Below are 57,115 nucleotides of genomic sequence, written 5' to 3'. Positions count from 1 at the left end.
CAGGTAGGGGGCATCGATGATTTGCGCTATCGCGGTATTGACCCACAGACCCGTGAAGTGGCTATTTTCTGGTATTTGATATTTGAGCGCAGGGATCTGTAGCAGTTGTCGAGCTCTGCGAGGCTGCGTTCGGCGGCTGCTACAGGGCTCGTGTTTTAAAGCACCACCAAGCCCTGATCCGCCAGCAATGCCTCGGCCTTTTGCCGCACAATCTCCAGCAAGGCATCCAGTGCCAGCCCGTGCCGGGTGCCTTTGCGTGTAAGCGCATAGAGCGTCACCGGGATCGCCGGTGAGATCGGGCACACATCCAGCCCGTTTGCCCTGGCACCCACTGCCGTGAACGGGTCGACCAGCGCCAGTCCTTCTCCCGCTTCGACCATGCTGCGCATCATCTGGTAACTCTGCACCTGAATCTGCACCACCGGTGCCGGACGCAAGGCTTGCAGCTTGCTGTCGAGCAGGCGGCTCAACGGGTCGTGCTGATGCAGGCCGATCATTGCCTGTCCCGCCAGCTCTTGCAGTGCGATGTATTTGTGCTTGGGTGACAGCCAGCCATGAGGCGCCAGAAACTGCACCTTGCCTTGAACCAGTGGCAGAGATTCGATCCCGGATTGCTCCGATGGCTGCAGGCTCAAGCCCAGATCGCATTCGTCCATTAACAGACGGCGCACAATTTCGGCGCAAGGCTGGCTGCTCAAGGTTGTCGGGGTATCGGGAAAGCGCCGTCTGAGGGCGCCTATGCAATGAGGCAGCAGCGGTTGGGCCAGGGTTTCGCTGCAGGCTATGCGCAAGGCCGGTTCCTGATGCTGGCGCAGCTCGTTGCCCAACTGGCGCAGAGGCTCAAGTGCCTGGTACAGCTGATTGATAAGGGGTTGCAGCACAAGGGTGTCGCGGGTGGCTTGCAGCCTCCCGCGAATACTGGCAAACAGCATAAAGCCCAATTGCTGTTCGGCTTCCTGCAGCGTTGCGTTGAGGGTGGCCGTGGGCAATTGCAGCAATTCGGCAGCATGGCCGAGGTTGCCGGTTTGCAAGATGGCTTGAATCACTTCGATGTGGCGTAGACGCATACTGGTGTCCTGTCTCGCAAATACTGATCCTTTTTGACGGCGTCTGTTGTCGTCAAAAAGGATCGTAATCATGAGGCCGGACACCAGTGCCCGGCAGATGAGGTTTCAGCGTTGCGAAGCCTGATCCGTCTCTCATCATTTGACTTCAACCTGTACGCCCTGAGTGGCAGGTCAGGCTGCGACGACGGGCGACGGGTCGCGAACCAGGATGACACCCGACTGCACCAGCTCGAAGTTGTTGTCATCGTTCTTTTTGACACGATCGCCAATGGCCAGTTTGTAGGTCATTACGGGTTGATCGCCGGTTGCTTGTGAATCTTCAAACTCATGCACGGAATAGACGCGACCTTCCGCATCTCTTGCATGAAATTGTCCAACGAGAACTGCCGCCATTTGTAGAGAACCTCTGGAGATAAACACCCAATTTGCGGTTCTGTAGACCGTTGTTCAGCAGGGGAAGTTTAACCATGTGAAAAAAATAGTCCCCCTACTTTACAGGCTTGCAGGCCGATAGTGTGAACTGGGGTGCAAGAAAGCCGTCCGATCATCTATAACTACTCTTCCTACAGCTACTGACTCGGGGTTTTCCATGAGCAAGGTCTACAGCGTTGCAGTGTTGGTTGGCAGTTTGAGGAAGGATTCCCTCAATCGAAAAGTGGCTCAGGCTCTGGCAGAGTTGGCTCCGCCAAGCCTGAAACTGTTTATTGTCGAAATCGGTGAGCTGGCGCTTTACAACGAAGACATTGATGGTGCGTCGCCACCTGCGCCATACACGGTTTTTCGCGATCAGATCCGCCCGGCCGATGCCATCCTGTTTGTGACCCCCGAGTACAACCGCTCGGTGCCAGGGGTGTTGAAAAACGCCATTGATGTCGGTTCGCGGCCCTATGGGCAGAGTGTGTTCAGTGGCAAGCCGGGCGCGGTGATCAGCGTTTCGCCTGGGGCCATTGGTGGCTTTGGGGCTAACCATCACTTGCGCCAGTCGCTGGTGTTTCTCGATGTGCCGTGCATGCAGCAGCCTGAGGCTTATCTGGGAGGAGCCGGTGATGCGTTTGATGCATCCGGTAAACTGTCGGATAAAACCCGACCGTTTTTGCAGAAATTTATCGATCAGTTTGCCGGGTGGGTAGAGCGCTAGGACTACAGCAGTCGCAAGCCGCAAGTCAGAAACTTGCAGCTTGCAGCTTGCAGCTATCAACCTGCAGCTATCAGCTGCTCTGTGGCATCTCGCCCTTGGCCAGGCGCTGGTTGATATCGCTAATCACTGCGGGCAGGTCGCTGATGGTGTCGATCAGATAGTGGGGGCGAGAGCCGGCGAACAGGGCGTGAATGCGGTTGCGTTCGCTGTCCAGGGTTGCCGGGGCCAGTGCCTTGTATTGTTCCCAGGTCAGGCCCAGGGCGTTGCCCGAGCACACCAGCGCCACGGTCCACATGCCGGCGCGGCGACCTTCAAGAATGCCCGGTACGGTGTCGTCGATCTTGACGCAGGCACCCACATCATCAATACCCAGCGCGATCACGTTGGCCAGTGCCTGGGCCGGCCAGGGGCGACCGTTAGGGACTTCATCGGTGGCCACGACGTGGTCGGCCACATAGCCATTGGTGGCGGCCAGTTCAACCACTTTGGCCATGACCTGCGCGGGGTAGCCCGAGCAGGAACCGATCTTGATACCTTGCTCACGCAGTTGGGCAATGGTGTCCAGTGCGCCGGGAATCAGGGCCGAATGCTCGGCGATCTTTTCGATCTGCAGCGGCATAAAGCGCTCATAAATCGCGGTGACGTCATCGTCGGTGGGTGCACGGCCAAACACTTTTTTATAGCGCTCGGTTATCTGCGGCTGATCACACAGGGTACGAATGTGGTCCCACTTGCCCATGCCCATCGGCCCGCGAGCTTCTTCGATGGACACCTGCACGTCAAACTCGGCAAAGGCTTCGACAAAAATCTGGGTTGGGGCGAACGAGCCGAAATCGACCACGGTGCCGGCCCAGTCGAGGATGGCGGCTTGCAGCTTGCTCGGGTTGGTGTAGTTCATGTCTGTTAATCCTGTAAGAGCGGGCTGTGCCGCACGAAGTAAATAGGGTTGTTCTAGCCTGTTCCTGCACCATCAAATATCGAAGACTTCCATTTCCTGCAGCACCTGGCCTATGGCGTCTACGGCTGCCTGCATCTCGGCCTGATTGACGTGGCCGATGCAGCCCACACGAAAAGTCTCAACCTGGGTCAATTTGCCCGGATACAGGATGAAACCCTTGGCCTTGACCCGCTCGTAGAACTCCTTGAACTGATAGCGGGGGTCTTTTGGCGCATGGAAAGTGACGATAATCGGCGCCTGGATAGCCTCGGGCAGAAAACTGCTAATGCCCAGTTTGGCCATGCCGTCGAGCAGGGCCTGGCAGTTGTTGGCGTAACGCTGATGGCGGGCAGGCAAGCCGCCTTCTTCGTTGTATTGCAGCAGTGCCTCGTGCAGGGCGGCTACCACATGGGTCGGCGGGGTAAAGCGCCATTGTCCGGTTTTGCTCATGTAAACGTGCTGATCGTGCAGGTCCATTGCCAGTGAATGGCTGTTACCGGCGGCATTGCCCAGGGCTTCTTTGCGGGCGAATACAAAGCCCATGCCGGGCACACCTTCGAGGCATTTGCCGGAGGCAGCGATCAATGCATCAAAAGGGACTTGCCGGGCATCGATCGGCAGGGCACCGAAGGAACTCATGGCATCGATGATCAGGCGTTTGCCGTGCTGAGCGATCACTGCGGCAATGTCGGGCAGCGGGTTAAGGATGCCGGTGCTGGTTTCGCAGTGGATCAACGCCACGTGGGTGATGCTCGGGTCTGCATGCAGCAGGCGGTCGACGTCTGCCGCCGTGGTGGGCTCGTCTTCAGCGGTTTCAAAGGTGCTGTAGCGACGGTCCAGCACTTCGCAGATTTTCGCCAGGCGTTTGCCGTACGCACCGTTGATCAGCACCAGTACATTGCCATCCCGTGGTACCAGGGTGCCGATGGCGGCTTCGACGGCAAAGGTGCCGCTGCCTTGCAGGGGCACGCAGTGATGGCTGTCGGCGCCGTTGATAATGGCCAGCAGTTGCTGGCACAGGCTGGCAGTCAGCTGGTTGAAGCTGTCATCCCATGAGCCCCAGTCAACCATCATCGCCTGGCGGGTACGCGCCGAGGTGGTCAGTGGGCCAGGGGTCAGCAGGATCGGCGCGGCAGTACTCATTCTGAATTCCTCACAAGCATGGGATGGCTACTTGGTACAGGACATAAATTGCAGTTTGTGTTGATATCAATCAAATTGTTTGTTGTTATGCCTGCCATCAGTGAGGCTTATAAATGAATTTATTCCAGCTCCGTGCGTTTGATGCCGTGGCCCGCGAGGGCAGTTTTACCCGGGCTGCGGCCCGGCTGTTTATCAGCCAGCCGGCGGTGACCGGGCATATCAAGGCGCTTGAGGAGCACTACCAGATCACCTTGCTGCGGCGTACGGCGCGGCGGGTGGAGTTGACTGAAGAAGGCACCAAGCTGGCGGCCATCACCCGGGCCATGTTCGGTTTGGTGGATGAAGCGCAGGTCATGCTGGAGGCCAACCGCCAGTTGCTCACCGGGCGACTTGAGGTGGCGGCCGATGGTCCGCATCTGGTGATGCCGATGCTGGCAAGCCTGCGCGCACGTTATCCGGGGGTTACCGTGAATTTGCGCCTGGGCAACGCTCAGGAAACCTTGGCGGCGTTGCTGTCGGAGCATGCCGATGTGGCGGTGCTGACTGAAGTGGAGCCGCGCAAGGGCCTGGCCTTGCGTGCGCTGAACGAGTCGCGGATTTGTGCGCTGGTTCCCGCCAACCACCCGTGGCTGGCCTTGCCTGATGGCATCGCGATCGGGCAACTGGATCAGGTGATCATGGTGCTGCGTGAACCAACCTCGATTACCCGTCGCACTTTCGACAATGCCTGTGAGCAGGCTGGAGTCAATCCACGGGTATTACTGGAACTGGACAGCCGGGAGGCGGTGACCGAAGCCGTCGCTGCGCAGTTGGGTGTGGGCATTGTGTCGTCGGTGGAAGTCAGTCATGACCCCCGCGTGCGTGCGGTACCGATCAACGGCGCGGGGCTGGTCAATCTGCATATGCTCGGCTGCATGGAACGGCGGGCCGAGTTGCGGTTGATCAAGGCGTTTATGGAGCTGGCGGTGTGATTTGTGCGGGAATAACACGCGTAGCAGCTGCTACGAATGGTGTGTTACAGGTCTGCCCGCACAATCTCCAGAAACGTTGCCACTACCCGCCGTGAGCTCTGCTCCTGCAGGCACACCAAGGTTTCGGTCAGGCGCCTTTTGCAGTCGATGATGGGCAGGGCGCACACCCGGGAGTCCGAGCCAAACTCCGCCGCCGACACCACCCCCACGCCAATCCCGACCACCACTGCTTCACGCGCCGCTTCACGACCCTCTACCTGGATCGCGGCGCGGATACGCAGGCCGGCCTGGCTCATTTCTTCTTCCAGGGTTTGCCGGGTTACCGAACCGACTTCGCGCAATACCAGCGGTGTGTCATCCAGGTCGGCCAGGCAGATCGAACGGCGGCTTGCCCAAGGGTGCGTGCGTGCTACAAACGCCACCATCGGGTCGCTGCGCAAGGGCACGCTCAGCAGCCGGTCATCATTCACATCGCGCCCCAGCAGGGCCAGGTCTGCCTGGTAGTTGAACAGCCGCGCCAGACATTCGTCGGTGTTGCCTGTTTCGATTTTTACCGTGATCCCGGGGTAGCGCTGGCAAAAGCGGGCGATTTGCGGCAACACATGAACAGGGGCGTCAACCGCCAGGATCAGGCTGCCGGTTTGCAGGGCCTGGGAGTCCTGCAGTAACTCCTGGGCCTCGGCCTGTACCCCGAACAGGCGCTGGGTGATGCTCAGCAACCGCTCACCCAGGTCGGTAAGGCGCACCGAGCGCTTGTTGCGGTGGAACAGCAACACCCCGAAGCGTTCTTCAAGTTTTCTGACCTGATCGGAGATGGCCGGCTGGCTTAAAAACAGACGTTCGGCAGCCCGTGTGAAACTGCCGTGAACGGCGACGGCATGAAAGGCCTTCAACTGCGCATGGGAAACTGACATTGAAAAACCTCTTACAAGCTGAGCTTATGAGTGAAATACGATAAATCGATTTTACCTATTAGTCAGTAATTGCTTTGATCGACCTCAGCCCGGCGTTATGTCCTCGATAACGGTGGGTCGCGACACACTGATGTGCAGCCCCTAACTCCAACAAAAAACGGGCCGTTCAGGGTGTGTCTGTCAAATACGGCTCTTGTCTGAAGGGCGGTATTGAAGTGCTCAACACAATAAAAAAACAGGCGTTCTCTTCTGATTCTGCCGGCACATTCCACCTCTGAGGTCAGACCCGACATGAACAACTCCTTTGCCACCATCAAGCGCTGGCGCGTGCAGATTTTTGCCATCACCTGGCTGGCCTACGCGGCCTTTTACTTCACTCGTAAAGCCTTTTCCGTGGCTAAACTGGGGATTGCTGATGATCCCGGCTTCCATCTGGACAAGATGGCAATGGCCAACCTCGATGCCATCTACCTGGCAGCCTACGCCGTAGGACAATTTACCTGGGGCATTCTCGCCGATCGCTTCGGCCCGCGGGTTGTGGTGCTGGGCGGCTTGATCATCTCTGCACTGGCGGCGTTGGTGATGGGCACTTACGCCACCTTGCCGATCTTTGCCACCTGCATGCTGATCCAGGGTCTGGCGCAATCCACCGGCTGGTCGGGGCTGTGCAAAAACATCGGCAGCTTTTTCCCGGCGCAGCAACGTGGTCGGGTGCTGGGACTGTGGAGTTCGTGCTACGCCTTTGGCGGGCTGGTGGCCTCACCCTTTGCCGGGTGGTGGGCGTATACGCTGATCGGCAGCTGGCATGCGGCGTTTATTTCCAGCGCGGCGGTGGTGGCGCTGGTGGCGGTGCTGTTCTTTATCTTCCAGCGCAATACGCCGCAAGATGTCGGCCTGCCGGCGGTTGAGCCCGAGCCGCCAATGAGCGCCGATGAAATCGCTGCCGAAAAGCGCATCAGCGTTTGGGCACCGTTGCGCGAGATCATGCGCAATCGCACGGTGCTGACCCTGGGTCTGGCGTACTTCATGCTCAAGCCGGCACGCTACGCGATTCTGCTGTGGGGGCCGGTGATTGTGTTCGAGCAAATGCCGCAAGTGGGCAAGGTCGGCGCCGCGATTATTCCTACGGCCTTTGAGTTGGCGGGTTTGCTGGGGCCGATCATGATCGGCCTGGCCTCCGACAAGCTGTTCGGTGCCCGGCGCATGCCCGCCTGCATTTTGAGCCTGTTGGCGCTGACCGTTTCCCTGGCGTTTTTCATGGGTGCACTGCATTCCGGCAGCGTGGTGCTGGTGGTGGCCTTGCTGTTTGTCATGGGCCTGACTCTGTATGGGCCTGACTCCATGATCAGCGGCGCTGCAGCCATTGATTTTGGCACCGCCAAGGCCGGAGCCACGGCGGCGGGGTTCGTCAATGGCTGCGGCTCGGTCGGGGCGATTCTGGGCGGCCTGCTGCCCGGTTATTTCGACACGGTCACGGTGTTTATCGTATTTGCCTGCTGCGCGCTGTTTTCCTCGCTGGTGCTGATTCCGCACTGGAACAGCCGACCTGCGGGGCTCAAAGCCGCGTGCCCGTTTGTGCCCAATCATCCATTGCTGATCAAGCCTTTACGCACCTGAGCAGGAGAATGACCCATGCGACCTTTTTGGCTGGAACAGGCACTGGCCCTGGAAAATGAAGCACCCTGCGAGGCGCTGGCGGGTGAAACCCGTGCCCAGGTGTGCATTGTGGGGGGCGGTTATACCGGGTTATGGACGGCGATCATGCTCAAGGAGCAAAGCCCTGAACTGGATGTAGTGCTGATTGAAGCCGATATATGCGGCGCAGGTGCCAGCGGGCGCAACGGTGGCTGTGCGCTGTCATGGTCGGCCAAGTACTTCACCCTTGAGCGGTTGTTCGGGGTGGAGGAGGCCGTGCGGCTGGTCAAAGCCTCGGAACAGAGCATTTACGCAATCGGTGCATTTTGTGAGCGCTATGGTGTGGAGGCTGATTACCGCCTCGATGGCACGTTATACACCGCGACCAATCAGGCCCAGATCGGATCGACGGATGGCGTGATTGCTGCGCTGGAGCGCCAGGCCATCAACTCGTTCAGCAAGCTGGCGGTTGATGACGTGCAGCGCCGGGCCGGTTCTGCCCAGCATCTGGAGGGCTGGTTTTCTCCCGCTGCTGCCAGCGTACAGCCTGGCAAACTGGTGCGTGGTTTGCGTCGGGTGGCCTTGCAGTTGGGGGTTAAAATCCACGAAAACACGCCAATGACCGGGCTGGAAGAGGGGGCGCCGGCGCTGATCCGCACGCCTGGCGGAAGCATTCGTGCTGACCGCGTGGTGCTCGCGATGAATGCCTGGATGGCCCGGGCATTCCCGCAGTTCGAGCGCAGTGTGGCGATTGTCTCCAGCGATATGCTGATCACGGAACCGCGCCCGGACCTGCTGCAGGACATCGGCCTGACCAGTGGTGTCACCGTGCTCGATTCGAGAATATTCGTGCACTACTACCACAACACCCCGGACGGACGAATCATGTTGGGCAAGGGTGGCAATACCTTTGCCTACGGTGGGCGCATGCTGCCTGTGTTCGATCAGCCGTCGCCCTACGCCGGGCTGCTGGGCAAAAGCCTGGAGCAGTTCTTTCCGGCGTTTGCCGGGGTTGGGATCGAGGCGACATGGAATGGTCCTTCAGACCGCTCTGTCACCGGTTTGCCGTTTTTTGGTCAGATGAGCAGCCACGGCAATGTGTTTTATGGCTTTGGTTATTCAGGCAGCGGGGTGGGGCCTTGCCATATGGGCGGGCAGATTCTCACCTCGCTGGTGTTGGGGCTGGCCAATGACTGGACCCGCTCGCCGCTGGTCAACGGACCGTTGGGGTTTTTCCCGCCCGAACCCATTCGTTACCTGGGGTCGCTGATGGTGCGCAACGCCATTCGGCGCAAGGAACGGGCCGAAGATCATGGCCGCCGGCCTCGGCATCTGGATGTGCGCCTGGCCAGATTTGCCGCGGCGGCGGGCAAGGCTGACAAGGGTTAAGCAGGTATCAATTGGATTTTTTGGTCGATTGCCGACTTCTTGCCGTATAAACTTGCGCCCATTCGACGGCCGACAGGCTGCGACACACCAGATTGAGAGAGTGAGTAATGGGCGCACAGTGGAAGGTTAAACATAAAGCGGACGCCGCCAACAGCCGCGGCAAGATTTTTGGCAAGCTGGCCAAGGAATTGACGGTTGCTGCGCGCAACGGCGCCGACCCGGACATGAACTCGCACTTGCGTCTGGTCTATGAGCAGGCCAAAAAAGCCTCGATGCCGGCTGACACCATCAAGCGCGCGATCAACAAGGGCGCCGGTATCGGCACCGAGGCCGTGCAATACCACCGCGTTACCTACGAGGGTTTCGCTCCCCACCAGGTGCCGCTGATCATTGAGTGCCTGACGGACAACATCAACCGTACCGTCGCTGAAATCCGCGTGGCCTTCCGCAAGGGCCAACTGGGCGCTTCGGGTTCGGTGGCGTGGGACTTCAATCATGTCGGCATGATCGAGGCCAAGCCTGATACCCCGGACGCAGACCCTGAAATGGCCGCGATTGAAGCCGGTGCCCAGGATTTCGAAGAAGGCGAAGAAGAAGGCACGACCTTGTTCATCACCGAGCCGACTGACCTCGACGCTGTACAGAAAGCATTGCCCGAGCAAGGTTTTACCGTGGTTTCAGCCAAGCTGGGCTACCAGCCGAAGAACCCGGTAAGCGGTTTGACGGACGAGCAAATGGCCGAAGTACAAGAGTTTCTGGCCAAGCTGGAAGAGCAGGACGACGTGCAGGACATGTTTGTAGCGTTGGCGTAAGCCATCGAGCCTATCCCGTAGCAGCTGCCGAGGAACGAAGGCAGCTGCTACAGGACTTACTGTAATGCCCGTATAACCTCGGCAAATCCCGGCCGTGCCAGTACCTCTGGCTGAATACAGCGCTGTTGCAACCCTTGCAGCTCAATGCGCTGTTGATCGCTCAAGCCCGAGTCGATCCGCTCCAGCAACTCGCCCAGCAAAATCCCGAATGCTCGCACTTCGATGCGTTGCAGCGCCCGGCTTTGCGGGCTGTCGTCCAGGGCATGGAAGCACGCGGCACCGAAATCGCCCAGCAGGCAGTCACCCCGGGCATTGAATAAAATATTGTGTGCGTACAAGTCGCCATGGCAGATGCCCTGCGCGTGCAGGTGGCCGGCCGCCGAGGCAATACCGCGGGCAATGCGCAAGGCGCTGTCGCGGGTGAAACGGGTGCTGTCGGCATACACGTCGCGGCTACAGGTGTCGAAGCTGGGCAGGGCCGCGAGATTGATAAAGGACGGGTCGATCAGTTCCATCACCAATGCGGCCTGATCGTCGGGATGACCCGTGACGCGGCCCAGTACCTTGATCAGGTTTGGATGCTGGCCTGCCGCGATGCAGGCATTCATTTCATTGAGCGGCGAGCCATCACTGGTGATGCTGCCCTTGTACAGTTTGACCGCCACCGGTTGCAGGGATTGCCCCGGTGCGCGCCACTGCGCCTGATAAATGATCCCGGAGGCGCCTTCGCCCAGCTTTTGCTCAAGCTCGAGCTGCGACCAGTCAATATTTGGCGTGGTGTCGGGCTGGTGCCGGGTGCTGGCATCTTCAAGCAGCGGGTTGCCGGCATACGCCAGCCAGCTCAGGCCCGGCAAGGCCAGCAGGGTGTCGGGCAGTTCGCTGAACTGGTTGGCAGCCAGACGGATCAGCTCCAGACGCTCGCACTTGGCCAGACTGGCGGGCAGTTGCTGCAAGCGGTTACCGGCCAGCATCAGCTTTTGCAGCAGTGGCCGCTGGCCCAGCTCTTCGGGCAGTTGCTCGATGCAATTGTCGGTCAGGATCAGCCAGCGCAGTAAAGGAGGCAGTGCCGCACCGGGTACGTTGGCGATCCGGTTGGCCTTGAAACCAATCATGCTCAATTGCGCACACTGCCCAAGACAAACCGGCAGCTCGGTGAATTGATTGTCCGAGCAAAACAGGATGCGTAACCGGGTCAGGCGATGCAGGTCAGCGGGCAGGCTGCTCAGGGCGTTGCCGCTGAGGTTGAGGATTTCCAGGGTGTCGGCCAACTGGAATATCTCGGCCGGAAACTCGGTCAGCCCGCACGACAGATCAAGACGTTTGAGGCCCGCCAGTTGGCCAGCGCGCAGTTTAGCGAGGGTATCCATATGCAGGGTCGGGACTCGTAAGCAGGACAAAAAGTGTCGCGCATGATAGCGATTTATCGGCTTGGGGCCGAGGATTTGTCAGCGGCTTATGAGCGCAAAACGTGATGCACCTGGGCTCTGGCCAGTCAGCGGTAAAGGGCCCTTGGTCGGGCCCGGTACTGCTTATGCAGCTTTTAACGCAGCTCTCTGACCATCGTCGAAAGGGTGGTCAGCACGTCCTTGGCCAATTGCTTAGAACGCTTGCCATCCCAGCCGGTCTGCGGGTCCGGCGCATCGTTGTTGTCCTTGAACGGCATCTCCAGGGTCAGCGACAGGCAGTCGAAGCGTTGGCCAACGCTGTTGCAGGCCAGGGTCATATTGGCTTGCCCGGGTTCGTCGCGGGTGTAGCCGTGGGTGGTCTGGAAATCTTTGGTCAGGGCGCTGAGATGCGTGCGAAAGCGTTCTTCCAGAGTTGCCAGGCGCTGGGTGTAGCCCGGGTTACCTTCGCAGCCTGCGGTAAACACATAGGGGATTTCTTCGTCGCCATGAATGTCGAGGAAGAGATCGACGCCGTACTGGCTCATCTGCTCCAGGGCAAAAAACACTTCGGGGCTGACCTGCGGGCTGGTGTTTTGCCAGGCGCGGTTCAGGTCCTGACCGTTGGCATTGGTCCGCAGGTGCCCGTGGAAGGCGCCATCAGGGTTCATGTTGGGAATCAGGTAAAGATCAGCGTAGTCCAGCAGCTTGCGCATTTGCGGGTCGCTGCCTTGCTCCAGACGCTCCAACAGGCCTTCCATAAACCATTCGGCCATATGTTCGCCGGGATGTTGCTGGGCGATGATCCAGATCTTGCGCTTGTGGCTGGCGCCGCTACCTTTGCGCAACAACTGGATGTCGCGACCTTCAACGCTCTTGCCGGTGGCCAGCAGCTCGCAACCTGACCACTGCAGGGCATTTTTGATCAACTGATCATGACGTGCGCGGCTGTAGGGTTCGAAGTAGGCAAGCCAGGCCTGAGGTTGCTCGGCTGCAAAATGAATATTCAGGGATGTGCCGTCGAAATCGCTCGGTACCCTGAACCAGTTTTCCTGATCGTAAGACGCCACTGCCTGGTAGCCATCCCACGCTTTATTGTAGGAAGACTGGCTGGCGTTGCTCAATTGGAAATGGTGGGTGTGACCGGGTGTCAGGCCATCGACCTTGAAATGGAACCACTGAAAATGCGGGCTCTTGGTGTCCGGCTTGATGGCAAGTTTTACCTGCAACGGGTTGCTGCTATCTAGCACCTGGATATTGCCGCTGTCGAAGTCGCTGCTGATATGAAGTGAAGAGGGCGCCACGGTCATCGTCCAAATCCCGAAATCTGATAATTGTGGACGTTACTGTACCGTGCTATGGCGATAGGCCAATACAGAATTTTAGGCGGGAGGAAGAAGGAAATAGCGAAGGGGGGCGTCATCCTTGACGCATCGCAATTGTAGGGTTTTTGCGATTGATTCTCAAGTGCTAGATTGCCATTACGGCTATAGTCCTAGACTTCAGGCTTCCGTTTCTCGATGTTCTTTTGCTATCATCACCCTATCGTGACGGCCACCCAAGAAAATGGCTGCACACCAGACTTCATTAGCCTGAAGCACGCAGAGCCAGATAACTGGCCGCAAAAAAAAGACCCGGCCAGAAGCCGGGTCAAATAACCGTGATTAGCCTGATGAGGAGGTAATTCAAAAGACCGACCTAAGGTCCCTTGAATTATCGACTGATCTCGCGACCAGCTGCATGCAATAATAATCATTATCATTTGCAAATCAAGCTATTTCCCGCGCTTTTCCGAAATTAATTTTTCGCTCCCCGGCCCAATGCTCTATCCAGCGGCCTGCAGACCTAATCGAGTAACAGTTCCGTGGTGCGTTTGACCTCACTCATGGCGATATTGGAGTGGGCTTCCTGTACGTGTGGTTTCTGCAGCAAGTGATCGCGCAAAAAACGTTCGTAGCTGTCGATATCGTGGGTGACCACCTTGAGCAGGTAGTCCATGTCCCCGGCCATGGTGTAGCACTCGATCACTTCGGGATAATCGGTAATCGCCTCTTCAAACTCGGTCAGATGGCGACGGCCGTGGCCCGACAGCCGCACATTGACGAACACCACTACATTGAGGCCGAGTTTTTTCGGGTTGAGCAGGGCGACCTTGCGCTCGATCAGCCCTTCCTCTTGCAGACGGTGGATACGCCGCCAGCAGGGTGATTGCGACAATTCCACGCGTTCCGCCACCTCGGCGGCAGACAGGTCGGCATTGTGCTGGAGCAGGCGAAGGATCTTGCGGTCGATGGCGCTTAACTTTATCTGCATGAATTGATCTGTTTTCTTATTGTTTTTGAATGATACATGCAGATTAGCAGAACAATTCCTGCAATTTAGAAAGAAAAATCCTAGGTAAAACCCTCACTCTTTTGCCACGGGTCACAGACTGACTTTAAGGTCTGGCTCGCATTCTGGCTAAAAACAAGAGAGAGAGCGTAATGCCGATTTTTACCCACCCCGAATTCGATCACCACGAACACGTCCAGTTCTGTCATGACAAGGCCACGGGCCTCAAGGCCATTATTGCGGTGCACAACACGCGCCTGGGGCCAGCCCTGGGCGGTTGCCGCATGTGGCCCTATGCCGACGAGCAGCAAGCCTTGAACGATGTGCTGCGCCTGTCCCGTGGCATGACGTACAAGTCGGCGCTGGCCGGGTTGCCATTGGGTGGCGGCAAGGCGGTGATCATTGGTGACCCGCGCAAAGACAAGAGCGAGGCGCTGTTTCAGGCAATGGGTGGTTTTGTCGAGAGCATGGGCGGACGCTACATCACGGCGGCGGACTCCGGCACCGGGGTTGCTGAAATGGCCCTCATGGGCCAGCGCACCCGCCACGTGGTGGGTGCTGGCACCCGCGAACAACTGGGCGGTGGCACGCGCAGTGGTGACCCGTCTCCGGCTACCGCCCTAGGGGTCTTTATTGGCCTGCGTGAGGCAGTGTTGCAGCGTTTGGGGCGCCACGACCTGACGGGCCTGCGGGTGGCCGTTCAAGGGCTGGGTCAGGTGGGATACAACCTGGCCCGGCACCTGAAGGAGGCGGGCGCCGAGCTGTGGGTTCACGATATCCAGGAGGCCAATGTGCGCCGTGCTGTCGACGAACTCGGTGCCCATGCGGTCAGTGCACTGGATATTTACGGGCTCGATGTCGACGTGTTCTCGCCCTGTGCCATGGGTGCCATCATCAACGATGAAACCTTGCAGGTACTGCGTGCACCGGTGATTGCCGGTGCGGCCAACAATCAATTGGCCAAGGCTTCCCATGCCGATGAACTGTGGCGTCGGGGTTGCTTGCACGCACCGGATTACGCAATCAATGCGGGCGGCATTATTGACGTGTCTTACGAGTACAACGGTGGCACGCCTGAGCAGGTTCGCCAGCACGTTGAAGGCATTGGCGAGACGTTGCGTCAGATCTTTCTAAGGGCTAAAGCGCAGGACATGAACACCACGCGCATTGCCGACAGCCTCGCCCAGGAGCGTCTGAACGCGTGATAGCCAGGGCGCTGGTGCCCGCAGCAGGCAATCAGCGCCTTTTCACTTCAGCGGGCAGTCAGTTGTTGCATGTCGATAGCCTTGTCCAGCAATTGCCGGGATGGCTCCATAAGCAGCAGCAGGCTCAGCAGCAGATCCCGTTGAGAGCCCTGCTGATGCTCGCTGGCGCTTTGCGCATTGGCAATTGCGCAGCGCAAGTAATCCGAGGCCAGCACCAGAGCTTCTTCCTGGCTCACGTCATCGCTGACCTGGAAAATTTTCTTACCCGTAGCGTGTTGAGAAACAGGAGGTTTCAAATAATAGTCGAGGGCACGCTGGGTCGCGATGCTGTCCTTGATGGATTCAAGCCCGGCATCGGACTCGGTTTCGAAAGGGATTTTTGTTATTGGAGTCATGATTTACCTGCGTCTCAGGAGTTGATCGAGTCAGCTAAAGCAGATTAGTACATTAAGTATTCTTGTCTTATAAGTAAATAATACAATTCGTGTATTGTTGCGTCGAATTCAATCCGTATTGTTCGGCAGATGGATAAATGGATCGCTTTAGTCAGAACCAAATTGCGCGAGCTGAAACTCACGCAAGAAAAACTAGCCGAACGCGTCGGGGCTTCCCAGGGCGGAGTCGGCCATTGGCTCAATAAACGCCGTCAACCCGACTTGCCGACGATGAACAACGTACTTCACGCCCTTGGGCTGGAGCACCTTGAGGTCGCCCTGGTGATTCGTGAGCGCAACGAGGCGGGCGACAAGCCCGGGGTTGACGAATACACCTACGAGATCACATCGGCATTCCGCTACCCGGTGCGCGACTGGGTAGCGGCGGGTCACGTCAGCGAAAAGCTGCTGCCCGGTTATGCACCGCCCGGTACGCTGTTTGAAGTGAGTGATCACTACGCCAAGGGCGCTGCGTTCTGGCTGCTGGTCACGGGAGACGCAATGACTGCCCCGGTGGGGGTCAGCATTGCGCAGGGGATGATGATTCTGGTTGATCCGGACATCGAGGCCACGCCAGGCAAAATGGTCATCGCTCTTACGCCGGAATCCGATGCCACGACTTTCCGGCAGTTGATCGAAGAAAGCGGGCAACGTTACCTCAAGCCACTCAATCCGACCTACCCGAAAACCCTGTTTGATGAAAACTGCCGGATTATCGGCGTGGTGGTACAGGCCACTGCCAAGTTTTAGAAGCGGTGTGTCCATACTGCAAGTGAAAAGGCGGATACCGGTCACGGTACCCGCCTTTTCTCATTCCAGCTCGACCAGTGCCGAGCCCTCACTGACCATTTCACCTTCCTGGAAAAACAGCGCCTTGATCACGCCTGCATGGGGGGCTCGCAGGCTGTGTTCCATTTTCATGGCTTCCAGTACCACCAGCTGAGCACCGGCCTCGACGGTTTGCCCGACCTCGACCAGCACACGTACGATGCTGCCGTTCATCGGTGCAGTCAGGCCGCCCTGGGCCGTGTGACTGGCGTCCACGGCGCTGATCGGATCGTGCAGACGCACGCAGTGCAGTTCACCGTCCCAGCGCAGGTACAGCGCATCGCCCCGACGGATGGCCAGGTGCTGACGGCGTACACCGTCCTGCTCGATGAGCAAGTGTTCATCGCGCAAAGTGGTGGTGTTGCCACTGAGGTGGATAACCTGCTGTTCACCCTTGCAGGCCAGAACCAGCAAGGTGTTTGCCGGCAGGCCGCTACGAAAGCCATTGGCTGTCGACCAGGGCGATGCCGGGTCATCGTTGCGCACCCGTAGCGGTTGACTTTGGCTGAATGCCTGGGCAGCGGCAGACCAGAATGCCGTAGGCAAAGGTTCGGCAGCAGGCAGTAATTCTTCTTCGTAGCGTGGGATAAATCCGGTATCGAGTTCGGCTGCGGCGAAGGCAGGGTGGCCGATAATGCGGCGCAAGAAATTCAGGTTGGTTTTCAGCCCGCCAATAGCGAATTCATCGAGCATGGCCATCAGGCGCAAACGTGCCTGCTCGCGGTCTTCACCCCAAGCAATCAGCTTGCCCAGCATCGGGTCGTAGAACGGTGAAACTTCGTCGCCCTCGCTGACACCGCTGTCCACGCGACGGCCCGGGCCAGCGGCCGACTCGCGATACACCTCAAGACGGCCGGTTTGCGGAAGGAAATCATGGCCCGGGTCTTCTGCATACAGTCGCACTTCTATGGCATGGCCGTTCAACGGGACCTGAGCCTGGCTGATGGGCAGGGTTTCACCCCGTGCCACGCGGATTTGCCAGGCCACCAGGTCGAGGCCGGTGATGGCTTCAGTGACCGGGTGCTCAACCTGCAGGCGCGTATTCATCTCCATAAAGAAGAACTCGCCTCGCGCATCCAGCAGGAACTCTACAGTGCCCGCGCCCACATAACCGATGGCCTGGGCCGCACGCACGGCGGACTCGCCCATTGCCTGACGCTGTTCGACACTCAGGCCCGGTGCTGGCGCTTCCTCTACGACTTTCTGGTGGCGGCGCTGAATCGAGCAGTCGCGCTCATTGAGGTACAGGCAGTTGCCGTGCTGGTCGGCAAAAATCTGGATTTCCACGTGTCGTGGCTTGAGTACGTACTTTTCCACCAGCATGCGCGCATCGCCAAAGGACGACAGGGCTTCGCGCTGTGCCGAGGCCAGCGCCTCTGCCAGCTGGGCGACGTCCTCGACCACCTTCATGCCCTTGCCGCCGCCTCCTGCCGTGGCTTTGAGCAGCACCGGATAGCCGATGCGTTCTGCGGCGAGGCGAAAGGTTTCCAGATCCTGGGCGTCGCCGTGGTAACCCGGCACCAGCGGTACGCCCGCCACTTCCATCAAGGTCTTGGCGGCGGACTTGCTGCCCATGGCATCAATGGCACTGGCGGGCGGGCCGAGAAATATCAGCCCGGCAGCTTCAATGGCACGGGCAAAGCCTGCGTTCTCCGACAAAAAGCCATAACCGGGATGAATGGCCTGGGCCCCACTGGCCTTGGCGGCTGCAATGATCTTGTCGATTTTCAGGTAGCTGTCGGCCGCTTTGCTGCCCCCCAGGTCTACGCAGATATCGGCTTCGCGGCAATGCCGCGCATCGCGATCGGTCGCGCTGTGGACGGCTACTGTGGTGAGGCCCAGGGCCCTGGCTGTGCGCATTATCCGGCAGGCGATTTCGCCACGGTTGGCAACCAGTACGGATGTCAGAATAGGGGCGCTCATGAACGCGGCTCCAGGGTCGATGGATCGGCTTGCCAGCTGGGGGCACGTTTTTGCAGAAAGGCGCGCAAGCCCTCCTGGCCTTCGGGGCTGACGCGGATGCGAGCTATGGCGTTTTCGCAGTAACGGCGAATAGCCAGGGTCGGTGCTCCGTGGCTGACTTCCCGCAACAGGTCCTTGCATGAGCGCATGGCCTGGGGGCTGTTGAGCAGCAGGTTGTCAATCCAGAGGCCGATGTGCTGTTCAAGCTCGGCGAGTGGGTAGCACTCCGATAGCAAGCCCAGTTCCCGGGCACGTTCGCCGCTGAAGCGTTCAGCCGTCAAGGCGTAGCGGCGGGCAGCGCGCTCACCGATGGCCTGCACCACAAAGGGGCTGATCACCGCAGGTGCCAGGCCGATACGCACTTCCGACAGACAGAACTGCGCGTCTTCGGTGCCGATAGCCATGTCGCAGGCACTGATCAGGCCCAGCGCACCACCATAGGCCGCGCCCTGGACCACGGCCAGGGTGGGCATTTTCAGCTTGGCCAGGTTGTACATCAGCTCGGCCAGGTGGCGGGCGTCGTCAAGGTTGGTGTGGTAGTCCAGTTCGGCCGATTGCTGCATCCAGGCCAGATCGGCACCGGCGCTGAAATGCTTGCCGCGCCCGCGCAGCACCAGAAAACGCAGGGCAGGGTCGGCTTGTACGGCCTCCAGCGCCAGAATCAGCTCACGAATCATCTCGGCATTGAATGCATTGTTCTTCTGCTCGCGGCTCAACCACAGGGTGGCAAAGCCCCGGGGATCGGTGTGCAGTTCGAGGGTGTTGAAATCCATCATGTTTGTCAGTCCTGAAAGGCTGTGGGGTTACATCCGGAACACACCGAAACGGGTGGCCTCGACAGGGGCGTTCAAGGCCGCCGACAGGCCAAGGGCCAAAACCTCTCGGGTTTGCGCCGGATCGATCACGCCGTCATCCCACAAGCGCGCGCTGGAGTAGTAGGGGTGGCCTTGATGCTCGTACTGGTCGAGGATCGGCTGCTTGATCTCGGCCTCTTCCCGGGCTGTAAACCCGACGCCATTGCGCTCGGCCTGTTCGCGCTTGACCTGCACCAGCACACCCGCGGCTTGCTCCGCACCCATCACGCCGATTCGGGCATTTGGCCACATCCACAAGAAGCGTGGATCGTAGGCGCGGCCGCACATTCCGTAGTTGCCGGCGCCAAAGCTGCCGCCAATGATCACGGTGAATTTGGGCACCCTGGCGCACGCAACGGCGGTGACCAATTTGGCACCGTGTTTGGCAATCCCACCGGCTTCGTATTTCTGCCCGACCATAAAGCCGGTGATATTTTGCAAAAACACCAGGGGGATGCCGCGCTGACAGGCCAGCTCGATAAAGTGCGCGCCCTTTTGCGCGGCCTCGGCAAACAGGATCCCGTTGTTGGCCAGAATCGCCACCGGGTAACCCTGCAAATGGGCAAAGCCGCACACCAGCGTGGTACCGAACAGGGCCTTGAACTCATCGAATACCGAGCCATCCACCAGCCGCGCAATCACTTCGCGTACATCAAAAGGCTGCTTGGCATCAGCCGGGACTATGCCGTACAGCTCATCACGGTCGTACAGCGGTACCTGTGGTGTGCGCTGCTGCAACTGGCCCAGCTTGCGCCAGTTGAGGTTGGCAACGCTGCGCCGGGCCAGCGCCAGGGCGTGTTCGTCGCTGTCGGCATAGTGGTCGGCCACCCCGGAAATCTTGCAGTGCACATCGGCCCCGCCGAGGTCTTCGGCGCTGACCACTTCGCCCGTGGCGGCCTTTACCAGCGGCGGGCCAGCGAGAAAAATCGTTGCCTGTTGACGCACCATAATGGCTTCGTCGGCCATGGCGGGTACATAGGCACCGCCTGCGGTACAGGAGCCCATGACCACGGCAATTTGCGGGATGCCCGCTGCGCTCATGTTGGCCTGGTTGAAGAAGATCCGTCCAAAGTGCTCGCGGTCCGGGAACACCTCGTCCTGGCGCGGCAAGTTGGCACCCCCCGAGTCCACCAGATAAATGCACGGCAAGCGGTTCTGCTCGGCGATGGTTTGCGCCCGCAGGTGTTTTTTGACCGTCAGTGGGTAGTACGAACCGCCTTTGACCGTCGCGTCGTTGGCGACAATCATGCACTCCACGCCCTCGACCCGACCAATGCCGGCAATGATCCCGGCTGCCGGAACGTCTTCGCCGTACACGTTGTAAGCCGCTAACTGACTCAATTCAAGGAAGGGCGAACCGCTGTCCAAAAGGCGGTCAATCCGTTCGCGAGGTAGCAACTTGCCTCGTGAGGTATGCCGCTCCTGCGCCTTGGCGCCACCGCCTTGTTGCACCTGCGCTAGCAGGGCATGCAAGGCGTCGACCTGTTTGAGCATGGCGTCGCGGTTAAGCCCGAACTCGGCCGAGCGCGGGTTGATTGTCGTCTGCAAGATGGACATGCCTGCGCTCCTTAGCGGGTTTCGTTGAAGAGTTCGCGACCAATCAGCATGCGTCGGATTTCGCTGGTGCCAGCGCCGATTTCATACAGTTTGGCGTCGCGCAGGAGGCGCCCGGCAGGGAATTCATTGATGTAGCCGTTGCCGCCGAGAATCTGAATGGCATCGAGGGCCATTTGCGTGGCGCGTTCGGCGCTGTACAAAATCACGCCGGCGGCATCCTTGCGCGTTGTTTCGCCACGTTCGCACGCGGCAGCCACGGCATACAGATAGGCACGGCTGGCATTGAGCTGGGTGTACATGTCAGCCACCTTGCCCTGGATCAACTGAAATTCGCCGATGCTCTGGCCGAATTGCTTGCGGTCGTGAATGTACGGCACGATCAGGTCCATGCACGCCTGCATGATCCCGGTGGGGCCGCCCGAGAGCACCACACGCTCGTAGTCCAGGCCGCTCATCAGGACCTTTACGCCGGCGTTGAGGGTGCCCAGCAGGTTCTCTTCAGGCACTTCGACATCGTCGAAAAACAGCTCGCTGGTGTTGGAACCGCGCATGCCAAGCTTGTCGAAATGGCTACTGCGGCTGAAGCCTTTCCAGTCACGCTCAACGATAAATGCGCTGATTCCGTGCGGGCCTTTCTCCAGGTCGGTCTTGGCATAGATCACATAGGTGCTGGCGTCCGGGCCATTGGTGATCCAGGTTTTGCTGCCGTTGAGGACAAAGTGGTCGCCGCGTCTGTCGGCGCGCAGTTTCATCGAAACCACATCGGAACCGGCGTTCGGTTCGCTCATGGCCAGGGCACCGACGTGTTCGCCGCTGATCAGCTTGGGCAGGTATTTGAGTTTCTGTTCGTGGGTGCCGTTGCGGTTGATCTGGTTGACGCACAGATTGGAGTGGGCGCCGTAGGACAGGGCCACCGATGCCGAGCCGCGGCTGATTTCTTCCATGGCCACCACATGGGCCAGATAGCTCAGGCCGGTGCCGCCGTACTCTTCTGAGACGGTGATGCCGAGCAACCCCATGTCACCGAACTTGCGCCACATGTCGGCCGGGAACAGGTTGTCCTTGTCGATTTGCGCCGCCCGTGGCGCCAGTTCGGCAGCGACGAATGCCTGGACCTGATCGCGCAGCATATCGATGGTTTCGCCCAGGGCGAAGTTCAGGGTGGGGTAGCTCATGGGGCACCTATATTCATTGTTCTTGTGGAGGCGGTTACTGCGTCGCCATTGATAACCTTTACGTTAACGTAAACTTGGCGCCTTTAACTGTCAACGACCTTTACGTTAACGTCAACTTAGGCCAGAGTATTTGTTGTTCTTCAAATGAGCCGGTGCAGTACGCGCCTTGCTCATGCTCCCAAAACAATCACAAGAGGAGTTGCCATGAAGTTGCAATCCGTCCCCAGTTACAGCCAGGGTGCGCTGGACAAGCCGCTGCTGGCGATGACGATAGGCCAGGCTTTTGATCAGACTGCTGCGCGTTACCCGCAGGGGGAGGCGTTGGTGGTACGCCATCAGCAGCAACGTTATACATGGGCACAATTGGCCGAGGAGGTCGACCTGCATGCCAGGGCACTGCTGGCTTTGGGTTTGCAGGCAGGGGACCGGCTGGGGGTGTGGGCGCCTAATGGCGCCGAGTGGTTTATCAGCCAGTTTGCCAGCGCCAAGATTGGCGTGATTCTGGTCAATATCAACCCGGCATACCGGCTCTCGGAACTCGAATACGTACTCAAGCAATCGGCGTGTCAATGGTTGGTGTGTGCGGGCGCGTTCAAGACGTCCAACTATCACGCCATGCTCCAGGAGTTGATCCCTGAGCTGGCGGAGCAATCGGTCGGGGCGCTGGATTGTGTGCGCTTTGCCGATTTGCGTGGGGTCATCAGCCTCGCGGCTGAGCCGCCGGCAGGTTTTTTGCCGTGGTCGCACCTTGCCATGTTGGCTGACGAGGTCGAACCGGAGCAGTTACGCTGCCGCGAAGCCAGCCTGCACGTCGACCAGCCGGTCAATATCCAGTACACCTCCGGTACCACAGGCTTCCCCAAGGGGGCGACCCTTAGCCATCATAACATTCTCAATAATGGCTATATGGTAGGCGAAAGCCTGGGGCTGACGGCCAGCGACCGTCTGGTAATCCCCGTGCCGCTTTATCACTGCTTTGGCATGGTGATGGGTAATCTGGGTTGCGTGACCCATGGCACTACCATGATCTACCCTGCGGAGGCCTTTGACCCGGGCCTTACGCTGCAAGCGGTTGCGCAAGAGCGCGCCACCGGGCTGTACGGTGTGCCGACCATGTTTATCGCCATGCTCGACCACCCGCAGCGTGCCTCGTTTGATCTGTCGAGCCTGCGCACGGGGATTATGGCCGGGGCCACATGCCCGATCGAGGTCATGCGCCGCGTCATCAGTGAAATGCATATGGGCGAAGTACAAATCGCCTATGGCATGACCGAAACCAGCCCGGTATCGATACAGACGGGGCCTGCGGATGAACTGGAATTGCGGGTTACCACGGTGGGGCGTACCCAGCCACAACTTGAGAGCAAGTTGATCAATGCTGCGGGCAACACCGTTGCCCGGGGTGAGATTGGCGAGTTGTGTACCCGTGGCTACAGCGTGATGCTCGGTTACTGGAACAACCCGCAGGCCACCGCTGATGCCATCGACGGCGACGGCTGGATGCATACCGGTGACCTGGCGCAGATGGATGAGCAGGGCTATGTACGCATTGTGGGGCGCAACAAGGACATGATTATTCGCGGTGGAGAAAATATTTACCCGCGGGAGCTGGAGGAGTTCTTTTTTACCCACCCGGCAGTGGCTGACGTGCAGGTTGTGGGTATCCCTGACGCCAAATATGGCGAAGAGATCGTTGCCTGGATCAAGTTTCATCCCGGTCATACGGCCAATGAGCTTGAGCTGCAAACCTGGTGCAAGTCGCGGATTGCGCACTTTAAAGCGCCGCGTTTTTTCAAGTTTGTCGATGCATTCCCGATGACCGTGACCGGCAAGATCCAGAAATTCAAAATGCGCGAGATCAGTATTCAGGAGTGCCAACAGAAATGACCAAACCCGTGGGAACGGGCTTGCTCGCGATGGCATCACCGCGATTTGCCAGACAGACCGCGCCGCCTGAATCGCGAGCAGGCTCGCTCCCACGGGGGTATGCAGTTAAGCAAATTATCAAACCACAGATAGCACAAAGGGGAGCCGAGGCTCCCCTTTAATATGTCGTTGCGTGCTCTTTTTTTATTATTGAAGGGCGGTCTATTGTTGTTTTTGGAACTCGCCCTTTTGCTGCGTTTTTGTGCGACCCCCATCCGGGGTCAAGAGCAAACGTATTTTTTTGAGCGCTGATCCACTTTTATCACCGGCTATCAAACCCGTGATCCAACCTGTGCGGGTGCTACCTGAAGGTAGTTTTATTCTTCTCTGCCCGGTTGCGAGGTGGTTTTTAGGCGCCTCGGAAAAGTAAACCTTCTCCAAAAAAATCTGTTAGCTGCGTCTCTGCCGTGTTGTTTTTGTTATGTCAGAGTCGTTTCGTATTGTTTTTATTATGTTGCTGCGGTTTTTATTCTTGTTATGCCATAGAGATAGCAGGAGCCGTGCCAACTTTTAAAAACCCTTATAAATCAACTACTTGAAAATTAAGGCAATAAAAAACCGGCCATGGGCATGGCCGGTTTGTTTCCGTGTTACTCGTTTGTGTGGCGGCGAGGTAACACCCCGGAACACTTTTTAGCCCTGGCGGGCCTTTGCCACCCGTGATCCGGTAACACGACCCAGCACCTTGCAGATGTGCGCGCCGGCCAGTAACAGCTTGTCCATGTCGACCCCGGTATCGATGCCCATGCCGTTGAGCATGTACAGCACGTCTTCCGTGGCCACGTTACCGCTGGCACCCTTGGCATAGGGGCAACCGCCGAGGCCGGCGATGGAGCTGTCGAATACCGCGATGCCTTCCTGCAGGCTGGCGTAGATATTTACCAGCGCCTGACCGTAGGTATCGTGGAAATGCCCGGCGAGTTTTTCCCGCGGGACGCAAGCCGCTACCGTCTCAAACAGGGTGCGTGTGGCTGTCGGTGTACCGGTGCCGATGGTGTCGCCCAGTGACACCTCGTAACAGCCCATGGCGTACAGCTCCTGCGCTACCTGTGCCACCTGCTGCGCACTGACCTGGCCTTCATAAGGGCAGCCCAGCACACAGGACACATAGCCGCGTACGCTGATGCCGTGCTGCCTGGCCGCTTCAATAATGGGCACAAAGCGCGCCAGGCTTTCGCTGATCGAGCAATTGATATTGCGTTGCGAGAACGCTTCGGATGCGGCGGCAAATACCGCGACTTCCTTTACCCCGGCGGCCACGGCATCTTCAAAACCACGCAGGTTCGGTGCCAGCGCACCGTAGACCACGCCCGGCTTGCGGCGGATTTGTGCGAAGACTTCAGCCGAACCGGCCATTTGCGGCACCCACTTGGGGGAGACAAAGCTGCCGGCTTCGATATAGCCCAATCCGGCGTCGGTCAGGGCGTCAACCAGTTGCACCTTGTCCGCGACACTGATGGGTTGGGCCTCGTTTTGCAGACCGTCGCGCGGGCCTACTTCGATCAGCCGCACATGGGTTGGAAGTGTCATGGGGATCACCGTGTCCGTTGAAATGGGGTCTTGCCCAACCCTCACCCCAGCCCTCTCCCGGAGGGAGAGGGGGCAGATGGGGGTGTGCTGGAGTTCGCAGGCGGTCAGTCAGAGCGAGGGACTGTTAGTCGTCTGTTTTTTTATGGTCTGTTCCAGCGCCTGGAGACACCGCTCTTCAGCGGTATCGAGCTCCAGCTGCATCTGCTGGATATCCAGCAACTGCTGCTCAAGCTGCTCGCGGCGTTCGGCGATTTTGGCCAGCATGCTGTTGAGCTGTTTCTGGTTGCCGCTGGTGGGGTCATAAAGCTCGATCAGTTCGCGGCATTCGGCCAGCGAAAAGCCGATGCGCTTGCCGCGCAGAATCAGTTTCAGGCTGACTTTGTCCCGCGCCGAATACACCCGCTCCTGACCGCGTCGTTCAGGGGCGAGCAGGCCTTGCTCTTCATAAAAGCGAATGGCACGGGTGGTGATGTCAAGTTCACGGGCAAGGTCGGAGATACTGTACGTCTGGCTGCTCATGGGCGGGCTCTGGAGAAATCGTGTTGCTAAACTAAAGCTTGGTTGACGTATACGTCAAGCAGGCTTGCGGCTTCGAATTTCTGTTGTTGCTGGCACAGCTCTATCAGTTGCTCGCGCATCCAGCGATTGGCCGGGTCTTGCTCGGTACTTTCGTGCCAGTACAAATGGGTTTCCACATTGGGCAGTTCATTGAGGGGCAAGGCTACAAAGTGCAGGCCATGGCGGCGGGCAAAACGCTCGGGCACGGTCATTGCCATGTCGGTTTGCTGCAGCACATTAGAGGCCATCAGGTAATGCTGCGAGCGCAGGGTGATCTTGCGCTGCAGGCCCATCTTGCCCAGGGCCAGGTCGACCTCGCCGAGGCCGTTGCGTCGGGTCGAGATATGAATGTGGGTCAGCGCCAGGTATTCATCCAGGCTCAGGGTTGCCTTGCCGGCTGATGGGTGGCCCTGGCGCATGGCGCAGACGTAACGGTCTTCCATCAATTTGACATGGCGTACCTGCGGGTCGGTATTGAGGGGGGCATCTATCGCAAAATCCAGACGCCCGGCAGCCAGATCACTGGTGGTCTCACGCCGATGAGAGAGAAAACTCTCGACCACCACCGAAGGCGCCTGACGCCGTAGCCGCTGGAATAGCGGCGGCAAAATCACCGCTTCTGACAGGTCTGTCATGCTGATGCGGTAGGTCTTGTTGGCTTGCAGGGGGTTGAAGGTGCGGCTTTCCTGCACCGAAACACGCAACAGCGCCAGGGCACTGCGCACCGGGCTGATGATGTTCTGTGCCATGGGGGTGGGCACCATGCCCTGGGCGGTGCGCACGAACAGCGGGTCATTGAAGCTCTCGCGCAATCGCGCCAGGGCATTGGACACGGCTGGCTGGGTGATGCCGATAATCTGCCCGGCGCGGGTCAGGTTGGCTTCGGTATAGATGGCGTCGAAGACGATAAACAGATTGAGATCGACCTTGTTCAGGTTCATGACGCGCTGGCTCTTGTTATTGGAAAGGAAAACGCGCCCCGATCATATATTGCTTATGAATGGTAATACACGTCGTTAATAGATGGCGCAAATAAAGGGTGGCTAATCTAGCATCGGGTATCACTTTTCAGCAGCCCGGTAGAAGGTAGTCACTTATGGATTTCGCTTACTCTCCGAAAGTTCAGGCCCTGCGTGAGCGTGTGACAGCGTTTATGGACGCCCATGTTTACCCGGCGGAGGCGATTTTTGATCAGCAGGTGGCTGAAGGTGATCGCTGGCAGCCCACAGCGATCATGGAAGAGTTGAAACTCAAGGCCAGGGCTGAAGGGCTATGGAATCTGTTTTTGCCAGAGTCCGAACTGGGCGCCGGGCTGACCAACCTTGAATACGCGCCGCTGGCAGAAATCATGGGGCGCTCGATGCTGGGTTCCGAGCCCTTCAACTGCTCGGCACCGGATACCGGCAATATGGAAGTACTGGTGCGCTACGCCAGCGAGGCACAAAAAAAGCAGTGGTTGGAGCCGCTGTTGCGGGGTGACATTCGCTCGGCGTTTGCCATGACCGAACCGGACGTCGCCTCGTCGGATGCTACTAATATGACGGCATGCGCCGTGCGTGACGGTGACGAGTGGCTGATCAATGGCCGCAAATGGTGGACGTCGGGAGCTTGTGACCCTCGCTGCAAGATCATGATTTTCATGGGCTTGAGCAACCCTGAAAATCCGCGGCATCAGCAGCACTCAATGATCCTGGTGCCGGTAGACACCCCAGGGGTGAAAATCGTACGGCCACTGCCGGTATTCGGCTACGACGATGCTCCTCATGGTCATGCCGAAGTGCTGTTCGACAACGTACGAGTGCCGTATGAAAACGTTTTGTTGGGTGAAGGCCGGGGCTTTGAAATTGCCCAGGGGCGTCTTGGGCCGGGCCGGATTCACCACTGCATGCGCTCGATTGGCATGGCCGAGCGGGCACTGGCTTTAATGTGCAAGCGTTCGCTGGCACGTACCGCGTTCGGCAAGCCGCTGGCACGTCTGGGGGCCAATATCGACAAGATCGCCGACTCGCGCATGGAGATCGACATGGCGCGCCTGTTGACCCTCAAGGCTGCGTATATGATGGACACGGTAGGCAACAAGGTGGCCAGAAGTGAAATCGCCCAGATCAAGGTTGTCGCGCCCAACGTTGCCTTGAAGGTGATTGACCGGGCCATTCAGATGCATGGCGGGGCAGGGGTTTCGGCGGATTTTCCGCTGGCTTATATGTACGCCATGCAGCGCACGCTGCGCCTGGCGGATGGCCCGGACGAAGTACACCGGGCGGCAGTGGGCAAGTTTGAGCTGGATAAATATGCACTCTAGGGAGAGGGGGCATTTGACCTTGCACACTCAATAAACCCACACCTCAACCCGACGATTCTTCTGGCGCCCTTCATCTTCGATATTGGCTGCCACCGGCATTTGTGCGCCATAGCCACGAATTTCCCTGGGCACCACGCCGCTTTTCACCAGCTCGCGGCGTACGGCCATCGCCCGCAACGTTGACAGCAATTGTGCACGCTGCGGGTCATCCTTGGCATCGCCAAAACCCACCAGTGTGATCTGTTTGTCGAGTTTGCCATGGGCGCTCAGGTAGTCGGCCACACGCAGCAAGTCCTGACGCGCCTTGTTATCCAGTGAGGCGCTGCCTTCTTCAAAACGGAAGTTGACTGACAGGCGCTGTGCCTCCCGCGTCAGCGCCTGATACGCCTGGGGCATGTGCCCGCCCGGTAGCACGCTGCCAGCTTGTACGCTTTGGGCGACAAAGCCGTTTTGCCCGACAATGGCCTGACCTTGCGGGCTTTGGGTGAAGGCAACCAGTGCTTTTGCCCAGGGATTTATCGTCGAGGGAGGCAGGTAAAAGAACAGACGCCGCGACAAGGGGTAGTCTTCGCTGGCAATCAGGCTGGTGAGCGGCAGCATGGGCTGCGATGCGCCATCAACGATAGCCAGGGCCTTGGCCTCACGGATATACGGCAGGCCGATAAAGCCGATGGCTTGTGGGTCACGGCTGACGGCATCGGATAGCTCTTCGCTGGATTCGAAACGCTGTGCCGTACTGCTCAAGGACTGCCCGTTGCGGTTCAAGACCAGCTCTTTAAAGGTCTCCCAGGTGCCGGACTGGCCATCGCGGGCATATAAATGAATGGCACCACCGACCCCGCCCAGCTGTTCCCAGCGGCTGATCCGGCCACTGAAAACCTGTGCCAGTTGCTCGGTATCAAGCTGATTGAGCGGGTTGCGCGGGTGGAGAATGATCGCCAGGCCATCGATGGCAATCACTTGTTCGGCGCTCGGGCTTTTCAGGTCTCCCAGGCGCTCAAGGTCTACCAGTTCGCGGTCCTTGATGGGGCGCGAGGACGCCACCAGATCCGCATGCCCGGCGGCCAGGGCAGTAAAGCCGGTACCCGAGCCATGGGCGGCGACATCCACCCGGATCTGCCGGCCCTGCGCCGTGGTGCCGACAATAGTGTGCTCGTTGGGCGGGATGACCGGGACACTGTGGATGTCATGCAGGCCTTGCTCGGCGAGCATGGCGCTGACCAGTGCAGGGCCAAGGTTGGCGCCGATGGTGTTGGAGCCCTGGATGCGCAGGTCGGCAGCGCAGACCAGGCCGGTCAGCGCGCATAACAGGGTCAAGGACATAAGACGCAGCATCGGCAGGCACCTTCCTGGAGCCATAGAAAGGCCTGCAATTTAAGTCAGAAAGGTTTCAAGCCGATGACAGGCCCCTCTGTAGCAGCAGCCTCGTTCCTTCGGCAGCTGCTACGGGATTGTTCTTAGCTCAATTCCAGCCAGATCGGCGCATGATCCGATGGTTTTTCCATGCCACGCAGGTCGTAGTCCACACCCGCTGCCTTGATGCGTGGCACCAGCCCCTGGGAGGCAAGGATCACGTCAATGCGCAGGCCACGCTTGGGCTCATCCTCAAAACCACGGCTGCGGTAATCGAACCAGCTGAAACGGTCGGCCACGTCCGGGTGCAGGTAGCGAAAGCTGTCCACCAGGCCCCAGCCCTTGAGACGTTCCAGCCACTCGCGTTCTTCCGGCAAAAAGCTGCACTTGCCGGTTTTCAGCCAGCGCTTGGCGTTGTCCGGGCCGATACCGATATCGCAGTCCTGCGGCGAGATATTGATATCGCCCATTACCACCAGTGGTTGTTCATTGCTGAACTGGCTTTCAAGCAGCTGCTGCAGGTCGCTGTAGAAACGCTGCTTGGCCGGGAATTTGGTGGGGTGATCGCGGTTTTCGCCCTGTGGGAAGTAACCATTCATGATGGTCACCGGCTGGCCGTTTTCGTCAGCGAAAGTGCCCCAGATAAAACGCCGCTGGGCGTCATCTTCATCACCGGCAAAACCCTTGTGCAGCTCCAGAGGTGCCTGGCGCGAGAGCAGGGCGACCCCGTAATGGCCTTTTTGACCATGGAAGTGCACGTGATACCCCAGCGCTTCGATGTCGGCGATGGGGAACTGATCGTCATGGACCTTGGTTTCCTGCAGGCCGATCACGTCAGGCTGGTGTTTCTCGATCAGCGCTGCCAGCTGATGTGGCCGAGCGCGCAGGCCGTTGATGTTGAATGAAACGATTTTCATGGGCGGGCAGTCCTGAACAAAACTGCGATGCTAGCGGACTGACGCTCTGGCTGCCAGCGTGCAGTGGGGCAAATGCACTGCTAACGTAGGATGCACTTGGCCATGATGGAACTGTTGTGGCCCTCGGGGGTTCGTACGCATTAGAAGCGCCGCTATCCAGGCCGCGCCGGGGAGTTGATCGCATGACGCAAACGCCGAACGCCACCAGTCAGATCCAGTTGCTTGACAGTGGCTATTCAAGAGAAGCGCGCTCCTTGCTGTATCAGGCCTATCGCCATGAGCCGACATTCCGCTTTCTGTTCAACGCCGAGCGCAGCGGTTACGAACAACGGGTTCGCGCGACAGTGCGGGAGCTGGTCAGGCAACATTTTTTTCAGGACTTGCCGGCGCTGGGGTTGCTGGTCAATGACCGCCTGGTGGGCATTGCCCTGATTGCCCCGCCGCAGCGGCGCCTGGGGATTACCGAAAGCTGGGCCTGGCAGTTGCGCATGGTGCTCAGTGCCGGGCTGAACTGCACGCGGCGGTATCTGGACTATCACCAGGCAGTGCAGGCCTGCGTGCCGGGAGATGCCGTGCATATGCTGCCGTTGCTGGGTATTCATCCCGAATTCCAGGGTTTGCATTACGGTGAGCAGTTGCTTGAAGCAGTGCATAACTGGTGCGCCGAGGACGAGCACTCCGAAGGTGTGGTGCTCGACACCGGAAACCCGCATTACCTTGAATTCTACAAGCGCCAGGGCTATGTGGAGATCGGGGAAGTTGCGGTGGGGCCGGTGATAGAACATGTGTTCTTCCATGCCAATCCGCAGGTGTCACATACCGCAACGGTTTGAACACGAACTTTTTGCCCGTTGACGCGCTCTATGAGCACCCCAGCCCGTGATAGCATCCGCGCCTATGACGTTCCCAGGAAGATTTACCAGTGGTGTTGTCCTGCTGCTCAGCAGTTTTGCGGCGTGTGCCCAAAGCGAGTTGGTGGTCAAGGTCAAACCGGCAAACGACGCCCTCAAGGCCAACGTGGAAGGCTATATTGGCAGCCTCGGCGATCGTGACGAGAAAGCGCTTTTGCGTTTTCAACGTGGCGCGCAGGAGCAGGCCCTGAAAGCCTCCCAGGCCTTGGGTTACTACCAGCCCTCCATCGACGCCGAGGTCAAGCCCGGCGATCCGCCGCGTCTGGTGTTGAGCATCGATCCCGGCGAGCCGGTGCATCTGCGCAACGTCAACGTGCGCGTCGAAGGCCCGGCCGCTTCGCTGAAGGCCTTTCAGATACCGGCCAGCGATGATCTCAAACCCGGCGCGGTGCTCAATCAGGGCAACTACGAAGACGCCAAGCGCCTGATCCAGAACCGTGCCCTGCGTTACGGTTTTTTCAATGGTAAATTCACTCAGCACGAACTGCTGGTCGACCCCAAGGGCGGTTTTGCCGATATCAATCTGGTCTACGAAAGCGGCCCGCGTTTTTTTCTCGGTAAAGTCAGTTTTGCCGGCGATGCACCCTTTGACCAGACCTTGCTGCAACGCATGGTGCCGTTTACCCCGGATACCCCGTACGACTCGGAACTGGTTGCCGAACTTAACCAGAACCTGCAAAGCAGTGGCTACTTTGAAGTGGTGCGCGTCGATGCCGCACCCAGTACTGCGGTGGGGCAGGTGATCCCGGTCGACGTCGACCTGGAAACCCGCAAGCCGCGTACCATGACCCTGGGCCTGGGTTACTCGACCGATACCGGAGCCCGTGGCAAGGCCAGCTGGATGCGCCACTGGGGCAACCCGCGCGGTGACAGCTACGGCTTTGAATCCGAAATATCCCAGCCCAAGCAAAACGTCGGTGCCTGGTATGACATCCCGCTGGATCCACCGCTGACCGATAAACTGCGTCTTGCTGCGGGTTATCAAAACGAAGAAATCGCCAACACCGACACCTTGAGCAAGCTGCTCACGGTCGGCCCGGAGTGGCACAGCAAACTGGATAACGGCTGGACGCGCGTCATCTCGCTCAAATGGCAGCATGAAGAGTACCGCCTGGGCGATGACTCGGGCCTGAGTACCTTGCTGATGCCGGGCGTCAGCTATTCGGTATTGCGCAGCGACAACCGCATCGACCCCAGTCACGGCTACAGTGTGACCACGGATATGCAGGTGGCCAAGCAAGGGTTGATGTCCGATACCAACCTGCTGCATGGCGATGTGCAGTTCAAGGCGTTGACCACCCTGTGGGAAAAACACCGCTTTTTGGGCCGGATCCAGTTTGGTGGCAGTGCCACCAACGGCTACAAATCGATTCCACCGTCCCTGCGCTTCTTCGCCGGTGGCGACCAGAGCGTGCGTGGTTATGATTACCAGAGTCTGTCGCCGAAAAACTCCGAAGGTGATCGTATTGGCGGGCGCTACATGCTCGCGGGTAGCCTGGAATATCAATATCAGTTCGCCGAAAAGTGGCGCTGGGCGACCTTTGTCGACCAGGGCAATGCGTTCAACACACTGGACTTTCCGAGCCTGAAAACCGGGGTCGGCGTTGGTATTCGCTGGATCTCGCCGGTAGGCCCCATACGTCTGGATCTGGCCCATGCGCTGGATGACGATGGCGGTGTCCGTTTGCACTTTTCGATGGGGCCAGAACTGTGATTCGTGGTTTGAAAATAGCCGGGCTGGTGCTGGTGGCGTTGGTGCTGCTGGCCGTTGTCAGTGTGGGCGTGATTCTGGGTACGCAAGCAGGCAGCCGCTGGGTGCTGGGGCAGGTACCGGGTTTGCAGGTGGAGAATTTTGCCGGGCGCCTGGGCGGCCAGTGGGGTGCCGATCATCTCTTGTGGGAGCAAGGCACCAGCCGGGTGGAGGTAAGCCGGCCGATCTTTGCCTGGTCGCCGGGCTGTCTGACCCGCATGACGCTATGTATCGATCAATTGCAGGCTGACGCCATCAGCCTGCAATTTCCGCCCAGTGAAGACAGCAGCAGCGGGCCGATCAGCCTGCCGGAGCTGAAATTGCCGCTGGCGATTGAAGTGGGTGTGGTCAAGGTCGGCAATGTACTGTTCAACGGCATCGAGCAGCTCAAGGGCATGCAGATGTCGGCGCAGTGGACGGCCAAGGGCTTGCAGCTCGACTCGGTGCAGGTCGAGCGCGAAGACCTCAATGTTGACCTGTCCGGCCTGCTGCAACCCAATGGCGACTGGCCGTTGACCTTGCAAGGTAACGTCAGCCTGCCAGCTCCGGATGGCAAACCCCTGGCGATCGCGCTCAAGGTTGATGGCAATCTGCGTACTAGCTTGAACCTCAAGGCCGACACCACCGGTTATATCAATGCGCACCTGACGGGCGAGCTGCAGCCTTTGGCCGACAACTTGCCGGCGCAATTGAAAATCACCGCCGAACCGTTCAAGGCCAGCCCCGATCTGCCGGACACCCTGGTGCTCAATCAGTTGTTGCTGACGGCCAAGGGCGACCTCAAGGACGGCTATGAATTGAATGGCAGCGCCCTGTTGCCTGCCGAAAAACAGCCAGTGAACCTGCAGCTCAAAGGCCGCGTGGATGCCAAGGGTGCGCAGATCGCTGCGCTGGACCTGACCGCCAACCCGCAGCAGCGCCTGAAACTGTCGGGGCAAGTGGACTGGCATGAAGGCTTGAGCGCCGAGGCCAAAATCGACTGGCTGGAGTTTCCCTGGCACAACCTGTATCCGCTGATCGACAAGCCTGATGTGGATTTGCGCACGTTTGTGGCTGAAGTGTCCTATCGCGACGGTAACTATCTGGGCAACTTCAAGGCGGACCTTGATGGCCCGGCGGGCAAGTTCAGCCTCAGCAGCCCGTTCAGTGGCGATCTGGGCAAGGTCTTCCTGCCGCAGCTCAAACTGGTGGCCGGGCAGGGCAAAGCCGAGGGCCACGTCAATGTGCAGTTTGCCGATGGCGTGGTGTGGGACACGGCGCTGGACCTGAGTGCGCTCAACCCTGCGTATTGGGTGGCCGAGTTGCCGGGTACGCTGGCAGGCCCGTTGCGCAGCAAGGGTTCATTTAAAAACGAGCGTCTGGAGCTGGATGCCAATCTCGACCTCAAGGGCCGTTTGCGCGGCCTGCCTGCGGTGCTGCAAGCCAAGGCCCAGGGCGCCGGTGAGGCCTGGACCGTCAGTGCGCTGGATATTCGCCTGGGCGATAATCGCATCAATGGTAGCGCCAGTTTGCAGGAGCAAATCAAGGCCCAGCTTGATCTCAATATGCCGCGTCTGGGCCAGCTGTGGCCCGAACTGCGCGGTCAGCTCAAGGGCCGTGTCGATGTAGGCGGAACCCTCAAGGCACCGCAAGGCAAAGTGGCGCTCAATGGGCAGCAACTTGCGTTTGCCGACAATCATCTGCAAAGCCTGACCCTGGATGCCAGCCTCGATCGCAACCAGCGTGGCCGCATCGACCTCAAGGGCAGCGGCATCCGCGCCGGTGACACCCAACTGGGCGTGCTCACCGCCAACGGCAGTGGCGATATCAAGCGTCAGCAGCTCAAGCTGGATTTGCAAGGACCGTTGGTGCAACTGGGCCTGGCCGTGGATGGCGGCCTGGACAAAGGCAACTGGCGCGGGCGACTGGCCAGTGGCGACGTCAAGGCCGGCGGCCAGGCCTGGGTGCTGCAAAACCCGGCACGGCTGGAGCGCCTGGCCGATGGCCGGCTCAATCTGGGCGCGCAGTGCTGGCTCTCCGGCCCGGCGAGCTTGTGCAGCGAAGAGCAGCGCCTGGTGCCGGACCCGAAACTGCGTCTGCACCTCAAGCAGTTCCCCCTCGACAGCCTGGCTGAGTGGTTGCCCAAGGACTTCCAGTGGCAGGGCCAGCTCAATGCCGACTTGATGCTGGACTTGCCTGCCAGCGGGCCTAAAGGCCAGGTGGTGGTGGATGCCAGTGGTGGCACGTTGCGCTTCAAAGACAAGGGCCAGTGGCTGGACTTCCCATACCAGGCGTTCAAGCTGACCAGCAACCTGACCCCTAACCGGGTTGAATCGCGGCTTGATTTCGATGGTGGCAAGCTGGGGCAGTTGATGCTGGCAGCGCGGATCAATCCGCTGCCCAAAAGCAAACCTGTTACCGGTGAATTCCGTCTCACCGGGCTGGATGTGTCGATGATTCGTCCGTTTGCGCCGATGGTGGAAAAACTCACCGGCCAGCTCAACGGCTCTGGCACGATATCGGGTGCTTTGCTGTCGCCCCATGTCAACGGCAATGTGGCCCTGACCGGCGGTGAAATCTCGGGGCCGGAGCTGCCGACCAACTTCGAGAATGTGCAGCTTTCGCTGGCCATCAACGGCGAAACGGCGCAGATCAATGGCGGCTGGACCAGCGGCGACAAGGGCCAGGGCAGCGTCAGCGGCAATGTGGCCTGGGGTCAGGCAGTGGCGGTCAATGTGCTGGTCAAGGGCAACAACCTGCCGGTGACGGTCGAGCCTTATGCCAAGCTGGAAGTCGCCCCGGACCTGAAAATCTCCCTCAACCCCGACAACACCCTGTTGATCGCCGGTACGGTGAACGTGCCCAAGGGTGAAATCGTGGTACGGGAATTGCCACCCTCGACGGTCAAGGTGTCAGATGACACGGTGATTGTGGGCCAGCAGACGACGGGTGAAGCCGCGCCGATGCAGGTCGACATGGATATCACCGTGGTGGTGGGGCAGGAGTTGCTGACATTCTCCGGCTTTGGCCTGAACGCCGATCTGGCGGGGCAGGTGCATATTGGCAACGACATGGACACCCGTGGCGAGCTGCGCCTCAATAACGGCCGCTACCGTGCCTATGGCCAGAAGCTGACCATACGCCGTGCGCGTTTGCTGTTCGCCGGGCCGATTGACCAGCCTTATCTGGATATCGAAGCGGTCCGCCAGACCGACGACGTGATTGCCGGGATTCGCCTGACAGGCAGTGCGGAACAGCCCACTACGCAAATCTTCTCGGAACCGGCCATGAGCCAGGAACAGGCGTTGTCTTACCTGATTCTTGGGCGTCCGCTGACGGGTACCGGGGAAGATGAAAACCTGCTGGCGCAGGCGGCGCTGGGCCTGGGCCTGATGGGCAGTTCGGGGATTACCACCAGCCTGGCCAACCACCTGGGGATCAAGGATTTTGAGCTTGATACCGAAGGTACCGGCAACAGCACGGCAGTGGTGGCCAGTGGCAAGATCAACGAGCGGCTGAGCGTACGCTATGGTGTGGGTGTGTTTGAACCTGCCAGTACCATTGCCCTGCGTTACAAACTGAGCAAGCGTGTGTATGTCGAAGTAGCCAGCGGTTTTGCCAGCTCGCTGGATATCTTCTACAAACGGGATTTCTGACGTGCTGTGATATGACCTGATGGTGTGGGAGCGAGCCTGCTCGCGAAACAGGCGACGCGGTTTGCCTGTATCGCGAGCAGGCTCGCTCCCACAGGATAGGGTAAAGGTAGTGCAGTCTCAGAGCGTGAGCTGCTTCATCGTTGCTTCGGCATAGCGCAACCCGGCCACGGCGCTGGCCGGGAATATGCTTTCCAGTGCGGCCAGCTCGCTGGCGCTCAGCTTGACCTCCAGCGCTCCCACATTCTCCTGCAGATACTTGCGTTGCTTGGTGCCCGGAATCGGGATCAGGTAATCGCCCTGTGCCAGTACCCAGGCCAACGCCAGTTGCCCGGCCGTCACGTCTTTTTCGGCAGCCAGGGTTTGCACTTGTTCGACCAATAGCAGGTTTTTGCCGAAGTTCTCACCTTGAAAACGGGGATTGAAACGGCGGAAATCGTCTGCGGCAAAATCGTCCACAGTTCTTAGCGCACCGGTCAAAAATCCCCGACCCAGCGGGCTGTAGGGCACAAAGGCAATGCCCAGGCGCTGACAGGCTTCAAGGCAACCGTTGCCTTCCTGGTCGCGGCTCCACAGCGAGTACTCACTTTGCAATGCGCTGATCGGATGCACTTTGTGCGCTCGCTCAAGGGTAGCCACCGAAGCCTCGCTCAGGCCCAGGTAACGCACCTTGCCTGCCTTGACCAGACCTGACAGCGCGCCGACGGTTTCTTCAACCGGTACGTTCGGGTCCATGCGGTGCTGGTAGTACAGATCGAGCGTCTCAACCCCAAGGCGCTTGAGGCTGCCTTCGACGGCCTGGCGGATGTACTCGGGGCGACCATTTATGTCGCGAAAGGCCGGATTGGCCGGGTCGCGGACGATGCCGAATTTACTGGCCAGAAACACTTGCTCGCGTTTCCCGCGAATGGCCTGGCCAATCAGTTCTTCGTTGGTGTGTGGCCCATAAATGTCGGCGGTATCGAGCAGGTTGATGCCCAGTTCCAGAGCGTGGTGCAGGGTGGCCACGGCTTCGCGGGTGTCGCTGCCGGTGGTGTAGAAGTCGGTCATGCCCATGCAGCCCAGGCCAATAGCGCTGACCTGAGGTCCGTCTTTACCCAGTTGGCGAGTGTGCATGCGAGGTGCTCCTGAATGAGTGGGGTAGAGCTATTCTTCACCTCGACAGTGGCAAGATAAACAGGGTAAATACACCATCACTGTTCGTAATTTCTAAACAATGGAGGGGTTATGGACCGTTTCAACGCGATGCGGGTCTTCACTCGCATCGTTGAACTGGGCGGCTTTACCAAGGCTGCCGACAGTCTGCAATTACCTCGTGCATCGGTGACGGTGTTGATCAAGCAACTGGAAGCGCATTTGGGCGTGCAGCTGCTGCATCGCACCACTCGCCAGGTCAGTCCGACCCTGGACGGCGCGGCGTACTACCAGCGCTGCGTCAACCTGCTGGATGATCTTGAAGATGCCGAAGGGCTGTTTCGCGGCAGCCAGCCCAAAGGCACGCTGCGGGTCGAGATGCCCGCTTCGGTGGGGCGTCTGGTGGTGTTGCCGGCCTTGCCGGAGTTCACGGACCGTTACCCGCAGATCGAACTGGAAATCGGCCTCAACGACCGCCCGGTGGACCTGATTCGGGAAGGTGTGGATTGTGTGATCCGCGGTGGACTGACCATGGACGACTCCCTGGTGGCGCGGCCCCTGGTGCAGATGGATCAGGTGACATGCGCCAGCCCTGCCTATTTGCAAGCTCGCGGTGTACCGCAATCGCTCGAAGACCTGAGCGGGCATCAGGTGGTGGAATATTTCTCCAGCGCCTCGGGCAAGCGTTACGGGCTGGAATTCCAGGTCGATGATGAAGTGCGCCTCGTCGACTTGCCCAAGCGGCTTGCGGTCAACAGTGCCGAGGGGTATCTGGCGGCGTGTGTGGCGGGGTACGGGCTGGTGCAAACCCCCCATTACCATGTTGCGCAGCTGGTGCGCGAAGGGCGCCTGCAAGAAGTGCTCAGAGACTGTTTGCCACCGCGGCTGGCGTTAACAGCCTTATATCCACACCATCGGCAATTGTCGCCGCGGGTACGTGTCTTTGTGGACTGGCTGGTGGACCTGTGTGCCCGGCCGGGGAGTGCCTTCAAACGTTAGCCCGGGCCTGCAGGGCAGGCCCGGGATGTTCGTTGGTGGCAGCCAAAAAGCTGGCTTGGCTGTAAGATGGGGCCCGATTTTTTCAATTTCTCCATGAAAGCCGACCCGGTTGGCGGCTTTCGTATACGGACTTACTGTCAGGAACAGGTCATGACCCCTTCGCAGCGCTTGAAATACTCGATTTTGATATCACTGGTGGTTCTGGGCATCATGTTCGGCCTTTCTTACTTGCAAAACGCCGGCATGATCACCGAGAAGATGTTCCAGTACATCGCCATCGGTGTGGCCGTGGTCGTGGTTGTCATCAACGGCGTCATGCGCCGCAAGACCAAGATCTAAGCTTCGATCTTGCCGGTCAAAACGGCTTCAGCCTGTGGATGCAGGCTGTAGCTCTTGTCGCTGTTGAGTACCACCACCCCTTCGCTGCACAGGCGCTTGAGTACCTCGCGCACACTCAAGAATGACAGCGGGATATCCAGCGCCTGCAAGTGGCTGTGCATGCCGCGCACCCCCAGCCTGCGATCATTGCCTGCAGCCGTTAACAGCGCGTCAATGACCTTGAGCCGCACCAGGCTGGTACGCAGCCCGAAACACTTGAGCAGGTGGCGGATCCGTTCGTTGCCTTGCAAGGGCGCGAGCGCTTCCAGCAGCCCGGTATCGGGCTGAAAAGCGACTTCGCGATGCGGGTTTCTACCATCCGTTGGTATTTGCTGGTTATGCATGCAAAAAACTCCTTTTCAGAGCCTGATCAGGAAAAGAAAAAAATGCTCTTACTTAACTAGACGAATGAGCGACAGAAATCATGAACATTCAAATGTAGAAATTTTGTCGTGAATTCGTCTCAATTGCGTTTGCGACCAGTGTAGGCGGGGGTTTGAAGCGATTATTAAATTTTTTTAATCGTGAAGGGCATGCTCTGGCCCTCTACAGGGCCTGGCGGGCAGTCAGCACCGGCCGACCCTCGGTGTTGCGGCTCAGGTATACCGGCAACACTTTGGGCAGGGAGGTCACCAGATGATCGATTTCCCGGGTATTGAATACACCCCCAATGCGCAGTTTGCCGGTGGCGCTGTCGGCCAGGGCGAGGGGAGTGTCGAGGTAGCGGTTGATCAGGGGCAAGGCGTCAGCCAGTGACAGGTTGTCCAGCACCAGCTGGCCGTTGCGCCAGGCCAGCTCGGAGGTGACGGCCGCGACCGGGCCAATTTGCGCGGCATGGTCGCCTGCCTTGTAACGCGCCTGCATGCCCGGCTCCAACCGCAGGCCATCGCCACTCAGGCGCTTGTTGCTGGTGACCAGCACCGAACCTTCGAGCAGGGTGATCCGCACCTGGTCTTCGTACATCCACACATTGAACTGGGTGCCTGTGACACGCACCTGGCCTTCTGCCGCCTGCACCAGAAACGGGTGGGATGCGTCGTGACTGACCTTGAAAAAGGCCTCGCCCTTGCTCAGGGTCACCTGGCGCTGATCCTTGTAGTTACTGAAGGTCAGTTGGCTGCCCAGGTTGAGTTCGACCTGGCTGCCATCGGGCAGTGTCACCGTCCTGGCACTGGCATCGGCGCTGTAGCGCTCATGGGCATTGGGCACCCAGCCCAGTTGCCAGCCGCTGTAGGCCGCCACGGGAAGGGCGAGCAGGGTAATGGCGGCGGCCACGGCAAAGCGCTGCCAGGTGCTGCGGCGCGGTGCGGGAGGCAATGCAACCACCCGGGCTGGAGCGGGGGCCGGGCGTGTCAGGTGCGCACTGATGTCCCAGACATCCAGCATCGCTTCATATTCCAGCGCGTGGAGGGGGTTGGCATTTAGCCACACAGCGAAAGCTTCACGTTCCTGGCAGGTGCAGTCGGGCTCGTGCAAACGCAGGCACCACTGAGCCGCAGCTTCGGTGATGGCCTCGTTTTCAGCGTCTGTGTGGCGTGTTTCACTCATTGATATTTCCCGGTTTTGCGCATTCTAACCCCGTGCCAGAGCTAACGAGAACATGAGCCATGTCAAAAGCATGTCATTTAGCCCTATGGCCGGGTTTTTCTCTGCTACGGTTGTTCCAGTCACATTGAGTACCAGACGCAACATCAATTAATGGAGTTAAGACAATGTTGAAGAAAACCTTTGCTGCTGTGATCACTACTGCTGCTTTGTTGGGTGCCGGTGCAGCGATGGCTCAGCCTGTTGATCCGAACTGGGCATTCTCCAAGGAGTTGGTCGAAGTTCTCAAGAACAAGAACGGCTACACCGTGATCAAGAAAATTGAAGCCCAGGACCCGGCTGCCGGTATCTGGAAGGCCGAAGGCATCAAGAAGGTCGATGGCCTGGAATACGAAATTATTTTCGATTCGACCGGTAAGGTAATTTCCGAGAAGAAAGACTGATTCCCGGTACCTGAAACGAATCGTGCACTGAGCGTTTCTACCCGGCCCTGATCGTTTGTTTTGACAGGGTCGGGTGTTTTTACGCCTCAGGTTTTCTGCCGGGCCAACCATTGTTCGCGAGTTATTCCCCACAGCTCGCATGGCAGCCTGCCGCTGACAAAGTCTTTCTCTTCCCTGCCTATCAAGCGCATTCCGCCTCGCTCGGAAATAAGTCGTGAAGCCGTATTGGGCGCCGCTTTGGGCACGTGCATGCACGCGCGGTGCAAGGTCTTGAACCAGTAGGCATCGACCACCTCGCAGGCTTCGCTCATCAACCCCTGACCCTGCCATTGCGGCGCCAGCCAGAACCCCCGGTTGTTGTCCACGGCATCCATCAGGCTGATGCTGCCAATCAGCTCATCTGGCTCTGCTAACAGGCGAATCGTCCAGTGCCACTCTTCGCTGCGGGCCATGGCTGGCAGCGCCACGTCACGCACATAGCTCAGTGCGCCATCGTCCGGGTAGGGCCATGGCACGACTGCATTCAGGTAGCGCACGACTTGCCAGTGGGCAAAGCGCCTCTGGATGGCGGGCGCGTCGCTTAGTTGCAGGGGTTGCAGTACCAGTCGCGAGGTCTGGAGGGTAGGTAGGGGCTGCATCGTGGGTGGCTCCTTGCCATTGGTTTGCGTCGAGAGTACCGCGCAATGCCATCCATAAAAAAGCCCCCGTTAAACGGGGGCTGTATAGGGATAGTTGCGCCTGGCGATAATATCAGCCGTTACTGCAACCATTGCCCATCACGCGATACTCAAGAATATGACGCTGACCCTGGTGGTCTTCGTAGGTCATTTGTGCGGGTACTACTTCACAGACATCGGCAGCCGGTGACACGCTGATAACTTTGGCAATATCCAGGTCGGTGGCATAAGTGTAATGCTCGACCACCGGTTGTAGTTGCGTAACTTGAAGTTCGTCAGCAGCCGCCAGGGTAGAAAAGCCAATAAGTGCAAGAGCGATCAAACGTTTCATTTATAGGACCTTAAAACAATCACGAATCACTGACTTCAGTTGCCATGGTGGCGGTCGAAGTTGTTACGCCGTGGAGTAAGTGGCGTAACACGAAGTACCGTGCCCTGTTTCAGTGTTGCGTTGAGGGATGTACATAGAATACGCGCGCTGCGTATTGATTAAAGTCAAAAGATCGTCATGGAGTCTTTCCGGATCAGTAACAATCGACGCTTTTTCCGCTGCACCACGAAAAAGCCCCCTCAAAGAGGGGGCTGGGGTCGCATCCGTGCGTGCAACCATTGAACTTTAGTGGGTGCTGCAGCCGTCGCCCATCACCTGGTATTCAAGGGTGTGGCGCTGGCCCTGGGAGTCTTCATAGACCATGGTGGCCGGTACCACTTCACACACCTTGGGTATGTTGGACAGGCTGACCACCCGCGCAATATCCAGTTGGGTACCGTAGTGGTAGTGTTCTACAGTCGCAGGCTGAACAGTGGAAGTTTCACCTGCAACAGCCAATGTGGCAAAACCGGCAAGAAACAGTGCAATAAGATTTTTCATGTGATTGGCCTCTAAAGTAATCAAGATTTAAAGCTGACTGACTTCATTTGCCGATAAGGCGGGAAGAAGTTACGACACCCGACAAGGTAGCCGGGTGCGTACGAAGTACCGGAGTTTCAAGTGCAACTGATAGTTGAGTCATGTGAGTGAGGTTACGCTGATTTGCAAAAGTAAAAATAGCTGATGGCAAAATGCTCTGTTACCACATGGGTAACAATGTGAGGGTCCTGGGTTATTTTTCAAGTGCCTGGGTCGTCTCCTGGCTGGCATACTGGCCTCTCTGATTCAGGAGCCATTTATCGATATGAATGTCGAGTCCCCCCTTAATGCCTATCAACAAGCTGTCGAACACCAGGGCTTTGTCCACGACCCCGCCCAATGGGTTGCAGTCCAGGCCTTGCAGCGCTGCCATGAGGCCCTGCACTCGGGTGCGCAGCCGGTCAATGGCGTGTATTTGTGGGGGCCGGTGGGGCGGGGCAAAACCTGGTTGATGGATCAGTTCTATCAAAGCCTGCGGGTGCCCGCACGGCGTCAGCATTTTCATCACTTTATGCAATGGGTACATCAGCGCCTGTTTCAGCTGACCGGTACGGCGGACCCGCTGAAGACACTGGCTAAAGGCCTGGGCGCGGAAGTGAAGGTGCTGTGCTTTGACGAACTGTTCGTCAATGACATTGCCGATGCGATTATTCTTGGGCGTCTGTTTCAGGTGATGTTCGATGAAGGCGTGGTGCTGGTTTGTACCTCAAACCAGCCACCGAACGACCTTTATGGTCACGGTTTTAACCGTGATCGTTTTGCTCCCGGTATTACGGCGATTCTCAAGCATATGGAGGTGGTGGCGGTAAACGGTATTGAAGACCACCGCCTGCATCCCGGCATTGCACATCAGCGTTACTGGGTGACCGGGCCGGGCCGGCCGAGTGCCATAGAGCCGGTGTTCAGATCCTTGACCGAGGGCCAGGCGGTGTCTGACCAACCCATTGATGTGGGCCATCGCTCGCTGAACGTGGTGCAGGCCAGTGATGGGGTGCTGTGGTGCAATTTTCATGAGCTGTGCGAGCAGCCGCTGGCGGCCACTGAGTTCATGCAGATTTGTGATCGTTACAAGGTCATGTTGCTCAGCGAAGTGCCCTGCCTGAGTGCCGAGCAGCGCGAAGGCAAAATAGCCCGTGGTACGGAAGACGGGGCGGTGAAGGTCGAGGCGGGGGATCGTGAGCTGCCGCAACTGTCAAAATACGATGACAGTGTGCGGCGTTTTATTGCCCTGATCGACGAGTGCTATGACCGCAAGGTACCGGTGTGTATTGAAGCGCAGGTGCCGATGGATCAGTTGTATACCCAGGGGTACCTGGAGTTTGCCTTTCGCCGCACCTTGAGCCGGCTGCAGGAAATGCAGTTGCAGCGGTTTGGCCTCCAATAACCCGTGATTGCGTGGGCCGTGTAGTCGCTGACTCGCGGAGCGAGGCTGCGAGGGGGGCTTGAAAGCAATGGGAGGGTGCCCCTTCTGAACGTGTCCAGCCGCTCGCAGCCTTCGTTCCTCGTCAGCGACTACAAGGGGCTTGAAGGATTCAAGGTCAATCCCACGCTGGCGCAACGCTCTGCGGGTTGGTCAGGCGATGGCCGCGGTCCAGGGCTGCAATCCGGGCCATGTCGTCATCGCTCAGTTTCAGTGAGCAGGCCTTGAGGTTGCTCTCAAGGTTGCTGCGCCTGGTCGAAGACGGAATCACCGAATAGCCCAATTGCATGGCCCAGGCCAGGGTCACTTGTGCCGCAGTGGCGTTATTGCGGTCGGCAATGGCCATGATCACTGGATCTTTAAGCACTTCGCCGTAAGCCAGGGTCATGTACGAGGTTATATGGATGCCCTGGCTTTGTGCGAATTCCACCACTTTGCGGTTTTGCAGGTAGGGGTGCAGTTCGATCTGGTTGGTCGCGATATTTTCCGCGCCCACCGCGGCAATGGCTTCTTTCATCAGGGCGATGGTGAAGTTCGAGACGCCAATCTGCCGGGTCAGGCCCTTTTCTTTGGCTTCAAGCAATGCGCCCATAAACTCGGCTACCGGGACTGCATTGTCAGGGCTCGGCCAGTGAATCAGGGTCAGGTCCAGATGGTCGGTGCGCAGTTTTTTCAGGCTCTCTTCAAGGCTGGGGATCAGTTGCGCCCTGGCGAAATTACTGACCCAAATTTTGCTGGTGATAAACAGTTCGTCACGCGCCACGCCGCTTTCGGCAATGGCCTGGCCGACTTCAGCTTCATTTTCGTAAATCTGTGCGGTGTCGATGGCGCGGTAGCCCAGGTCCAGGGCATTGCTGACCGAGTCTATGACTACCTGGCCTTTAAGGCGAAATGTACCGAGGCCAAATGCTGGAACTGTCATGGATATCTCCTTGGTGGACGTAAGAATGAGGTTGAGTATCCTCGCCCTTCACCGGCGGAAAAACCGCTGGCCAAGCAAAGCACTCTTGACCACAGATCATGAATCTTCAGCTGACCCCCCCCGACTGCCACCCCATTAGCGGTTTGCCGATTGGGATGCTGCTGAATGTTTCGCAGTTGTTTGAGGAGGTGGGGTTTAAATCTATATGAGAATTACTATAAATTACATCTACAAAAGTGCCATCATCACGCCGTTATCCCATTAGATCTGTTTCTGCGCTCATGGAGTGTTGCCGCTGCTGTTGCGGCCAGGAGTCCTGTTGGAAAACTACTATCGCGAACTGGTGGGCTTTTTGAGTGCCAGGCTGGGTAATGCCCAGGCGGCCGAAGACGTGGTGCATGACGCTTATGTGCGAGTGCTGGAGCGTTCAGGCGACGAGCCGATCGCGCAGCCACGTGCTTTTTTGTATCGCACTGCACTTAATCTGGTGATCGACGGCCATCGCCGCAGCAGCCTGCGCCAGGCCGAACCGCTGGAAGTGCTGGATAGCGAAGAGCGTTTTTACAGCCCCTCGCCTCAACTATTAATGGACCACGACCAGCGCCTGGCCATGATCCAGAAAGCCCTGGCTGAGCTGCCTGCGGCGTGTCGCGAGTGTTTTCTGCTGCGCAAGATCGAAGGACTGTCGCACCCTGAAATCGCCGAACGCCTCGGGGTATCGCGCAGTGTGGTCGAGAAGCATATCGTTAACGCCATGAAGCATTGCCGAATCCGTATCAGGCAGTGGGACAACGCCTGAGTGGCGCTAAAAAATCAGATTGCATGACATTTCAGAGATGAAACTGAACTGCGCCTGAAGAACTTTCTTATATGCGCACCACAAACCCCACCAAGGTTTAATCTCGAAAACGTCGCGCATAAGCAGTTGGCGTCTTGGTTGGGCTGTTCTGGCCTGATTGCCCAAGTCCACTTATCGACACAGAAACGTATGTGATTACGCCCCTCCAGTGGCAGGTCGCAGCACGTTGCATGCGCGTGCCTTTTGGCTCGCTCACGAGTTTGACCCCATGAACGAAGGCCTCAGATCAATGCCGGCTGCGCAGGTACTCTGCATGGCGTGAGCGCAGGCGGCGCAGGAGCAGCACCATGAAACTCTCCCTGAAAGAATTTTTCGCCGGCTTTTTGCGGACTCGCCATATTGGCCGGCATTTCCGGCGTCTGGTCCTGCTCGACAGCCTGACCAACACCACGGTCAACCGCGAAGTACCACCCACGCTGGCACAGATGCTGGTGGTCGCGGCCAACAGTGACAGCGCGGTACTGATCGACAACCTGGGCACCCACACCGACGGTTTGAGCGACGCCGAGGTCGATGTGCTGCGCGATCGCCACGGCCTCAATGAGATCGAACACGAGCAGCCGCTAAGCCCCTGGGTACACGCGTGGCATTGCTACAAAAACCCGTTCAACTTGCTGCTGACCTTGCTGGCCGCAGTTTCCCTGGCCACTGATGACATTCAGGCGGCGGTGGTGATCGGCACCATGGTGGTGCTGTCGACCGTGCTGCGTTTTTGGCAAGAGGCCAAGTCCAACAAAGCCGCCGATGCGCTCAAAGACATGGTGAGCAACACCGCGACGGTGATGCGTCGCGATTTCAGTGCAGACGCTTCGCCCGTGTTCGGCAAGTTTTCCGGCGCCTCACGCCAGATCAGGGGGGCGCAGCGTATCGAGCTGCCGATCAAGCAGTTGGTGCCGGGCGATCTGATCGTATTGTCTGCTGGCGACATGATCCCGGCAGATTGCCGGGTGCTCAGCGCCAAGGATTTGTTCGTCAGCCAGGCCGCGATGACGGGCGAATCCATGCCCGTGGAAAAGTTTGCGCGTCAGCTCGACAGCCAGACCAGCAACCCGCTGGAACTGGACACTATTTTGTTCATGGGCACCAACGTGGTGTCCGGGGCCGCCACTGCGGTCGTGCTGACGACCGGTAATAACACCTATTTCGGTGCTCTGGCGCAGCGCGTCGGGACCACTGAGCGCGGTGCGACCTCATTCCAGGCCGGGGTCAACAAAGTCAGCTGGTTGCTGATCCGGTTCATGTTTGTGATGGCGCCGCTGGTGCTGTTTATCAACGGCTTCACCAAGGGCGACTGGACTGAAGCCTTGCTGTTCGCACTTTCCGTTGCGGTGGGGCTGACTCCGGAAATGCTGCCAATGATTGTGACCTCGACGTTGGCCAAGGGAGCCGTCTTCCTGTCGCGTAAAAAAGTCATCGTCAAACGCCTGGATGCCATCCAGAACTTTGGTGCGATGGATGTACTGTGCACCGATAAAACGGGGACCCTGACACAGGACAAGATTTTTCTGGCCCGGCATGTGGATGTCTGGGGGCAGGAGTCTGACGACGTACTGGAAATGGCCTACCTCAACAGCTATTACCAGACCGGGTTGAAAAATCTGCTGGACGTGGCAGTACTGGAGCACGTCGAGGTCCACCGCGAATTGAACGTGGGGACGGCCTTCAGCAAGGTCGATGAAATTCCGTTCGACTTTACCCGTCGGCGCATGTCGGTGGTAGTGGTCGAGCAGGACCGGCCGCACTTGCTGATCTGTAAGGGAGCTGTCGAGGAAGTACTCTCCGTATGTAAGACAGTTCGTCATGGTGAGCAGGAAGAAACTCTTGGCGATGAACTCTTGGTGCGCATTCGCCAAGTGACTGCGGCATTCAACGAAGAGGGCTTGCGCGTTGTGGCCGTGGCTGCGCGGTCCATGGCTGATGGGCGTGACGCTTACAGCCTGAGTGATGAGCAGGAGTTGACGTTGATTGGCTATGTGGCGTTCCTCGACCCGCCCAAGGAGAGCACCGCACCGGCGCTTAAAGCCCTGGCCGAGCACGGGGTAGCGGTAAAGGTTCTGACAGGTGACAACGAGCTGGTTACGGCCAAGATCTGTCGTGAGGTGGGCCTGGAGCAGCAAGGCTTGCTGATGGGCAATGATATTGAACGGATGACGGATGCCCAACTGGCCGTGGCTGTGGAGACCACCAACGTATTTGCCAAACTGACACCCACGCACAAGGAACGCATCGTGCGTTTACTCAAGGCTAATGGCCATGTTGTGGGTTTTATGGGTGATGGCATCAACGACGCTCCGGCACTGCGCACGGCGGATATCGGCATATCGGTGGACAGTGCCGTGGATATTGCCAAGGAAGCAGCTGACATCATCCTGCTGGAGAAAAGCCTGATGGTGCTGGAGGAGGGCGTGCTGGAAGGGCGTAGAACCTTCGCCAATATGCTCAAGTACATCAAAATGACAGCCAGTTCGAACTTCGGCAATGTGTTCTCGGTGCTGGTGGCCAGTGCATTCATTCCTTTTTTGCCGATGTTGCCAATGCATTTGCTGGTTCAGAACTTGCTGTATGACGTGTCACAAATTGCCATCCCGTTCGATAACGTCGATGAGGAAATGCTGAAAAAGCCACAGCGCTGGCAGCCTGCGGATGTAGGCCGTTTCATGCTGTTTTTTGGGCCGATCAGTTCGATTTTCGACATCCTGACGTTTGGCTTGATGTGGTACGTGTTCAAGGCCAACACACCTGAACACCAGACCCTTTTCCAGTCGGGCTGGTTCGTGGTCGGGTTGCTGACTCAAACCCTGATCGTGCACATGATTCGCACGCCTAAAATCCCGTTTCTGCAGAGCCGCGCAGCGATGCCGCTGATGGTGATGACAGGGGTGATCATGGCAGTGGGCATCTTCCTGCCGATGGGGCCACTGGCGGGCTACTTCAAATTGCAGGCGCTGCCGCCGCTGTACTTTGTGTTCTTGCCCGTGATTTTACTGGCTTACATGGCGCTGACCCAGGCCGTGAAAAGCTTTTATATTCGCAGGTTTGGCTGGCAATAAGGCCTGGCCGGGGCAGTTGGCCGAAAAACTGCAGTCTTTTGTCTTTGCGTGGGCCCTGGTCTTAAAGGGCCGGTGTGATGGATCAACAGACTGCAGTGATTTACCCACAACCATTTGGAAGATTAAGAAAATTCGCACATGACGTGTAGCTATTTCCCTTCTCGTAAATCGTATTCGATTAGTGATTATGCGCGGCGCGATTGCGAACGGGCTATGTGTGTTATGCGCGAATATTGTCGCAATGGTGGACGCTGATTGCAGGATTTATCCTATAATTTCAGTATCACTCATTCGGTTGTTTTTTTGAGAATAACCAATTGAACCTATTCAAAACGATACATTCACGCCTGACATACGCTGATGCCCGGCTTACTACTAGAGGGTTAAATGTATGAGAGTGTTGATTGCTGATGATCATCCACTTATTCGATCGGCGATGAAGTTGTTGCTGGAGAGTGATGGTCATGAAGTCGTGGCTGAAGCAGACAATGGCGCCGATGCTGTTCAATTGGCTCGCAAGCATAATGTTGACTTGATCATCCTTGATATCACCATGCCAGGCCTGGATGGTCTGGAGGTGATCAACAGAATCAGGGCTTCGGAGGTTAAAAGTCGCATTTTGGTGGTCACGTCCCAATCCCCCCTGTTTTATTCGCAGCGGAGCATGAAAGCAGGGGCGGCAGGTTTTATTACCAAAGGCCAGGATCTCACTGAGTTGATGAGAGCGGTAAAAGTAATCATGGACGGCTATACCTTTTTTCCATTTTTGGCGGCCAGCTCAGTGCGAAACAGTGATACAAGTATGAGCGACATAGAATTGATACAGAATTTGTCGGCGCGAGAATTGTACATACTGCAACAGCTTGCCCGGGGCCTGAGTAATAAGAAGATTGCTGAAGATATGATTCTTAGCAGCAAAACCATCAGTACTTACAAGGCGCGCCTGATCGAAAAGTTGAATATAAAATCGGTCGTCTACTTGGCTGAATTTGCCAAGCGCAATGATTTGATTTAATTGAACATCCTTCAATGTCTGGGGCTTGCAGGGCTGCTCCTGGTTCTTGGACAGCCCGCTGCAGCCGCTGACCCAAAAGTACAGACCTTGCAATTGATGGGGCGCTCCAATGTCGAGGCGTACAGCGTGGCACTTGAACCATCAGACAGGCAGTGGCTCAAGCAACACGGACCTTTGCGTCTGGGTATCTCCGCACCTGACTACGGTCCTTTTGAAATGACGGTAAACGGTCAGGACTTTGAAGGGTTGACGGCCGACTACGCGCAACTGCTGTCGCAGTTGCTACGCACTGACATTGTGGTCAAGCGTTACCCTTCAAGGCCGCAGGCGATAGAAGCGCTCAAGGGTGGTGAGCTGGATTTGTTGAGCAGTTCCAATGGTTTCGAAGCGCAATATCCTGAGCTGGTGTTAAGCCGTGCGTACGCAGACGATTCGCCTTCTCTGGTGACCCGCAGCAGTAACCAGGAGCGTCCGCCAGTTGATCTGGCGGGGCTGCGTGTGGCCATGCTCGATCACTACCTGCCGCCGCAGAAGGTCCAGGACTTCTACCCCAAAGCTAGCTTGCAGTTGTATCCGTCAACCCTGACGGCCATTGGCGCCGTGGCGTTTGGCCAAGCGGATGTATATCTTGGGGATTTTATTAGTGCCAGTTACCTGATTCACAAGAACTACCTGAACAATGTGCAATTGGCCGATTTCTCGCGACTGGAAGACAACCCCTTCGCCTTTGCGGTGAATCGTAAAAATCCGGGGTTACTGCGTATCGTCAATACAGCGCTGGCGGCGATCCCAGCCAGTGACCGCATGACAATTCTGCGCCGCTGGAGCTTCGACGGGCCAAAAACGTATGCCCCATGGCAGTTTACCCCTGCAGCCAGCGAGCAGCGCTGGATAGCTGAGCATCCGCGGTTAAAAGTGGCAATTTATGATGCGTTCCAGCCACTGTCCTTTTTTGATGAGCAAGGCAGGTTCAAAGGCTTGATTGCCGATCTTTTATCCAGCATCAGTACACGCACAGGGCTTAATTTCGAGGCAGTGCGTGTGTATACGCTGGCGCAGGGGATTGAACTGGTCAAGTCGGGCAAGGCAGATGTGTTGGGGGCTATCACGAGCAGTACCGCCCGAGAAAATCAACTGAGCTTTACCCGGCCCTACCTCACAACCCCTTTTGTGCTTATTTCCCGTATCGGCTCAGAGGGACCTCAAACCCTGGATGAAATGGCTGGCGGGCGTGTCGTGATGGTTCGCGGCAATGTACTGCGCGACTTTATTGCGCAGAACTATCCGCAGGTTCAGATTCAGGAAGCAGACAACCCGCCTGCGGCCCTGGCCATGGTGGCAGAGGGAAGCGCTGATGCCGCGATCAGCGTGTTGGTCAATGCGCGTTATCTGGTTTCGCGACGCTTTGACAATCAGCTGAAAATCACCAGCACCGTAGGTACTCAACCCGAGCAGATCGGTTTTGCCACTGCCGGCAATGATCAGCAGTTAAGCGCCATTCTGGACAAGGCCTTGCTCAATATCACTCCAGGAGACTTGAGTGAGCTGACCGGTCGTTGGTTCACTGACACACCAGAGGTTGAGAGCTACTGGCTGCGCAACCGTCCTGCGATTGTAAGAGGGTTTGCCATTGCCGCGGCGTTGCTATTGGTTGCCATTGTATGGATTACCTATTTGCAGAGAGTCATAGGCAGGCGCCAGCAGCTGGTGAATGAGTTGAATGCTGCCAAGCAAAGTGCCGATGCGGCAAACCGGGCAAAGACCACCTTTCTCGCAACCATGAGTCATGAGATCCGCACCCCCATGAATGCGGTCATTGGCATGCTCGAATTGGCCATGAAAAAGGCCGACCAAGGCGTTATTGATCGTTTCGCAATCGAAGTGGCCTCAGTCTCGGCCCACGAGTTGCTCGATTTGATTGGCGATATTCTGGATATCGCGCGCATTGAGTCCGGTCATCTTTCATTGCACCCCAAACGCTCAAATATCAAGTCGCTGGTAGAAGCCGTGGCACGAATGTTTGATGGGCTGGCGCGGCAGAAGCAGTTGAGCCTGGTCTGTGAATCGAGCCCGGCAGCGGATGTGGATGTGCTGATTGATCCGATACGCTTCAAGCAAATCGTTTCCAATTTGCTGAGTAATGCCATCAAGTTCACGGACACGGGGGAGGTCCGGCTGATATTGACATTGGGGCTGGCTGCAGATGCGCAGCATACAGCGATCTGTTTGCGCGTGAAGGACACCGGCGTGGGTATTTCTGAGGAAGACCAGAGCCTGCTGTTCAACCCTTTTGTTCAGTCCAGTAACAACACGCAATCTGCGCGTCAGGGCTCAGGCCTGGGCCTGGTGATTTGCCGTGAGCTCTGCGAAATGATGGGAGGCCAGTTGCACCTCAGCAGTGTTGAGGGGCTGGGCACCCAAGTTGAGATCATGATGGTAGTGCCTCTGCTTGAACATGAAGAGCAAGCTGCAGACGCCCTCGAGCAAGCCCCGGCCATTACCCGGTCGCTGAACATTCTGGTCGTGGATGATTATCCGGCTAACCGGATGCTGCTGGCCCAGCAACTCAGCTATCTGGGGCACCGTGTGTCAGACGCCGAGAATGGCGAGCTGGGCCTCAAGGCGTGGCGGCAGGGGGCTTTCGACCTGGTAATTACTGATTGCTCGATGCCGGTCATCAATGGCTATCAGTTGGCCCAGGCAATACGAGCCGAAGAGGCGCAGCTGGGAAAGGCCCCTTGCCAGATTTTTGGTTTTACTGCGAACGCACAGCCCGGCGAAGTTGAGCGTTGTCTCGATGCGGGAATGGATCAATGCCTGTTCAAGCCCATCAGCCTGAAAGACTTGAGCGCCTGCCTGGCAACTGGTCAGGCGCAGAACCTGATATATACCGATGCCGATGAATCTGATCAAGGCGATAAGATTGATCTGACGTATCTTAAACAGTTGAGTCAGGGTGATGAGCAGATGATTCATACACTTCTTGCAGAGCTTTCTACAAGAAATCGTCTCGATCTCACTGCCCTGATCGAACTCTTTTTGAAAGATGATTACGCAGGCCTGGCTGCCCTGGCCCATGGCATCAAAGGAGGGGGCAGACTTATTCAGGCCAGGAAGCTGATTGAGTGTTGCGAACAACTGGAAGCGGTTTGCCAGTCCGGAAAATCAGAAGAACTCACCGTCGCGGTCGATGCACTTCACAGCAGTATGGAGCAGTTGGCTGACGAACTTGAACATTATGCTCAAGCTAATCAATCACATGGATGACGAGGCTGCAATGCCAACAAAATCTTTACGAATACTGATTGCCGATGCAGACCCGAACGAGGCTCTGAAAATAGAAAGGGCTCTTAATATTCTGGGCTATTACCGGATCGCGCCTTTGTACCATGGCGAGGCGCTGGTAAGCCTGAAGGCAGCACCCACCAATGAATATGATGTGTTGTTGATCAGTCAGAAAATGGCAGGTGAGGTTATTGCGGATGAGGTCGAATATCGCAAGGACAACTCGCAGTTTCGGCATGTACTGATTTACACGGATGCCGACAGTTTTGTGAATCAGCTTGCCAGTGTGATGCCGATGCTGGATGTTTCTGCCAACCCCTGAAACAGGCACTTGTCTGCATTGCCGGGGCCGCGATAAGGTCTGGCGTTGTTACAACAAACCAATGCCCGGACTCGTCAAGGAAAACCCGTAATGTCGGATGTCGTCGTAGTGCAAGCAGACTATACCAACCCGGTTCATGCCCAGGCGTTAAGGGACGTGTTGAATCACTACGCCCGGGACCCGATGGGCGGAGGTGAAGCGTTGTCGCAAACGGTATTGGCGCACTTGCCGGCAGAGCTTGCCAAGCGCCCTCATGCCTTCAGCGTACTGGCGTTCGTCAACGGTGAGGCGGCGGGTCTGGTTAACTGCTTTGAAGGCTTTTCCACCTTTGCCGGCAAACCCCTGGTCAATGTGCATGATGTGTCGGTGGTCGATACGTTTCGCGGTCTGGGCCTGAGCCAGAAGATGTTGCTCAAGGTAGAGGACATCGCCCGCGAACGCGGCTGCTGCAAGATCACCCTCGAAGTACTCGAGGGCAACCCTGTGGCGCAAGGTTCCTATCGCAAATTCGGCTTCAGCGATGGCCAGCTCGACCCGGCGCACGGGCGCATGCTGTTCTGGAACAAATATTTGTAACTGTAGAAAAACCTTGTAGCAGTTGACGAGCTACAAGGTTTGCCTCCTCTGCCTACAGTGTCCACTCCAGGCCAACGCTCACCGTCCGCGGATCACCCCAGAACACGCCGTTATAGAAACCTACGTTTTCGTAGTACTTTTCATCGAACAGGTTTTTGACGTTCAGGGATGCCGAGACGTGTTCGTCAAACTTGTAGCGGGCCATCAGGTCGACCAGGGTGTAGGACTTCTGAGTGATGTCTTCCTTGAAGGTAATCGGGTTGCCTTTGTCATTTTTCTCGCCGGTCGGGCGATTGGCGGCACGATAGATATCGCTTTGCCAGTTGACGGCCGCCCCCACGGTCATTGCATTCCAGTCCCCAGGCAGGCGGTAGGTGCTCGAAATCTTGAGCATGTTCAAAGGCGCTGCAGTATTCATGCGCTGGCCTGCGGCGTTGCGCGAATGGGTGTAGGTGTAGCCTGCAAGCATATTCCAGTCGCGCATCACTTCACCGGCCAGCTCGACTTCGAAACCGTTGATCTTGTTGCCCTTGCCGCCCGATTTGTAATATTCCTCGCCCTTGGGGCCGCGTGGTACTGAGTCATCGATTTCCGGCACATTGTCCTGCTTGCTCCAGAACACCGCCGTCGACAGGTTGAGGCGCTCCTGCAAGAAGCTACCCTTCAGCCCCAGCTCATAGTTGCTGCCCACCACCGGCTCAAGGTAGGAGTTGCTGGCGTCCTTGCTGGTGGTTGGCTTGAAGATGTCGGTATAACTCGCGTAGGCCGTCAACTCGTCGGTGAAGTCATACAGCACGCCGGCGTAAGGCGTAATCACATCGTTTTGGGTCTGGCTGACTTTCGGGGCAGGGAAGTTGGTGCTGGAGCTTTGCCAGCTGCCATACCGGGTGCCCAGTACGGCATGCCATTGATCGGTCAGGTTAAAGCGCGTGGCCAGGTAGCCGGATTTCTGCTTGATGACGTCGTGAGTCCCTTCAATACCGGTATTGAAATCCTGATATTTGGGAATCGCGCTCATGTCTTGCCAATTGGGGATGTTGTAGTAGTCGTCCGGGTTGAGGTCAACCATCAGGGGCGAGGTGTTGTCGTTCTTGGCCTGGCCATAACCCACCATCAACTCGTGATCACGCCCGAACAAGGGGTAGGTGCCCGAGATATTGACGTCAACGGCGCTCATCTTCTCTTCGCCGATAAAGTGGCTGGCATAGGCCGACATGCCCGTACCATCGGGGTTGGGGAAGCCGCCGCCGGCGTAATAAACCTTACCTTCAGCGTCGCTGGTGCGATGGGTGTAGGCTGCTTTGAGGCGCCAGTCATTGACCAGTTGCTGGTCGAGGGTGGCGAAGGCGGTTTTGTCCTTCATCGGCCATGAACTCCAGGAAGTCGCCAGGTTGGTCGAGCGCCCGAAATTGGCTTTGTCGCCCGAGCCGGTCCAGTAAGGTGTGGTGCCCCAGGAAGAACCCTTTACCTGCTTGTCCTGGTAGTCGTAACCCACGGCCAGAACAGTGCTGTCGCTCAGGTCGGCTTCCAGAATGCCGTAAGCCACTTCGCGCTTGAGGGCGTAGATATCGCGAAACGATTTGCTGTCGCGATAGGCCAGCACCGTGCGCCCGCGCAGGCGGCCGTCGAAGGCCAGCGGGCCGCCCACATCGACATAGCTGTAATAGTTGTCGTAGCTGCCGCCTGAAGCACCGGCCTTGGCCTGCAACTGGTGGGTAGGGCGTTTGCGGATCATGTTGATGGTGCCCGACGGGTCGCCCGCGCCGGTGGTCAGGCCGGTGGCGCCGCGCACTACTTCAATACGGTCGTAGATAATGGTGTCGGCATCGGTCTTCATAAAACTGAAGGTGTTGAGCATGCCGTCAATCTGGAAGTTATTGATGGTGTAGCCGCGGGACGAGTAGCTGACCCGGTCCGAGTCGTTGTGCTGTACCACAATGCCTGTGGTATGGCGCATGGCTTCGGTCAGGGTGTTGAGGTCGAAGTCGTCCATTTCCTGACGGGTGACGACCGAGATCGACTGCGGAGTTTCGCGAATGCTCAAGTTGAGTTTGGTCGCGGTACTGGTCGAGCCCGTGGTGTAGGAACCGGTATTTTCTGTGGTGGCACCCAGGCCCTGGGCTGTGACGCTGGTGGTGCCCAGCTCCAGTGATCGGGTCGTTTTCTTGACCTCTTCCTGCTCGGTATCCGCCAGTAATTGCGGGCATGCGGCGCTGCTGATGAGGCCGAGGGTGAGGGTCATGGAACGGGTGATTGGCGCGAACATCGCTGCCGACTCCTTGTCGTTGTTATGAAGTTGTTCAGTGCTTCAAACGAATGACAAGGCGCGGAGTTAGGCGAAAAGAGAATTATTTGTAAAGAAGTGTCGGAAACCTGCGGGGCGCGCCGTGCGCCCCGCACGTTGATTATTGCTGGACCACGTTGGCAGGGGCGGGCTGTTTTGGCTTGATCAGGCTGAAGTCGATCAAGGCCTTTTGTGGGCGCGAGTAGGGGTCGCCAATCAGCTGCGGGCGGGCGACAAACGTGTCGCTGACCAGGCTTTTCTTGTCGTCCAGTTCGTCGGCACTGAGGCCCGCCAGGTCTGCCCAGGTGTGGATAAACTGCGAGCTGCTGTAAGGTCGCCCGAGGTCGGCAGCGAAATTCCAGGCATGGTTTTCACGCCACTTGGGCGAGGCCCAGGCCATAAACGGAATGGTGTACATCGGGGCTGTCGGCTTGGCCTCGTTGCGGCCCAGCGTCGCGTGGCCGACCGAGTCGAACACGTCTTCACCGTGGTCCGACAGGTACAGCAGGAAACCATTGGGGTCGGTCTTGGCAAAGTCCTTGATCAGGCTCGATACAACAAAATCGTTGTACAGAACGGCATTGTCGTAGCTGTTGTAGGTGGGTACTTGTGCATCGCTCAAACCGGCGGGTACGCCACTACGGTCGACAAATTTGTCAAAGGTCGGTGGATAACGGTACTGG

General features: G+C 57.9%; 50 protein-coding genes (1 of these 50 cut by a window edge). 23 read left to right on the top strand and 27 right to left on the bottom strand.

Annotated features, from left to right (window positions below):
* A protein-coding gene (locus QN377_RS03510; protein WP_095019315.1) for a GNAT family N-acetyltransferase crosses the window boundary here: on the top strand, positions 1-102 show its end. It extends 474 nt beyond the left edge of the window; 102 of the gene's 576 nt are visible here — the last part of the coding sequence; the start codon falls outside the window, past its left edge; it ends in the stop codon at positions 100-102.
* Positions 103-155: 53 nt separating this feature from the next.
* On the opposite strand, the gene QN377_RS03505 is transcribed toward QN377_RS03510, so the two are convergent.
* Positions 156-1,067 carry a LysR family transcriptional regulator gene (locus tag QN377_RS03505; protein ID WP_095019314.1) on the bottom strand — a complete coding sequence of 304 codons (912 nt, stop codon included), beginning with the start codon at positions 1,065-1,067 and terminating at the stop codon, positions 156-158.
* 171 nt (positions 1,068-1,238) lie between these two features.
* Positions 1,239-1,460: a hypothetical protein gene (locus QN377_RS03500; RefSeq protein WP_095001694.1), complete on the bottom strand. Its 222-nt coding sequence runs from the start codon at positions 1,458-1,460 to the stop codon at positions 1,239-1,241.
* Between the two features lie 196 nt (positions 1,461-1,656).
* Here QN377_RS03500 and QN377_RS03495 point away from each other — a divergent pair, with 196 nt between their 5' ends.
* Entirely contained in the window at positions 1,657-2,205 is a 549-nt protein-coding gene (locus QN377_RS03495) for an NADPH-dependent FMN reductase (protein WP_095001693.1), read from the top strand.
* A 70-nt stretch (positions 2,206-2,275) separates the two neighbouring features.
* On the opposite strand, the gene phnX is transcribed toward QN377_RS03495, so the two are convergent.
* Both phnX and QN377_RS03485 read right to left on the bottom strand, forming a co-directional pair.
* Positions 2,276-3,103 carry a phosphonoacetaldehyde hydrolase gene (gene phnX / locus QN377_RS03490; RefSeq protein ID WP_095001692.1) on the bottom strand — a complete coding sequence of 276 codons (828 nt, stop codon included), beginning with the start codon at positions 3,101-3,103 and terminating at the stop codon, positions 2,276-2,278.
* Between the two features lie 72 nt (positions 3,104-3,175).
* Positions 3,176-4,285 carry a 2-aminoethylphosphonate--pyruvate transaminase gene (locus tag QN377_RS03485; RefSeq protein ID WP_095001691.1) on the bottom strand — a complete coding sequence of 370 codons (1,110 nt, stop codon included), beginning with the start codon at positions 4,283-4,285 and terminating at the stop codon, positions 3,176-3,178.
* Between the two features lie 113 nt (positions 4,286-4,398).
* On the opposite strand from QN377_RS03485, the gene QN377_RS03480 reads away from it, so the two are divergent.
* On the top strand, positions 4,399-5,256 hold the full coding sequence (locus tag QN377_RS03480; RefSeq protein ID WP_095001690.1) for a LysR substrate-binding domain-containing protein: 858 nt from the start codon (positions 4,399-4,401) through the stop codon (positions 5,254-5,256).
* A 44-nt stretch (positions 5,257-5,300) separates the two neighbouring features.
* On the opposite strand, the gene QN377_RS03475 is transcribed toward QN377_RS03480, so the two are convergent.
* Positions 5,301-6,170 (bottom strand): LysR substrate-binding domain-containing protein, encoded by an 870-nt coding sequence (locus QN377_RS03475; protein ID WP_095001689.1) that lies wholly within the window; start codon positions 6,168-6,170, stop codon positions 5,301-5,303.
* 291 nt (positions 6,171-6,461) lie between these two features.
* Here QN377_RS03475 and QN377_RS03470 point away from each other — a divergent pair, with 291 nt between their 5' ends.
* The 3 genes from QN377_RS03470 to QN377_RS03460 all read left to right on the top strand — a co-directional run bounded on the left by QN377_RS03470 (position 6,462) and on the right by QN377_RS03460 (position 10,006).
* Positions 6,462-7,787 (top strand): MFS transporter, encoded by a 1,326-nt coding sequence (locus QN377_RS03470; protein WP_095019312.1) that lies wholly within the window; start codon positions 6,462-6,464, stop codon positions 7,785-7,787.
* A 15-nt stretch (positions 7,788-7,802) separates the two neighbouring features.
* Entirely contained in the window at positions 7,803-9,194 is a 1,392-nt protein-coding gene (locus QN377_RS03465; RefSeq protein ID WP_095019311.1) for an FAD-dependent oxidoreductase, read from the top strand.
* Between the two features lie 107 nt (positions 9,195-9,301).
* Positions 9,302-10,006: a YebC/PmpR family DNA-binding transcriptional regulator gene (locus QN377_RS03460; protein WP_016782338.1), complete on the top strand. Its 705-nt coding sequence runs from the start codon at positions 9,302-9,304 to the stop codon at positions 10,004-10,006.
* Positions 10,007-10,062: 56 nt separating this feature from the next.
* Here the strand turns inward: QN377_RS03460 and QN377_RS03455 are convergent, their stop codons facing one another.
* The 3 genes from QN377_RS03455 to QN377_RS03445 form a co-directional block, all read right to left on the bottom strand.
* Positions 10,063-11,373: a protein kinase gene (locus QN377_RS03455; RefSeq protein ID WP_095022897.1), complete on the bottom strand. Its 1,311-nt coding sequence runs from the start codon at positions 11,371-11,373 to the stop codon at positions 10,063-10,065.
* Between the two features lie 173 nt (positions 11,374-11,546).
* Complete coding sequence (locus tag QN377_RS03450; protein WP_095022896.1) at positions 11,547-12,698, bottom strand: M14-type cytosolic carboxypeptidase; 1,152 nt, start codon at positions 12,696-12,698, stop codon at positions 11,547-11,549.
* 535 nt (positions 12,699-13,233) lie between these two features.
* Positions 13,234-13,701: an Lrp/AsnC family transcriptional regulator gene (locus QN377_RS03445; protein WP_095001684.1), complete on the bottom strand. Its 468-nt coding sequence runs from the start codon at positions 13,699-13,701 to the stop codon at positions 13,234-13,236.
* Between the two features lie 170 nt (positions 13,702-13,871).
* Here QN377_RS03445 and QN377_RS03440 point away from each other — a divergent pair, with 170 nt between their 5' ends.
* Complete coding sequence (locus tag QN377_RS03440) at positions 13,872-14,924, top strand: Glu/Leu/Phe/Val dehydrogenase dimerization domain-containing protein (RefSeq protein ID WP_095020896.1); 1,053 nt, start codon at positions 13,872-13,874, stop codon at positions 14,922-14,924.
* Between the two features lie 47 nt (positions 14,925-14,971).
* Here QN377_RS03440 and QN377_RS03435 read toward each other — a convergent pair whose 3' ends face one another.
* Complete coding sequence (locus QN377_RS03435; RefSeq protein WP_095001682.1) at positions 14,972-15,319, bottom strand: DUF6124 family protein; 348 nt, start codon at positions 15,317-15,319, stop codon at positions 14,972-14,974.
* Positions 15,320-15,448: 129 nt separating this feature from the next.
* Here QN377_RS03435 and QN377_RS03430 point away from each other — a divergent pair, with 129 nt between their 5' ends.
* Complete coding sequence (locus QN377_RS03430) at positions 15,449-16,108, top strand: LexA family protein (RefSeq protein ID WP_095001681.1); 660 nt, start codon at positions 15,449-15,451, stop codon at positions 16,106-16,108.
* 60 nt (positions 16,109-16,168) lie between these two features.
* Here the strand turns inward: QN377_RS03430 and QN377_RS03425 are convergent, their stop codons facing one another.
* Genes QN377_RS03425 through QN377_RS03410 form a run of 4 tightly spaced genes read right to left on the bottom strand, consistent with a single transcriptional unit; the run spans position 16,169 to position 21,734 of the window.
* Positions 16,169-18,109 carry an acetyl/propionyl/methylcrotonyl-CoA carboxylase subunit alpha gene (locus tag QN377_RS03425; protein ID WP_322212585.1) on the bottom strand — a complete coding sequence of 647 codons (1,941 nt, stop codon included), beginning with the start codon at positions 18,107-18,109 and terminating at the stop codon, positions 16,169-16,171.
* Positions 18,106-18,924: a gamma-carboxygeranoyl-CoA hydratase gene (locus QN377_RS03420; RefSeq protein WP_095001679.1), complete on the bottom strand. Its 819-nt coding sequence runs from the start codon at positions 18,922-18,924 to the stop codon at positions 18,106-18,108. The genes QN377_RS03425 and QN377_RS03420 overlap by 4 nt, the downstream gene beginning before the upstream one ends.
* A gap of 27 nt (positions 18,925-18,951) precedes the next feature.
* The gene (locus QN377_RS03415; protein WP_095001678.1) at positions 18,952-20,559 is read right to left on the bottom strand and encodes a carboxyl transferase domain-containing protein; all 1,608 of its coding nucleotides are present in this window, start codon (positions 20,557-20,559) and stop codon (positions 18,952-18,954) included.
* Between the two features lie 11 nt (positions 20,560-20,570).
* A complete protein-coding gene (locus QN377_RS03410) occupies positions 20,571-21,734 on the bottom strand; it encodes an isovaleryl-CoA dehydrogenase (protein WP_095001677.1) in 1,164 nt (387 codons plus the stop codon).
* Positions 21,735-21,938: 204 nt separating this feature from the next.
* Here QN377_RS03410 and QN377_RS03405 point away from each other — a divergent pair, with 204 nt between their 5' ends.
* On the top strand, positions 21,939-23,621 hold the full coding sequence (locus QN377_RS03405; protein WP_095020894.1) for an AMP-binding protein: 1,683 nt from the start codon (positions 21,939-21,941) through the stop codon (positions 23,619-23,621).
* 672 nt (positions 23,622-24,293) lie between these two features.
* On the opposite strand, the gene QN377_RS03400 is transcribed toward QN377_RS03405, so the two are convergent.
* From QN377_RS03400 to QN377_RS03390, 3 genes are all read right to left on the bottom strand, one after another.
* Positions 24,294-25,190: a hydroxymethylglutaryl-CoA lyase gene (locus QN377_RS03400; protein ID WP_095019304.1), complete on the bottom strand. Its 897-nt coding sequence runs from the start codon at positions 25,188-25,190 to the stop codon at positions 24,294-24,296.
* Between the two features lie 108 nt (positions 25,191-25,298).
* Positions 25,299-25,709: a MerR family transcriptional regulator gene (locus QN377_RS03395; protein ID WP_095001674.1), complete on the bottom strand. Its 411-nt coding sequence runs from the start codon at positions 25,707-25,709 to the stop codon at positions 25,299-25,301.
* A gap of 26 nt (positions 25,710-25,735) precedes the next feature.
* On the bottom strand, positions 25,736-26,689 hold the full coding sequence (locus QN377_RS03390; RefSeq protein WP_095019303.1) for a LysR family transcriptional regulator: 954 nt from the start codon (positions 26,687-26,689) through the stop codon (positions 25,736-25,738).
* 155 nt (positions 26,690-26,844) lie between these two features.
* Between QN377_RS03390 and QN377_RS03385 the strand changes: the two genes are divergently transcribed.
* Entirely contained in the window at positions 26,845-28,050 is a 1,206-nt protein-coding gene (locus QN377_RS03385; protein ID WP_095019302.1) for an acyl-CoA dehydrogenase, read from the top strand.
* A 27-nt stretch (positions 28,051-28,077) separates the two neighbouring features.
* On the opposite strand, the gene QN377_RS03380 is transcribed toward QN377_RS03385, so the two are convergent.
* Entirely contained in the window at positions 28,078-29,385 is a 1,308-nt protein-coding gene (locus QN377_RS03380) for a substrate-binding domain-containing protein (protein WP_095019301.1), read from the bottom strand.
* 122 nt (positions 29,386-29,507) lie between these two features.
* Positions 29,508-30,320 (bottom strand): exodeoxyribonuclease III, encoded by an 813-nt coding sequence (gene xthA / locus QN377_RS03375; protein ID WP_095001670.1) that lies wholly within the window; start codon positions 30,318-30,320, stop codon positions 29,508-29,510.
* Between the two features lie 182 nt (positions 30,321-30,502).
* On the opposite strand from xthA, the gene QN377_RS03370 reads away from it, so the two are divergent.
* The 3 genes from QN377_RS03370 (at position 30,503) to QN377_RS03360 (ending at position 36,616) form a co-directional block, all read left to right on the top strand.
* Positions 30,503-31,153: a GNAT family N-acetyltransferase gene (locus tag QN377_RS03370; protein WP_095001669.1), complete on the top strand. Its 651-nt coding sequence runs from the start codon at positions 30,503-30,505 to the stop codon at positions 31,151-31,153.
* 64 nt (positions 31,154-31,217) lie between these two features.
* Positions 31,218-32,945, top strand: a complete 1,728-nt coding sequence (locus QN377_RS03365) for an autotransporter assembly complex protein TamA (RefSeq protein ID WP_095001668.1) — start codon at positions 31,218-31,220, stop codon at positions 32,943-32,945.
* Positions 32,942-36,616: a translocation/assembly module TamB domain-containing protein gene (locus QN377_RS03360; RefSeq protein WP_218722853.1), complete on the top strand. Its 3,675-nt coding sequence runs from the start codon at positions 32,942-32,944 to the stop codon at positions 36,614-36,616. The genes QN377_RS03365 and QN377_RS03360 overlap by 4 nt, the downstream gene beginning before the upstream one ends.
* A gap of 117 nt (positions 36,617-36,733) precedes the next feature.
* Here QN377_RS03360 and QN377_RS03355 read toward each other — a convergent pair whose 3' ends face one another.
* The gene (locus QN377_RS03355; RefSeq protein WP_322212586.1) at positions 36,734-37,729 is read right to left on the bottom strand and encodes an aldo/keto reductase; all 996 of its coding nucleotides are present in this window, start codon (positions 37,727-37,729) and stop codon (positions 36,734-36,736) included.
* A gap of 111 nt (positions 37,730-37,840) precedes the next feature.
* Between QN377_RS03355 and QN377_RS03350 the strand changes: the two genes are divergently transcribed.
* Together QN377_RS03350 and QN377_RS03345 are read left to right on the top strand one after the other, a co-directional pair.
* A complete protein-coding gene (locus tag QN377_RS03350; protein ID WP_095001665.1) occupies positions 37,841-38,746 on the top strand; it encodes a LysR family transcriptional regulator in 906 nt (301 codons plus the stop codon).
* A 150-nt stretch (positions 38,747-38,896) separates the two neighbouring features.
* On the top strand, positions 38,897-39,085 hold the full coding sequence (locus tag QN377_RS03345; RefSeq protein WP_095020889.1) for a hypothetical protein: 189 nt from the start codon (positions 38,897-38,899) through the stop codon (positions 39,083-39,085).
* Here QN377_RS03345 and QN377_RS03340 read toward each other — a convergent pair.
* Together QN377_RS03340 and QN377_RS03335 are read right to left on the bottom strand one after the other, a co-directional pair.
* Entirely contained in the window at positions 39,082-39,468 is a 387-nt protein-coding gene (locus QN377_RS03340) for a fe2+ zn2+ uptake regulation protein (RefSeq protein ID WP_095001663.1), read from the bottom strand. The two genes, QN377_RS03345 and QN377_RS03340, sit on opposite strands and share 4 nt — an antisense overlap.
* A 202-nt stretch (positions 39,469-39,670) precedes the next feature.
* Complete coding sequence (locus QN377_RS03335) at positions 39,671-40,672, bottom strand: FecR family protein (RefSeq protein WP_095001662.1); 1,002 nt, start codon at positions 40,670-40,672, stop codon at positions 39,671-39,673.
* A 164-nt stretch (positions 40,673-40,836) separates the two neighbouring features.
* Between QN377_RS03335 and QN377_RS03330 the strand changes: the two genes are divergently transcribed.
* Complete coding sequence (locus tag QN377_RS03330) at positions 40,837-41,112, top strand: PepSY domain-containing protein (RefSeq protein ID WP_095001661.1); 276 nt, start codon at positions 40,837-40,839, stop codon at positions 41,110-41,112.
* An 86-nt stretch (positions 41,113-41,198) separates the two neighbouring features.
* On the opposite strand, the gene QN377_RS03325 is transcribed toward QN377_RS03330, so the two are convergent.
* The 3 genes from QN377_RS03325 to QN377_RS03315 all read right to left on the bottom strand — a co-directional run bounded on the left by QN377_RS03325 (position 41,199) and on the right by QN377_RS03315 (position 42,660).
* A complete protein-coding gene (locus QN377_RS03325; protein ID WP_095001660.1) occupies positions 41,199-41,750 on the bottom strand; it encodes a GNAT family N-acetyltransferase in 552 nt (183 codons plus the stop codon).
* Positions 41,751-41,862: 112 nt separating this feature from the next.
* Positions 41,863-42,120, bottom strand: a complete 258-nt coding sequence (locus tag QN377_RS03320) for a DUF2790 domain-containing protein (RefSeq protein ID WP_095019298.1) — start codon at positions 42,118-42,120, stop codon at positions 41,863-41,865.
* Positions 42,121-42,405: 285 nt separating this feature from the next.
* A complete protein-coding gene (locus QN377_RS03315; RefSeq protein ID WP_095001658.1) occupies positions 42,406-42,660 on the bottom strand; it encodes a DUF2790 domain-containing protein in 255 nt (84 codons plus the stop codon).
* Positions 42,661-42,964: 304 nt separating this feature from the next.
* Here QN377_RS03315 and zapE point away from each other — a divergent pair, with 304 nt between their 5' ends.
* A complete protein-coding gene (gene zapE / locus QN377_RS03310) occupies positions 42,965-44,083 on the top strand; it encodes a cell division protein ZapE (RefSeq protein ID WP_322212591.1) in 1,119 nt (372 codons plus the stop codon).
* A 154-nt stretch (positions 44,084-44,237) separates the two neighbouring features.
* Here the strand turns inward: zapE and dkgB are convergent, their stop codons facing one another.
* Positions 44,238-45,041: a 2,5-didehydrogluconate reductase DkgB gene (gene dkgB, locus QN377_RS03305; RefSeq protein WP_095019297.1), complete on the bottom strand. Its 804-nt coding sequence runs from the start codon at positions 45,039-45,041 to the stop codon at positions 44,238-44,240.
* A gap of 319 nt (positions 45,042-45,360) precedes the next feature.
* Here dkgB and QN377_RS03300 point away from each other — a divergent pair, with 319 nt between their 5' ends.
* The 6 genes from QN377_RS03300 to QN377_RS03275 all read left to right on the top strand — a co-directional run bounded on the left by QN377_RS03300 (position 45,361) and on the right by QN377_RS03275 (position 54,148).
* Positions 45,361-45,840 carry a sigma-70 family RNA polymerase sigma factor gene (locus QN377_RS03300; RefSeq protein ID WP_095019296.1) on the top strand — a complete coding sequence of 160 codons (480 nt, stop codon included), beginning with the start codon at positions 45,361-45,363 and terminating at the stop codon, positions 45,838-45,840.
* A 347-nt stretch (positions 45,841-46,187) separates the two neighbouring features.
* On the top strand, positions 46,188-48,950 hold the full coding sequence (mgtA, locus tag QN377_RS03295) for a magnesium-translocating P-type ATPase (protein WP_322212592.1): 2,763 nt from the start codon (positions 46,188-46,190) through the stop codon (positions 48,948-48,950).
* Between the two features lie 391 nt (positions 48,951-49,341).
* Positions 49,342-49,965, top strand: a complete 624-nt coding sequence (locus tag QN377_RS03290) for a response regulator transcription factor (RefSeq protein WP_095001652.1) — start codon at positions 49,342-49,344, stop codon at positions 49,963-49,965.
* Positions 49,966-53,232 (top strand): transporter substrate-binding domain-containing protein, encoded by a 3,267-nt coding sequence (locus tag QN377_RS03285; protein WP_322212595.1) that lies wholly within the window; start codon positions 49,966-49,968, stop codon positions 53,230-53,232. It begins immediately after the preceding gene.
* Entirely contained in the window at positions 53,204-53,572 is a 369-nt protein-coding gene (locus QN377_RS03280) for a hypothetical protein (RefSeq protein ID WP_232527641.1), read from the top strand. Before QN377_RS03285 ends, QN377_RS03280 begins: the two co-directional genes overlap by 29 nt.
* A 90-nt stretch (positions 53,573-53,662) precedes the next feature.
* Positions 53,663-54,148, top strand: coding sequence for a GNAT family N-acetyltransferase (locus QN377_RS03275; RefSeq protein WP_322212596.1), 486 nt, complete (start codon positions 53,663-53,665; stop codon positions 54,146-54,148).
* A gap of 52 nt (positions 54,149-54,200) precedes the next feature.
* Here the strand turns inward: QN377_RS03275 and QN377_RS03270 are convergent, their stop codons facing one another.
* Together QN377_RS03270 and QN377_RS03265 are read right to left on the bottom strand one after the other, a co-directional pair.
* Positions 54,201-56,414 (bottom strand): TonB-dependent siderophore receptor, encoded by a 2,214-nt coding sequence (locus QN377_RS03270; RefSeq protein ID WP_095019293.1) that lies wholly within the window; start codon positions 56,412-56,414, stop codon positions 54,201-54,203.
* Between the two features lie 139 nt (positions 56,415-56,553).
* The coding region (locus tag QN377_RS03265) for a sulfatase-like hydrolase/transferase (protein ID WP_323567609.1) at positions 56,554-57,115 on the bottom strand (562 nt) is incomplete at its 5' end.

This window comes from Pseudomonas sp. CCC4.1, from assembly GCF_035019225.1.
Taxonomy (GTDB): domain Bacteria; phylum Pseudomonadota; class Gammaproteobacteria; order Pseudomonadales; family Pseudomonadaceae; genus Aquipseudomonas; species Aquipseudomonas bubulae.
The sequence above is the reverse complement of the archived record's forward strand: the minus strand, read 5'-3'. Positions and strand labels throughout refer to the sequence as shown.

Coding starts and splice junctions, on each gene's coding strand:
- QN377_RS03505 (WP_095019314.1), bottom strand. CDS start 1,067: ATGCGTCTACGCCACATCGAAGTGATTCAAGCCATCTTGCAAACCGGC.
- QN377_RS03500 (WP_095001694.1), bottom strand. CDS start 1,460: ATGGCGGCAGTTCTCGTTGGACAATTTCATGCAAGAGATGCGGAAGGT.
- QN377_RS03495 (WP_095001693.1), top strand. CDS start 1,657: ATGAGCAAGGTCTACAGCGTTGCAGTGTTGGTTGGCAGTTTGAGGAAG.
- phnX (WP_095001692.1), bottom strand. CDS start 3,103: ATGAACTACACCAACCCGAGCAAGCTGCAAGCCGCCATCCTCGACTGG.
- QN377_RS03485 (WP_095001691.1), bottom strand. CDS start 4,285: ATGAGTACTGCCGCGCCGATCCTGCTGACCCCTGGCCCACTGACCACC.
- QN377_RS03480 (WP_095001690.1), top strand. CDS start 4,399: ATGAATTTATTCCAGCTCCGTGCGTTTGATGCCGTGGCCCGCGAGGGC.
- QN377_RS03475 (WP_095001689.1), bottom strand. CDS start 6,170: ATGTCAGTTTCCCATGCGCAGTTGAAGGCCTTTCATGCCGTCGCCGTT.
- QN377_RS03470 (WP_095019312.1), top strand. CDS start 6,462: ATGAACAACTCCTTTGCCACCATCAAGCGCTGGCGCGTGCAGATTTTT.
- QN377_RS03465 (WP_095019311.1), top strand. CDS start 7,803: ATGCGACCTTTTTGGCTGGAACAGGCACTGGCCCTGGAAAATGAAGCA.
- QN377_RS03460 (WP_016782338.1), top strand. CDS start 9,302: ATGGGCGCACAGTGGAAGGTTAAACATAAAGCGGACGCCGCCAACAGC.
- QN377_RS03455 (WP_095022897.1), bottom strand. CDS start 11,373: ATGGATACCCTCGCTAAACTGCGCGCTGGCCAACTGGCGGGCCTCAAA.
- QN377_RS03450 (WP_095022896.1), bottom strand. CDS start 12,698: ATGACCGTGGCGCCCTCTTCACTTCATATCAGCAGCGACTTCGACAGC.
- QN377_RS03445 (WP_095001684.1), bottom strand. CDS start 13,701: ATGCAGATAAAGTTAAGCGCCATCGACCGCAAGATCCTTCGCCTGCTC.
- QN377_RS03440 (WP_095020896.1), top strand. CDS start 13,872: ATGCCGATTTTTACCCACCCCGAATTCGATCACCACGAACACGTCCAG.
- QN377_RS03435 (WP_095001682.1), bottom strand. CDS start 15,319: ATGACTCCAATAACAAAAATCCCTTTCGAAACCGAGTCCGATGCCGGG.
- QN377_RS03430 (WP_095001681.1), top strand. CDS start 15,449: ATGGATAAATGGATCGCTTTAGTCAGAACCAAATTGCGCGAGCTGAAA.
- QN377_RS03425 (WP_322212585.1), bottom strand. CDS start 18,109: ATGAGCGCCCCTATTCTGACATCCGTACTGGTTGCCAACCGTGGCGAA.
- QN377_RS03420 (WP_095001679.1), bottom strand. CDS start 18,924: ATGATGGATTTCAACACCCTCGAACTGCACACCGATCCCCGGGGCTTT.
- QN377_RS03415 (WP_095001678.1), bottom strand. CDS start 20,559: ATGTCCATCTTGCAGACGACAATCAACCCGCGCTCGGCCGAGTTCGGG.
- QN377_RS03410 (WP_095001677.1), bottom strand. CDS start 21,734: ATGAGCTACCCCACCCTGAACTTCGCCCTGGGCGAAACCATCGATATG.
- QN377_RS03405 (WP_095020894.1), top strand. CDS start 21,939: ATGAAGTTGCAATCCGTCCCCAGTTACAGCCAGGGTGCGCTGGACAAG.
- QN377_RS03400 (WP_095019304.1), bottom strand. CDS start 25,190: ATGACACTTCCAACCCATGTGCGGCTGATCGAAGTAGGCCCGCGCGAC.
- QN377_RS03395 (WP_095001674.1), bottom strand. CDS start 25,709: ATGAGCAGCCAGACGTACAGTATCTCCGACCTTGCCCGTGAACTTGAC.
- QN377_RS03390 (WP_095019303.1), bottom strand. CDS start 26,689: ATGAACCTGAACAAGGTCGATCTCAATCTGTTTATCGTCTTCGACGCC.
- QN377_RS03385 (WP_095019302.1), top strand. CDS start 26,845: ATGGATTTCGCTTACTCTCCGAAAGTTCAGGCCCTGCGTGAGCGTGTG.
- QN377_RS03380 (WP_095019301.1), bottom strand. CDS start 29,385: ATGCTGCGTCTTATGTCCTTGACCCTGTTATGCGCGCTGACCGGCCTG.
- xthA (WP_095001670.1), bottom strand. CDS start 30,320: ATGAAAATCGTTTCATTCAACATCAACGGCCTGCGCGCTCGGCCACAT.
- QN377_RS03370 (WP_095001669.1), top strand. CDS start 30,503: ATGACGCAAACGCCGAACGCCACCAGTCAGATCCAGTTGCTTGACAGT.
- QN377_RS03365 (WP_095001668.1), top strand. CDS start 31,218: ATGACGTTCCCAGGAAGATTTACCAGTGGTGTTGTCCTGCTGCTCAGC.
- QN377_RS03355 (WP_322212586.1), bottom strand. CDS start 37,729: ATGCACACTCGCCAACTGGGTAAAGACGGACCTCAGGTCAGCGCTATT.
- QN377_RS03350 (WP_095001665.1), top strand. CDS start 37,841: ATGGACCGTTTCAACGCGATGCGGGTCTTCACTCGCATCGTTGAACTG.
- QN377_RS03345 (WP_095020889.1), top strand. CDS start 38,897: ATGACCCCTTCGCAGCGCTTGAAATACTCGATTTTGATATCACTGGTG.
- QN377_RS03340 (WP_095001663.1), bottom strand. CDS start 39,468: ATGCATAACCAGCAAATACCAACGGATGGTAGAAACCCGCATCGCGAA.
- QN377_RS03335 (WP_095001662.1), bottom strand. CDS start 40,672: ATGAGTGAAACACGCCACACAGACGCTGAAAACGAGGCCATCACCGAA.
- QN377_RS03330 (WP_095001661.1), top strand. CDS start 40,837: ATGTTGAAGAAAACCTTTGCTGCTGTGATCACTACTGCTGCTTTGTTG.
- QN377_RS03325 (WP_095001660.1), bottom strand. CDS start 41,750: ATGCAGCCCCTACCTACCCTCCAGACCTCGCGACTGGTACTGCAACCC.
- QN377_RS03320 (WP_095019298.1), bottom strand. CDS start 42,120: ATGAAACGTTTGATCGCTCTTGCACTTATTGGCTTTTCTACCCTGGCG.
- QN377_RS03315 (WP_095001658.1), bottom strand. CDS start 42,660: ATGAAAAATCTTATTGCACTGTTTCTTGCCGGTTTTGCCACATTGGCT.
- zapE (WP_322212591.1), top strand. CDS start 42,965: ATGAATGTCGAGTCCCCCCTTAATGCCTATCAACAAGCTGTCGAACAC.
- dkgB (WP_095019297.1), bottom strand. CDS start 45,041: ATGACAGTTCCAGCATTTGGCCTCGGTACATTTCGCCTTAAAGGCCAG.
- mgtA (WP_322212592.1), top strand. CDS start 46,188: ATGAAACTCTCCCTGAAAGAATTTTTCGCCGGCTTTTTGCGGACTCGC.
- QN377_RS03290 (WP_095001652.1), top strand. CDS start 49,342: ATGAGAGTGTTGATTGCTGATGATCATCCACTTATTCGATCGGCGATG.
- QN377_RS03280 (WP_232527641.1), top strand. CDS start 53,204: ATGCTCAAGCTAATCAATCACATGGATGACGAGGCTGCAATGCCAACA.
- QN377_RS03275 (WP_322212596.1), top strand. CDS start 53,663: ATGTCGGATGTCGTCGTAGTGCAAGCAGACTATACCAACCCGGTTCAT.
- QN377_RS03270 (WP_095019293.1), bottom strand. CDS start 56,414: ATGTTCGCGCCAATCACCCGTTCCATGACCCTCACCCTCGGCCTCATC.